This is a genomic window from Mangrovibacillus sp. Mu-81, assembly GCF_036867415.1.
In the GTDB taxonomy this organism is placed as follows: Bacteria; Bacillota; Bacilli; order Bacillales; family Bacillaceae_B; genus Rossellomorea.
In genome coordinates, this window is record NZ_JBAJHU010000018.1 from 1 (window position 1) to 57,010 (window position 57,010).

Below are 57,010 nucleotides of genomic sequence, written 5' to 3' on the forward strand. Positions count from 1 at the left end.
AGGAGGCGGTTCGCCGCTCTCCTTCAACATATATTGATTATTCTTTCAAGTAAGTCCAGCCTTCTTCTTGATAGACTTTATTCTCTTTCATCAGTTTCCCTAATGCCCGCTTAAATGAAGCTTTGCTCATATTGAAACGCTCTTTTATCTCATCCGGCTGACTTTTGTCCCAATAAGGAATCGCTCCATTTCGCTGGTGCAGATATTCCACTATCACTTCTGCATCATCTTGCATTTTTTCCTGCTTCAGGGGCAGGAAAGAGGCATTGACGTTGCCGTCATCCTTTACATCAATCACTCTCGCTTCTACCAATTCCCCGAGTCTCGGCTCTTGTTTACGTTCATTTTCATGGACAAAGCATCGATAACCTTGTTCCGATAAAAAAAACGTTCCTACTTTCAAAAGACGATAAACCCTGCCTTGTACCTTTGCATTCAGCATTTCTTTAGATGCTCTTCTCGATACTTGTTCAATGATATTTTCTGTTGCAAGCTTTCCATACAAACGGTCCTGCTTGTCCCGGTTTAACGATAAGAACAATTGGTCGCCCGGCTCAGGCCACAGCGAAAGAAACTTCGGAAGATCATCGGCAGAGACGAGAATATCCTTTGGTAAACCGATATTGACAAAAACGCCCAGATCCTCACGTTTATCCACTACTTCCGCCCATCCATATGACCCTACCTGGACTTTTGGGATACGCATGGTGGCTGTAAGCCTGACGTCCTTATCGTGATAGAGGAATACTTTTACAGTTTCCCCTTCTTGTATTTCTTCTTCTGTGATTTCTGAATGATGCAGCAGCACACGATCGACATCATTTGTTAAAAAGAAGCCATATGGGACTTCTTGATCGACATATAACTCTTCTACTGTACCTGGTTTCAATGAAGACATTACAGTTCCTCCTAATCATTCGCATTAGCTTTCGTTCCGATCACTTTAGCGTATATTGACTTAATATATCTTTTTTTCTTCTATATGTATAGTGTATATTTACTGCTGAAAATAGTAAGTGAATTAAGAATATAATGTTTAATCCCAAATCCCAATTGAATATTCATTATATTATAACAAACTGCCTTATACTATTGTTACAGGTGGAAAGAATTTTATACCATCGTCCTGCACCGAAGGAAAGAAACGTACACACTTTAGGCACTGAACCAACGGTAATTCCAGAAAAACTGTTTCGCAGATTTTACATTTCTATTTTGCAGTGAGACCTCAATGAAAAAAGTGCTTGGTGCTCATGAATATACTCATCAGCACCAAGCACTTTTGCATTTAAATCTTATTATGATAGCTCCTGACTGCTTCGTCAGTCGGCAATAGAAAAGTAAGCATTCCTAACAATGGCAGAAAACTGCATAAAATCATAACAAATCGAATCGAATATAAGTCTGCCAATCCACCGAACAGTACGGCCCCGACCGCACCCATTCCAAAAGCAAGGCCGACAGTCAGACCTGAGACCATTCCTATCTTTTTAGGCAGCAGCTCCTGTGCGTATACAACGATTACACTAAAGCTTGAAGAGATGATAAAACCAATGCAAAAAATGACCGGAAACACAAAAAGCAAAGAAAGGTAAGGCAATGCCAGCGTCAATGGTGCAGCGCCAAGCATAGATATGAAAATGATATTCCTCTTTCCGAATCTGTCTGCAAGCGGTCCTCCAAAAAAAGTACCCAGTACGCCTGCAAACATAAACGCGAATATATACGCCTGGGCTTTCTGGATCGACAGCCCGTAATCTTCAATCAAGTAGAATTGATAATAATTAGATAATCCCGCAGCGTACCAGGATCTCGCAAATACTAAAAATACAACCAGCATCATCGCCAACTTGATTTTTTTATGCAAAGTCGCACCCGAGTCAGCTTTCAGATTTCTGCTGTCTATTGCTTTTCTCGTTTGTAACTGTGCGGAATACCATTTTGAAACTTTCAAAAGAACGATGATTCCCGCAATCGCAACAACGGAAAACCAGAGCGCCCCTCTTTGGCCGAATGGGACGAAAATAAATGCAGTGATCAATGGCGCAAGTGACTGACCGGTATTCCCTCCGACCTGATAGATGGATTGGGCAAGCCCTCTTCTTTGTCCCGCTGCCATATAGGCGACCCTCGACCCTTCAGGATGAAAAATGGCTGATCCAAAACCGATGAACAAGACAGATACTATCACCCATAGAAAGTGCCCGGATAAAGCAAAACCAATAAGGCCGATTAAGCTTGACAGCATTCCAAGCGGTAATAGATATGGCCTGGACTTTATATCTGCATAATAACCAAAGACAGGCTGTAACAATGAAGACGTCATGTTCAGGGCAAATGCGATCCAGCCTATTTGTGTATAGCTTAGCTGAAGCGATCTTTCGATGATAGGGAACATAGCAGGCACCACTGCCTGTAATGTATCATTAATGAAATGACCTGAGCTGATGGCAAAAAGAATGCCGTAAATAGTGGCATTTTGTTTATGTACTGATTTCATGGCGGCTTGTGCCAAACGATCTCCCCCGTTATTTATTTCGATTTCCTAAACATTATACTTAATTTTTTTCTCTTTTTATACACTTTTTGTCATTTCAATACTTTTTACATACATAAAAAGCCGGTGAGAATCATCTCACCGGCTTTTCATCGATACTGCTATTCCCGATCAGGAAATACTCTCTGAAGGACGTCTGTTAATTCCTCGCCCAATCCTTCAACTGGTTTTCCATTCTCCGCTTTGTCGCCATATCCTCTCATACGATCAACAAAATCAGGATTTGTAGAAACATAAACATTCTTAATTCCTGCATCCACTCTTTTTATCTGCTTTGCTATCTTATCTTTCAGTTCTTTTGTTACTTGACCATTCTCCCCATTTTCCAGAACTGCTGCAACGTAAGCATTTCTCTCAGTAGTCAAAACAAAAGCTTTACTCACTTCATCCAATTCTGTAACCTTGTTTGCTGCTTCATCGGAAATGGAGTAATTTTCCCTTACTGAATCCCGTGTGCCGGGGTCGTTTATATCCATGTAATCCCTTGGCCTTTCCTGATCATACCCGACCCTCTTTAAATCTGCATTATCGTTATTTGTATTCATGCCTTGTTCATTCATATTATCATTGTTCGCACCACATCCGGCAGCAATCCCTGAAAACATAAGTCCCATCATTGAAACCAAGATATATTTCTTCATGTCATTCCTCCTGTTATTGATTAGTCAACATTACTATCTCCCCAAAAGTGTAAAACTATTCAGCAGTAAGTAAATTGTTTAACAAATCCCGCAATGAGGGAATGGTTCTTATGAATGGTACGTTCAGATATTTCCATACTAGTAGTGAAAGGAGGCAATTTATGTACCAGGCAGCTCTTTGGGGAGGTGTAGCAAGCTTATCCTTATTTATAGGGGCGATAATAGGGATATATTTGAAGATACCCAAAAAGATCACCGCATTCATTATGGCCTTCGGAACCGGTCTCATCATCGGGTCGGCCACATTTGACCTTCTTAGTGAAGCAGAGGGAAAAGCAAATATCATTCATATCACAGGAATGTTCCTGTTAGGTGCAGGCATTTTTACCCTTTTCGAGTTGTGGATATCAAAAAAGGGCGGCAGCCAGCGAAAGCGGTCAAAAAAGAACCCTCATAACCACTCGGGTTTGGCGATTTACATAGGAACCCTGATGGATGCCATCCCGGAGTCGATCATCATCGGAGTGAGTTTCCTGGGAAGTCAATCTGTTCAGTGGGTTTTTATCGCCGCTATTTTTATCAGTAATTTCCCTGAAGCTTTATCAAGCAGTATTGGATTAAAGTTCGATGATTATAGTACTAAAAAGATATTGACCCTTTGGGGAAGTGTCGTAGTCGTATCTTCATTGAGTGCTTTGGCAGGATACCTCTTTTTGAGTCATGCCCCCGAAAGTACGGAGTTCATCATAGGTGCCTTCGGTGCAGGCGGACTGCTGGCAATGGTTTCCTCCACCATGCTTCCGGAAGCATTCGAAGAAGGAGGACCTGCTGTCGGGTTTATCTCAGCCCTGGGAATCATCCTCTCCTACATCTTTACGAATTTATAAGAATAGGGGATGCGGCTTATGACCTCGAGCTGCTAGACTACGGAGCAGGACAATAAAAAGACGTACCTACAATATAAAATAGGTGCGTCTTTTTGCATTTTCCTCTAATCCAGCTCAATCCTTCCTATGTTTCCTTCTATATAGAAGCCTTTTCCATTGAAAGCGAATAAAGCACCCGATGCAAAAACCGGCCAGGGCAATCGATGCGGCCAGGAAGACCATCCCTGAAAAGAGATAATACCCTGCACCCCATTGAAACAATCCGCTGATCAATGCTGATCCCAGACATATGGCAGCGATCACTGAATTGAATCGCTGCTGATCTGCATCTTCTGGCTGATAGGCAGAAGCTTCTTTTTTAAGAAATTGTCTCCCTAACTTCATGACCGGGTTGTAATGAAACAGAACTCCTGAAAGCACAGCTAGGAACGGTAATACGAGCAGCCATTGAATCTGCGTCACCCAAGAAAGAGCGACACTGATTACAATAAACCACTGATTCAAGTCTACTAAAGGTTTTGGTATCGAATTTATTGCAGTCAATACAATTCATACCTTTCTGATTGGAATTTAAGTAATATCAGTTTACTTTATCCTATGAGTTAAATCAAAATAAAAAACAATAACCACTGCCCAAATTTTGAAATTTTCAGATGTAAAGTGACCCACTTGAACATTGCACTCCACATCAACTTGATTGTACAGTACTCTATCTTTTTATCCCTTTTGCGTGTTATAATCTTTTAGATTGAGTATTGGGAGGTATCGTTAATGATTCAAGTATCAGATGTAAGCTTACGTTTCGGTGACCGCAAGTTATTCGAAGACGTGAATATAAAATTCACCCCTGGAAACTGTTATGGACTTATAGGTGCGAATGGTGCAGGGAAATCAACTTTCTTAAAAATTCTTTCAGGTGAATTGGAAGCTCAAACAGGACATGTATCCATGTCACCAGGTGAACGTCTTGCCGTTTTAAAACAAGACCACTTTGCTTATGAAGAATTCGAAGTGTTAAAAGTTGTCATAATGGGACATACCCGTTTATATGAAGTCATGCAGGAAAAAGACGCGATTTATATGAAGGAAGACTTCTCTGATGAAGACGGAATGAAAGCCGCTGAATTGGAAGGAGAATTTGCCGAATTGAATGGTTGGGAAGCAGAGTCAGAAGCTGCCATTCTTTTAAAAGGCCTTGGTATTGGTGAAGATGTCCACACTAAACTGATGTCTGAACTGACTGGCGGCGAAAAAGTGAAAGTGCTTCTTGCTCAGGCCTTATTCGGAAAACCGGATGTACTTTTACTTGATGAGCCTACCAATCACCTGGATATCCAAGCGATTCAATGGCTGGAGGATTTTCTTATTAATTTTGAAAACACAGTAATCGTTGTATCTCATGACCGTCACTTCTTAAATAAAGTTTGTACACATATTGCCGACCTTGATTTTAGCAAGATCCAAATCTATGTCGGGAACTATGACTTCTGGTATGAGTCAAGTCAATTGGCTCTGAAAATGGCACAGGACCAGAATAAAAAGAAAGAAGAAAAGATTAAAGAACTACAGGCTTTCGTAGCACGTTTCAGTGCGAATGCATCTAAATCCAAGCAGGCGACATCACGTAAAAAATCTTTGGAGAAGATCTCTTTAGATGATATCAAACCGAGTTCACGGCGTTATCCTTATGTTCAATTCAAACCTGAGCGAGAAATAGGAAATGACGTATTGCGCGTTGAAGGTTTAACAAAGACTATAGATGGCGTTAAAGTGTTGAATGATGTGAGCTTTATCATGAATAAAGAAGATAAAATTGCATTGGTCGGTACAAACGAAATCGCAAAAACAACGTTATTCAAAATACTGGCAGGTGAAATGGAACCGGACAGCGGAACATTTAAATGGGGTGTAACCACTACTCAGGCATATTTCCCTAACGATAACTCAGAATACTTTCAAGGGAATGAACCCACTCTTGTCGACTGGCTACGCCAATATTCACCTGAAGACGAAAGTGAAACATTCCTGCGCGGCTTCTTGGGACGCATGTTATTCTCAGGAGAAGAAGTTCTTAAAAAGCCTAGTGTCCTTTCCGGTGGAGAAAAAGTACGCTGCATGTTATCTAAAATGATGTTGAGCGGTTCAAATGTTCTTCTGTTGGATGAACCTACCAACCACTTGGATCTTGAATCCATCACTGCATTGAATAATGGATTGATTGCATATAAAGGAGCCATGATATTTGCTTCTCATGACCATCAATTCATTCAAACAATTGCGAACCGCATCATCGAAATTACAGAAGAAGGGATCATTGATAAGCAGACCTCTTATGATGAATTCCTGGAAACGAAAACAACTTCACAAAAAGCCTAATGACTATTGTAATATCGAAAAAACCAATCAGCCGCCGCTGATTGGTTTTTTTCTTTATGCCTGCACTCTTCTTTTTGCCAGGTATCCTTTTATTTGAAAGTATGAAACATCTTCAGGAAGTGATTCTTTTATAGGTTTCAAGGGCTTTTCCCCTACCTCTTTGACCGCCTTTTCAATCATGGATTCTACTTCTTCTGTGAAGAAAATGCTCCAGTCATCCCCCTCTCCTTCTTCAAAAGAGCGGATGATATGATTCTCTATGGTAGCTGGACTCATTTCTCTTGCTGCTGCAATTTCCTTGATGCATTTATTATCCAAGAACATCTCAAAGGTTATCAGGTAAGATGGCTTATCTGATTTTACCTTAGCAGGTGGTGCTGAAGGGATAGGTTCCTTCTGCTTCACTTTATATTCCTGATTCTCCTCTAAAAAAGAGATGATTTCAGCTATGAAGCGCTGACCATAACGTTCCAGTTTGTTTTCACCAACACCGCTTACAGTGAGGAATTCAGTCTCGCTTGAAGGCTGTATTACACACATATCATGAAGCGTTTTATCTGAAAAGATGACAAACGGTGGTACACTTTCTTCATCTGCAATCGATTTTCGAAGTTTTCGAAGTGCATGAAATAGTTCATCATCATCGGAGAGAACAGGAGCAGTGTGCACCTGAATCTTTCTTGAAACGCCCCTCTCTCCCATTAATACTTCCTTTCCTTTTGCAGATACCTTCAATATCGGAAAACTTCCTCCTTCAACATCTATGATCCCTTCAGAAATTAAATAATCGATAAATAAGCCTGCTTCTTTCTGTGATTGATCTTTTAACAATCCATAAGTCGATAATTTATCGAATCCGAAATCCATTATTTTCTTTCCTTTCGACCCCGTCAGCACACCGCTGATAAGCGACGACCCGAAACGTTCATTCATACGGATCATACAGGAAAGGACCATCTGTGCCTTCACGGTTACATCTTCCGATTCTCTGTCGTCAAGACAATTGCTGCAATGACCGCATACCGAATCCGTCTCTTCGCCGAAATAAGAAAGAATAGTATTTTGAAGGCAAGATTCCGTATGTACAAAGTCCACCATATCCCGCAGCTTTTGAAGTTCATTTTGATGTAATTCTCTGCTCATTACATTCTGTTCGATGATATAGCGCTGCGTTTGTATATCCTGAGGTGAGAAGAGGAGGATGCATTCACTTTCCACACCATCCCTTCCTGCTCTTCCAGCCTCCTGGTAGTACGCTTCCATATTTTTGGGGATTTGATAATGGAGTACGTATCGTACATTTGACTTATTTATTCCCATACCGAATGCATTCGTAGCTACCATTACCATGATCGAGTCATTCAAGAAAGCTTCCTGTTGCTCTAGCCGTAAAGAATCAGACAGCCCGCCATGATATTTACCGGCAGATATGCCTTTTTTCACCAAATAATCATGTATATTTTCCGCTTCTTTTCGGGTGGCACAATAAATGATTCCGGATTGTTCACTGTTTTTCTTCACATAACTGCCTGTGAAGCGTTTCCTGTCCTCACCCTTTAATACTTTGAAAAAAAGATTATTTCGTTGAAAACCAGTCAGTACCTTACTCTCTTCAGGAATATGTAAATGATTGAGGATATCGATTTGAACTTGAGGGGTAGCTGTTGCAGTCAATGCCAAAATAACAGGTTTGGAGGAAAGTTGTTTCACTGCATTGTATATTCCTAAGTAACTCGGTCTGAAATCGTGTCCCCATTGAGATAAGCAATGTGCTTCATCGACCGCGACCAAAGGTATCTTTAATGAATCCAGAAAATTAGTAAAACGTGAAGATTCCAGCCTTTCAGGAGCTACATAAAGAAGTTTGTATTCTCCAAGTGATGTTTCTTCCATTCTTTCTTCCACTTCAGAGGCGCTTAACGTACTGTTGATGTAAGTTGCGGGTATGCCCTGAACCGTCAATGAGTCGACTTGATCCTTCATCAGGGATATTAAAGGCGAGATGACCAGCGTGACACCCTCAAGCATCAGTGCAGGGATCTGATAACAGATTGACTTCCCCCCTCCTGTCGGCATGATTCCGGCTGTATTCTTGCCAGACAAAATAGTAGATATGATTTCTGCCTGTCCAACTCTGAACTCATCGTATCCAAAATATTGCTTTAGAACGTTTTGGGCTTCTCCTATCAATTGAATACCTCCAATCTTTTTCTTCCCTTTATTGTATTCTACTTTAAATCATGTGCCAACACATAAAAAAATGAAGACATAAAAAAGTACAATCCACAGGGGCTCAACCCCCCCCTGGATTAACATGAAAGTCAATGCTGATGAATATCGTAAACTTTTTTTCCGGAGATCCACGTTTCAACCACTTTTATTTGATGAATCTTTTCTTTATCCACCTCTAATGGATGTCGGTCGATTAACAGGAAATCAGCTCTTTCTTCCTTCACCAACCTGCCTTCATTATTTTTTTCGTAAAGCTCAATCAGAGTGGGAACAGAAGTATAGCCTCGGAACGCTTCATCAATTGACAGTTTTTCTTGAGGCTGCCATCCTCCCCTCGGCTTTCCTTCAAGATCTGTCCGATTCACTGCAGCGAACATCCCTTCAAATGGATTCAGGGAACCTATAGGTAAATCTGAACTAAGCGTAAAAGGAATATTGCTTCTCTTGAAGCTTTTAAAAGCATCACAATAAGGAAGGAGGTCCTTTCCTACCCATTTTTCTTTTTTATCCCATTCACTTAATAGAAATGAAGGCTGAGTCTCTATGACTGCATTAAGCTTCTCCAGGCGGGAAAGTAAGTCCTGGCCAACTGTTTGTGCATGAATGATTCTATGACGCAATAGATCCGTACGTGCCCCGGGCTGTTCCAAGGCTGTTATCGCCTGTTCTACCGCCCTATCTCCTATAGCATGCATCGCAACCTGCATACTGTTCTCACCTGCAAGCCTCAGGATGTCATTCAATTGTTCCTGGGTATAGACCACATTGCCTGAAGTATCTTCTTTATCGTGATACGGTATTCTCATTGCGGCTGTATGCAGCCTTTGAGTCCCGTCCAGAAATATCTTAACGGCCCCCACTTTCACTTGCTCGGTTCCTTCCCCGGTTCTATAAGTATGATTAGCCAGATAATCCTTCAAGTCATCCTTTTTAAAAATATAATGATGAAGATATGCTCTTATCGGTAATTTCCCTTCTTTTTCGAGAGAAGTGTATGCATCCCAAAGCCTTTCGTAAGAACCGATAAAGTTCAAGTCATCGCTATGGATTGTCGTGATTCCATGTCTTAGAAGGTGGGGAATTCCATATAGAAGTGCATCTTTGGCATCTTCCGTACTTCTGCTGCGAAAATGATGTTTAATAAAATGAACAGCCGTATCCTTAAATCGTCCAGTCCATTCCCCACGGCCATCCTTCTCTTTGAAATCTTCAGGGATATCCTTGAATCCTTCTTCTTTTTTCAATAAGTCCATCACCTTATGATTGACTATGCATTCATGTCCATCCTCATGAAGAAAGAACATATAGGTATGTAAATGAAGTTCATCGAGGTCTTTTGCTTCCAGAAGCGAATCACGATCGGTAAATCCACTATCCTCAAGACCCCGTCCTACAATCCAGTCACCTTCCTCCATTTCAGGATAATAAGTTCGAACTTCTTCTTTCATATGTTCCCAACTGGTAACATTTCTTAGGTCCAGTTCTCTTTTCATTAAGCCGTAGCGCAGGAAGTGAAGGTGAGAATCATGAAATGCAGGCACCAGCACCCTTTCCTTGCCATCTGTCACATGAGTCCCTTTTTCCGGGGTTCGACCTTTTCCGATACCCTTAATCTTTCCGTCCTCAAGAATGACATGATAGTTCAATTCGCTTTGCGTATACTCGTGCCCATCATACAATCGTACATTATCAATAATCAATACATGATGCCTCCTCAATACAAAGGTTCTTACTATTCTTTTTCCAATCCTGCATGACACTAAACATATTGAATAAGCACGATCTTTAAGCTGCAAAAAAACTGCACAGGCGCTGAATTGTCCTGTGCAGTCTCTGAAAATCAAAACCATTTAAAGTTATCTTCCTCTTTGCCCGGTTCACCCGCTTCTGGTTTAGTAAGCTTCCAGAAGCTGTCCCATATAGTATCCTCTTTTGTTTCAGAGTCTGCCTTTACTTCTTTTTCTTTTTTATTAGACATGATGCTCCCTCCTTTATCCATACATACATTATATTCTATTCATGAATTCAAAAAGCGTTTAAGAATTTAATAACTATTTTCATGACACAAATTGAACAAAAAAAAGAACCAATCAGAAGATTGGCCTTTCGAATGTTCAGGACGATTTCATTGTTGGGTGAGGATTATCTACAACTTGAAGTACTTTTGTGGATGTTTCCATATCAGCGTTACAAAGTGGGCATTTAGGTGAGACTTCACTCTTGAAGTTATCTCGCATCCATCCTTTACATTCATCAGATGAACAAGCCCAAATCTTTGTTTCTTCAGTTTTTATTTCTTCCTCTACTTGATTTCGACGACCAAAAGCCATTGAATGTCCTCCTTTAAGGTAAGCAGGATTTCCATGCCGGGCACGAAAAAACTGATTGTGGTATGCTGCTCAGCAATTTCAAAAACGTTATATAATTAAAACTGGGGGTAATATAGTAATTATTCTGCGGTTAATACCATTATACCACACTTGCTTCCATAATTATATACACGCACGTCCTGCCGATAATAACCACTGAAATTATATACAGCATAAAACTGCATTGTTTACTTTTTCTTCTTCAACCTCGAAGAATCTGCTTGTGTGCCTCGGGATAGTTCCTGATTGGTCGTTCCCTGTCCCTCCACTTGTGAAGAACCTAACATCGACTTAGATGGATCCTCTTTCTTTCTACTCATCTATCGTCACCTCCAGTCTTATCTTCACCTTCGACTGTCAAATTTATGTATTTAATCTCATTATATCGCATACTTAACATGAGTAAGAATATCAAAGCTGGGAAATCTAAGCATAAACACACACGTAGGGTGATGAGAATTGTTCAGACGCAAAAAAGCAGCCGAAAATCTTGAAACGAACGCTGCTCATAGCTTTGATATTGAAAACTTCAGACAAGAAATACTATCATTTGTGAGCAGCAGCGATGATTTGGTTTTCAGAATTCTACAGCCGCATAACCAAAAAATTGTCATTTTCTATTTTGAAGACCTCGTTGATCTAAAAACATTGAACGAATGCATCATTCGGCCTCTCGAAGATATTAAGGAAGAATCTGACGCAGAAACGTTAGCAAATAAAGTTAACATAGCAGACATAACCCGAACGAATCAAATAAGCGAGGTAGTAGAAAAGCTTGTGAATGGTTCTGCATATTTGTTCAGGGAAAATGATACATACGGGATTCTTGCAGATATACAGGATAAAGCGACACGAGGGCTGGAAAAGGCGGAAACAGAGTCACTCGTGTTCGGTCCCAAGATATCTTTCACAGAATCGATTTCAAAGAATTTAAATCTCATCCGATCGAATCTTAATGATCCAAAGCTCTGTGTTGAGACGTTAATGATTGGCTCACGAGCGAAGAAGAAAGTTCAGATGGTTTACATAAAAGATATAGCGGACGAAGAAAATGTAAACACATTCAGGCAAAGAATCACTGAACTTGAAGTCGATAGTATCATCGATTCAACGGTTCTTTCACAGATGATTGAAGATAATTCCTTTACCGTATTCCCACAATTCATCACAACGGAACTTCCTGACCGGCTTACTATTTCTCTACTGCACGGAAAGATCGGATTGCTTGTCGATCGTAGTCCCACTGTTATCATTGGTCCATCTACATTCATGAATTTCTTTGAATCGACTGAGGATATTTACATGAGATGGAACATGGGGACATTTCTGAGGTTGATCCGATTTATTGCGATATTTTTTTCCGTGTTATTGACCCCGGCCTATGTAGCCGTACTACATTCCATTATGAAGTGATACCTTCCGCATTATTGGTTTCATTGGGTCAATCACGTTCGAATGTACCTTTCCCTCCCGTTTTTGAAGCGCTTCTATTGGAATTTGTCATAGAACTGTTAAGAGAAGCAGGAGCACGGCTGCCTACAAAAGTCGGTCAGACCATGGGTATCGTTGGTGGTATTGTGATCGGTCAGGCTGCTGTCGATGCGGGATTCACCAGTAATATCCTGATCATCATTATTGCCATCAGTGCCCTCGGTTCCTTCACTGCACCAAGCTACGCCATAGGTACGGCAGTTCGAATGATCCGCTTCCCTGTCATAATGATGGCCGGCCTTTACGGAGGGGTTGGAATCATGTTCTGTCTTTGTTTCATATTGATTCATTTATTAAAAGTAACTACTCTGGGCAGGCCATATCTTACACCTATTTACCCATTCAGATTTTCTGATTGGAAGTATAGTATCTTCCGGCTACCTTATCAATTTTTAGTACAAAGACCGGTCTCAAACCGTCCTGGAGATTCGACCCGAATTCCTGCAAAAAAAATCAAACAGAAAAAAGATGTTGACGAATGATATTCCCCTATTTACTTAGTTGATTCTTCAAAAGGTATTTTGCTGCGTTCGCACCATAGTCTTGCATAAAGGATGAGCAGAATGAAAGTGAATCTGGAACCGAAGAAAAACTTAATATTCAACACTTTTTTAGTTGCTTTTATTCTCCATACTGCTCAAATAGGTGTTGGAATTGCAGGGCTTCCCAGGATTGTATTCATGGAAGCCGGGCAGGACGCTTGGATTTCCATCATTGCATCCGGGGTTGTGGTTTCGATTGTTCTATTCTTCATCTCAAAATTACTCGCCTGTTACTCCAGTGCAGACTTATATGGGATTCAATATGATATCTTCGGAAGATGGATAAGCAAACTATTTAATCTTGTCTATATCTTGTATTTTCTGATTGTTACATATGTGATTATGATGAACTACACAGAAATGGTGCAGGCATGGATTTTTCCGAAAATGCCAACATGGCTTTTAGTTACATTCTTAGTCTTTCTCGCAAGCTATGCGGTGCTTGGCGGAATCAGAGTGGTTGTCGGAGTTACCTTTCTTGGTTTGATCATCACATTCTGGCTGGTATTGGTGATTTATACTCCGATAAAGCATTTGGACCTCAATCATCTTCAGCCTGTTTTTGTTTCAAGTTGGAAAGAACATCTGATGGCAATTTATAAAGTCAGCTTTTCAGTGATTGGTTTTGAATTATTATTGATTGTTTATCCCTACGTTAAAGAAAAAAAGAAAGCATTGCGGTATGCGTTATTCGGTACCTGGTACAGCACATTTCTTTTGACCCTGGTTACTGCAGTAAGTATTGGGTTTTTTTCACAAGAATCAATATTGAAGACGATATGGCCGGTCCTGTCCATGTTTAAGATTGTCAGGATCCCAAATCTTGAAAGATTTGAATTCATTGCCGTTTCTTTTTGGATGATGGTCATCCTGCCGAATATATGTATATATTTCTGGGCTGCAACCAGGGGTGTCAAACGGGTGTTCAATTTTTCACAAAAAAAAACGATTTATTGCTTCGCCATTGCACTAGTAGCGGGAAGCTTTCTGATCGATGATCGCTTGACAATGAATACGGTCACCGATAAAGTTGGGACATTTAGTTTCATGTTGTCTTTCATTTATCCTTGTTTCTTATTTGTTGTAGTGAAGATCAAACAGTCATTCACTAAAATGAAAGGAGCTAAAGGATGAAAAAACGATGTTTACTCCTATTGATCTTGCTGGCGGTTTCATTGCTCGGCGGATGTGTGGAAAATAAATACTTAGAGAGTCTCGGTATGATTACAGCAGTGGGATATGATGAGTCAGATAACAATGAGCTGCAAGGAACAATCGTGTTGTATCAGTTCAATCCCGCTATGCAGGATGTCGAAAAAGTTCTCTCAAGTCAAGCAAACACTACAAAGGGTGCCAGATTATCCCTCAATTTCGATACTGACCATAAACTTGTTTCCGGGCAATTGAGAATTGCCATTTATGGAAGAGAATTGGCAGGCAAAGGGATTTCGCATCTCGTTGATACGCTTGAAAGAGATTCTTCTATCGGTAACATGGTATACTTGGCAGTTTCTGATACGACAGCAGAAGATATACTCACTTATGAAATGACTGAAAAACACTCCAATAAAGGGACGTATTTATATAACCTTGTGAAACAAAACGTGGAGAGCGAACTTTTGATCGCACCCACCCTGCAGGAATTTATCACAGACACCGGTAGCGTTGGCAAAGACCCCATCCTTCCTATACTGTCTGCTTCAGAAGGCACACTTAATATAAAAGGGTTTGCCTTATTTCACAAGGATCGATTTGTTAAAGAGATCAAAAACGAAGATTTGTTTTATATTCGGTCGATAATTGAAAACTACAATACTGCCGGAAGTGTGGAAGTCGGATTGCCGTTGGAACCTTTCAAATCTCATATTTCGCGAGATGACAACTCGAACAGGGAGGAAATGAATGAAGAGGAAAAAATATTTATTGTCCTCGACAGTATAAAATCTGATCATCATATTAAAGCCGGCAAGCAGAAGAAACCCACCTTTACTATAAAATTAAAAATTGATGCGCGCCTCCATGAGATAACCGAAAAATTGAAGCTGTCCGAACCAAAAATAATGAAGCTTGTAGAGAAAGAAACAAGTAAATATATAAAAAAGAATATTATGAAGAATATTAAAATGCTGCAAGAAGCAAAAGTTGACCCCATAGGGTTCGGAATGGAATATAAGACTGTCAGAAATCACGGTTCTCTTACCCAGGAGGAGTGGGATAATTTATATAAAGATGCAACATTTGATGTGAAAGTCGAACTAAATCTTATCAGAACCGGGGTTACTGACTAAGAATATTCACTCCACTTTGTAAGGAATGTGGAAACACGCCACATTCCCCCTCATCAAATTTGCTTTGGGACCAAAGACTTTAAATCTTTGATCAATTGATCTTGATTATCATTCATCTCCATGGGACCATCATTTTCAAATAGAATGATCCCGTGATACATTTGTAAATCATCGTCGCAAGCCTCACAGAACACTACTTCGCCCGGGTCCCAGAAAGCGATGGAATTATATTGTTTCGTCATCATATTCGGTAACAGGTTGTTCAACCTTACAATCTCATTCATGTATTTAGCCAATGCATCTTTTTTATTATCAAACTCCCACTGCTCCACTATATCCCTTTTCCACTCCTCAAAAAACCACCACGGTTCGGCATCACTTTTTGTCAATATCACTTTCCACTTGTTTTCCAATGCTTCACCCTCCTTGCTGTCTCCCTCAAATTCTACCTAATAACAAGGGAAAATCAAAATGATATGAAAATGATTACTAATAGACAAGTTCCTTTTATCCCCCGCATAACAATAATATAAAGCTGCTGCTTTAATTTAGTTAAGAGGGGGATAAATCTTGAAGTTTTATGTATTAAAGAAATCATCTATTATTGCAATCTTATTCACGATTCTGATTATCGGCATAGGGTCTTTCTGGGCTTATAAATCCCAAAACTCATATCCTACCGTTTCATTGGGGAATTCAGCCGACGTTCAGAAAATCGAATTGGTGACAGGGGAATTCAAAACGCACAACGCAGATGGCGAAGAAATTGAAGCGTACAGATGGGATCCAGGCACCATCGTTGTGGAAAAAGGCAAAGCAGTCCAGCTTCGCATTCATGGTGTGAATGGTGAAGCCCATCCGTTCTATATCGAAGGAACAAACGTCAAGGGAACCGTAAAAAAGGGGGAGGAAACCATTGTAAATGTTACTTTTTCAAAAGAAGGGACATACCGGTTAATATGTGAAACTCATCATTCTATGGAAAACAACGGACCAATGATCGGATACATTATTGTTGATTGACTGTAGACAGGCTGCCCGCCACGGGCAGCCTGTCCGGTTTATTATCATGTATGCTAGAGTTCCTGTTCCCTTTTCCGAATCATAGAAATACCCATCATAACCAGTATGATCAGATAAAGAAATACAGAGTAAAAAATTTTTGGATCAGTAAGATCACTTTCTTCCGTTTTATCACTGCTGGACGCTAACACTTCCTGGTCACCATTTTCAGACTTGAGAACCGAGTGAAGTTCTGTGGTCGCGACTTCTTGGTTTTCTTCATTGTAAATCGTCATGATGCCCTTTTCATTCACCACCTCATTTACTGATTCGCTGATTCGCTTTGTAAAATGAAAATCCTCTTTTAATTGAAAAGTGCTGTGTGCCGTCTGAAATTTACTGCCCTTGGCAATGTAGCTCCGTCCAAACTGATTCAATCCATAATCCAGTAATGAAGTAGTATCCTTATAGATTGCTCGTTTACTTTGAGCGTTTAAAGTGACTGCAATGACTGATAATCCATCATTTTCAGCCGAAGTGACGAGTGTGTGATTGGCTTCAGTAATAAAACCATTCTTTCCCCCGGTCACTTCGGGATAAGGCAGTTCACCTTTTACTAACTTATGATGATTAAAAAGCGTCGTATTCCAGCCTTCAGATTTCCATTCAAACGAGCCGATTCCGAAAAGTACTCTGAAATCATCGTTCTTCATAGCATAGCTTGTGATTTTTGCCATATCATAAGCAGTCGTAAAGTGGTTCTCACCATATAGGCCATGCGGATTTTCAAAGTGAGTTTTATGCACACCCACCTCATCTTCTAAAAAAACATTGAGTTTTTTCACGAAGGAATTCACCGATCCCTCTGTGTGCTCTGCAATCGCCACTGCAGCATCGTTTCCTGAATTGACCATCATCCCCTGCATCAATTGCTCTAAGGAAATCTTTTCGCCGGGCAATAAATAGACTGTCGATCCTTCTGTATTAGCCGCGTTTTTACTTACTGTAACGATATCCTCCAAGTCTGAATGTTCAAGAGCATAGATGGCAGTAGCAATTTTCGTAATACTTGCAGGGTTCATTTTCTTATGGGCATTCTTAGAATAAAGGACACTTCCAGTACCGGAATCTATCATGACAGCCGATTTACTGAAAAGTGAATCCGGTTTTTTTATTGGGTGTTCATTAGCTGATGTCATAGTCTGGGTTGCCCCGAATACAACCAAGATCATCAGTAATATCTTTTTCTTCATCTGTCCACACACCTGTCTCGTCAATCTACTAAATCATTCTATCAAAAAAAGTTATTCTTTAATCACAAATCTGTTAAATGTTATAAAATTGAAAGAATGTAGTTAATTCCTTACAATTTATGAAGCACGAATAAAGACCCTCGAATAGTATAACCAGCCGCCCTGTTCTGTTACAATAAGTATATATTTATGAAACTTTTGCATCCTTTTATCCGTATAATAGGAAAGCATTTTCTTTAAGGGGTAGATGAAATGAATACGTTTTTGCATGTAATTATCAGAAGTGTACTTGCCGTATCTATCGGCATGACCAGCTTTATCGTCTATTTACTGGCATTTGATATTGGCTTCCCCCTCACTTTTCTTTCCGGAACAGTCACAGGTCTTCTCTCCTTTTTTATCGTTAAAGGAATACAAAAAAGCTGGTGGCTTAATAAAAAAGGAATTACAAAAAGGGATTTCCGTTATATCAGCAGAAATTTGAAAGAAGCGAAGGAAAAGATCAAACGCCTGCAGAAACAGCAATTAAAGGTACGTTCTCTTGGTGCTTTTAAACAAATCCTTGAAATAAACAGGTTATCGAGAAGAATCTTTCAACTAGTGAATAAAGAGCCGAAACGGTATTATGCCGCTGAATCCTTTTTCTATTACCACTTGGATTCGGTTGTGGAATTGACGGAAAAGTATACCTTCCTTGCAGCTCAGCCCGGAAAAAACCAGGAGGCATTTTTATCCCTCCAGCAAACCCGGACGACTCTGGATGAATTAATTAACTCATTGGAGAAAGATTTGCAGCTGGTACTGGCTGAAGATATGGATCATTTAAAGATAGAATTGAACTTTGCAAACAAGCACCTGTCCAATAAAAAAGATTTAAAATAGATGATGGAGGTTTTATCATGGAACAACGTCACGAGCTCAATGAATTGGATCAACTATTATCCGATCCGTTTTCAAATGAAATGAAAAGTCAAACCGGTGAATCTCCCACATTAATGGACCGGCTCACCAAAGAGCAGCAGGATAAAGCAAGACAATTGGCAGAACAGATTGATCATAAAAATTATGAAGCCGTTCTCAACTACGGTACTGCCGCTCAAAATCAGCTGTCCAATTTCTCCCACACCATGCTTGACCAGGTTCAAAAAAGAGATATCGGTCCAATTGGAGATGTTTTAGGCGACCTCATGAAAAAACTAAAGCAAATGGATCCGGAAGAGCTGAATTCAAAGCAGAAAGGCGTATTTAAAAAATTGTTCCGCAAGGTCTCATCTTCCTTGCAGGAAGTCCTCTCCAAATATCAAAAGATCGGCTCCCAGGTTGACCGGATTTCAGTGAACCTGGAACATTCAAAGAAAACATTGTTGGATGATAACAGGCTATTGGAGACCCTGTATGATAAGAACAAAGACTACTTTCAGGCTTTGAACATTTATATAGCGGCTGCAGAGCATAAAAGGAATGACATCCAGCGCACCCTTCTCCCCGAGTTAAGGATGAATGCAGAAGCATCAGGTAATGAACTGCTGTTCCAGGAAGTCAATGACACCATGCAGTTTCTTGACCGATTAGACAAGCGGATTCATGACCTTAAACTGAGCAGGCAGATGACCATTCAATCAGCCCCGCAGATCCGTTTGATCCAGAATACAAACCAGGCACTTGCAGAAAAAATTCAGGCATCCATCCTTACTGCCATTCCCCTGTGGAAAAACCAGATCGCGATCGCCTTGACATTATTGAATCAACAAAAAGCAGTCAATGCGCAGAAACAGGTGACCCGTACAACCAATGAACTTCTTCTGAAGAATTCTGAAATGCTGAAAACAAACAGTATTGAAACAGCAAGGGAAAATGAACGGGGAATCATTGATGTGGAAACACTTAAAAAAACACAGGAAAATTTAATTGCAACTATTGAGGAAACTTTAACCATTCAAGCAGAGGGGCGACAAAAACGTCAGCAAGCAGAGCAAGAAATGGTAGTCATGGAACAAGAATTGAAACAAAAATTAATGGAAGTAAAAAAGTAAAGAGGCGTCCGTTGCGCCTCTTTACTTTTCTTCATTATTTACAATGGCATCAGTGATTGCGTCATATTGCTTTTCTGCAAGAGCACTTGAAATGATCTCTTCCTTTTCAAGTTTCATGACAGCATCGTATTCAGCATATAGCGCATGCTTCTTAATCGTTAAGATTTGTTTATTCTTCAACTCAGGATAGTCTTCATATAGCTCGTTTAATTGGGCTTTAATCATGTCAATTCGTTTCTTATACATATCTATTATTTCCGCTGAGACAGAGTCGGTAATATATAGCTTCTGCTTTATACGATGAATTTCAGAAATTGCGGTTTCATAACGATGGACCTGGGAAAGCAGTTCCTGAAATTCCTGATGCTCCCCTTCTTTCGCCTTTACTCCAAGTAAGGAAATTAATGGTTTAATGGTCAACCCTTGAACGACCAGGCTGAAGAGGACAACACTGAACCCCAGAATCAATACATCCTCCCTCGCCGGAAAATCCCTTGGGAGACTCAATACCAGGGCAACTGAAAGAGAACCCTTTAATCCTCCCCAATTCAATATATGCTTCCATTTGTGTGGGAAATTACTAATCAAAGACAGACTTGTATAAACTGCAATACTTCTGGCGATCAGCACAATTGGAATCGCAGCAAAAATCAACGGCCATTTCTCTACCAGATCAATTCTAGTTATTTCAAGCCCGACCATTAAGAACACAAGTGAGTTAGCAAGTAAAGCTGCTACGTCCCAAAAGCTGTTGATATTAAGCTTTGTCGTCGGGCTCATACCGATCTTGCCGCCATAATTACCGAAGATGAGTGCTGCAATCACCACCGCAATAACCCCGGAGGCATGAACACTTTCAGCGAGCAGGAACGAACCATAAAATAAGATTATACTAAATATAATTTCTAAAGGGTAATCATCAAAATACTTTGTAAGGATGGAAAAGGCATAGCCCAATGATCCTCCAATAATGACTCCCAGTGAAACAACGCGAATGAATTCCCACAAACCACTTCCTAGACCAGCCCATCCAGCATCTATGTACGTTAGCAAATAGAAAGCAGAAATATTGAATAATACAACCGCCAACCCATCATTAAATAAACTTTCACCCTCTATCACGACAGCCAGCCTTTTCTTCACTCCAACGCTTTTGAAAATCGACAGCACACTTACAGGATCTGTTGCACTCATTAACGCACCAAACACAAATGCTGCAGGAATAGGAAAGTCAAAGAAAAAATATGCTGAGAAACCAATGATTAAAAAGGATATAAACGTTCCCCCGAAGGCAAGAGCCAATACAGGTTCTTTGTTCGAATTTAATTGGGAATACGGGAGTTTTAATGCTGCCTCTCCCAAAAGCGCAGGCAGGAATAGGGTAATGATGACAAAATTAAAGACCTCCCCCTCTGTAATAAACTCTTTCAGAGGTTCTAAAATAGGTATGTTAAGTAGTCCTATCAACGCTCCTACAATGACTAGTGCAATCGGATATGGCTGTTTGAATTTCTTGGCAACCGCAGTAATCCCTGCTGCGATCATCACCAATATTAGCCCGAGCTCAAAAATATGATGCAGATCTATTTCTTCCACGTTACAACCCCCTATATTGAACTGCCTTGTGCCTATGATTACATTAATAACCCATCACATGTTTCCTAAACCTTAAACTTTCCAACTAATACAATATTATGAAATGAAACATTTACTATACAAAAAATAGGCGATTACACCCAAATTGGTGAATCGCCTGCAGTCTATTCAATTTTTCCGATAGAAGACTCCCTTCTCAAGCTTGCATAGTGAGGGCAGTTCAAATGCTTTTATAAAGAAGTTTACGAAGCAAAGGAAACAATACATCCGGGAGCTCTTCGACTTCAGAGACCAGGATACTGTAATTCCCATAAATATTTTGGATAGTATTTCGTTGACCTTCATCAATAGGCCCATTTGAGAGGAACACATTGATTACTTCGATTCCCTGTTTTCTTGCATCCAGCACAGCTTCATGTGTGTCGACGATTCCATTTTGATCATAATCCATCGCTGCTGGTTCACCGTCTGAAAAGACAAGGAGAAACTTTTGCTTTTCATTTCTTCTCAAGATTCTTTCAGTCATCAATCGTATGGCATATCCATCGCGATTATCCTCTTCAGGTTCCAATTGTAAAATCTCGGGTCCAGAAGATGGTTTCAAAGAAGCAGAAAAATCTACTACGGGCTTAAGATAATTCGGCTGGCTGGTCATGGTTGCCTGATTCGTATCTTCCCAGAACCCTACAACTTCGTGTGGGACGCGAACGGATTTCAATGACTCATGAAACAATGAAATACCAAGTTTTGTCTGATCCATTTTATCAAACATTGAACCTGAACAATCGACCAAGAGAGAAAAAACTGCATCAATTTCAGAAGATGGATTTTGTTTTTTATAAAAAAGTCTTGGATTATCATCTGTGATAAAACGAAGCAGCTTATTGTTTAAACGGCCAAAATGCAGGTCTGAACGTGGTTGAATCCTTTTATGTTCCAGCGTTTTCTCAATCATTTTCTGAAGTTTCTTTTGAAAAGGGGCGATTTCCGCTTTATAAGTATTATATAGCTGCCAGTCTCCAGAGCTTGGGATGGAAGGTGAGAGGAAATAGGGAATGGCATATCGATTATCTTTTCCATATTTACTTTCCCCTCCTCCTTTCAGTTCTTCGTGCTCCTTCTCAGCTGCTTTCACATTATCATAATGTTCCTTGTCGGTTTCCTGAGCGGAACCTTGGACCATCGCCATTGCCTGGTCTCCATCCTCCCCTTCACGGACACCTTCCCCCATCAAATCAGATTGCGATCCTTGATCCAGGTCGAATTGTAAAAATGATTCACCTTTATCTTCCGTTTCTCTATGCCATGTTCGGAACTCTTCATCCAACACTTCTTCATCGCCGGTGCTTTCTTCTTCCAGGACGTCCTGATTAGCCAGTGGGTCCTTCCTTTTCAGGTCCTCAAACGTTTCTTCGGTAAACACTGTTTGTTCATAAGCGTCTTCCGGTAAATGAAAATATTCATTGAGCATATCATTCTTTACGATCTCATCGATAACGTCGATGATTTCCATACAAATTTTCACTACCTCTGCAGTTGATGCCGTCTCATAGAAGCGGGTAATCCAAGACTGCAAGAACGGCATGGCTAAGTCGAGCTCTTCATTGATGGAAGGAGGCTTATCCAAAGGTGACTGGGCATTCAACATAAGAAATAATGCATTGAACAATGAATCTGTAAACACGCTTTTTGTTAAATTCACATTCAATTGCGCCTTGAAATATTGACGGTACAATAATCTTCTCGTTGCAAATGCATGCTTAGTCCCAGGTCTCTTCGCTTTGCATATCTCCTCAAGGCGCAAATCTTCGCCCATCATAAATAACTGTTTAGAAAATCTCGGGATAGACGTCTTTTTGACCTTCTTAATATAGTCTTTTACTTCTTCCTTATCCGTTTCTGAAAGGTTTCCGACAGTCCTGAGGTAAATATCGCTTTTTAAACCGTTCACCTCATCCGCTCTATGCCTGTGATCCCAAAAATGGCTGACATACACCGTTTGCTCTTTATAATCTATATAAGAATAAGGACCGTATTTTAATTCCATCTCACCATTTTTGGCCAAAGTTTTTGCTAAATCCGCCATCTCCATAAACAAAAATGAATCGATCGTTTCATCGTTGAATTGTATAAACCTTTCCATCATCAATCCCTCATTCAAATAAGGTTTCTGCAATATTTTTTATGGCCGCTTTCTCCCGCTCATCTTCCAGTTTATCAATGATTCCACGCTGAATAGCCCGTTTAGCGGGTAAGTAAACAGCAAGATCACAAGCATCCAATAGAGCCCTGATCGATGCTGCTTCTTCTGAAACCTGACCGTTCTTCACCTGTATCAACAAATCTGAAGACAGAGCAACAAACGTTTTAATTAGTTTCTCATCATTCAATTGGCTCTGGCTTTTAATGACAGAGCTCAGAACTTCACCTTCGATATATGGAACATCCACAACAACGAATCTATTTTTTAACGCTTCATTTAAAGGAACGGTCCCTACATACCCTTCATTTATTGCTGCAATTACACCGAACGTCGGGGCAGCTTTGATCACTTCTCCTGTGAATGGATTCGTTATGCTTCTGCGGTAATCGAGTACACCGTTTAGAATCGGCAATGTCTCAGGCTTGGCCATATTGATTTCATCGATATATAAAAGATGCCCTTTTTTCATCGCCTGGATAACGGGCCCTTCAATAAATTCAATCGAGTTTTTGCCGTCTTTATCAGTGATGGTCTTAAATCCCAGCAATGCTTCTGCATCAAGATCGACGGAACAGTTGATACTGTGCATCGGCTGTGTGAAGATAGAAGACAAGGTTTCAGATAATTTCGTTTTACCTGAACCGGTCGGTCCTTTCAAAAGTACGTTTTTACCCAGTGATAAGGAGATGATACTATCTTCAATTATGTGATGATCACTTGAGGAGTATCCCCCCTCTCCTACTAGATATCCATACTGAGATTCGCTGAAAAGATCTTTTCTTTTGTTAATAATATGGTTAACCGTATCCGGTAAAACAGTTTCGTTATTCATCCATGACATCCTTTCCAATTCGCCTACTAGACACATCATACATGTAAGAGCGCTTTCACTGCAAAAAGAAGAGCTTTCCATTAAAAAACACCCTTAAAGGATGTTTTCCAGCTGGTAAATCAGCTATTTATATGCTTCCCTTTTCACTATTAAAAAAACTGGTTTCAACTCAAAGGAAGAAACCAGCTTTTTAGCACCTTTATTTTATTTCTTCGAAGTATTCTTTATAGAAGCCTCCCATTTTTCCGCTTTCATCAATAACAAAGTAATAGTCTTCTGATTCATTTTTCACTTCATAATGCTTGCCAACTTCAAGCACATTCTCCACTGTATATTTTTTGGCGTCGGTATGTACACATTTTACTAACTTTACTGCTTTATTTTCTGTCCAAGTATGTTGTATCATTTAAATCCTCCTAGTACGATTGTATGTAATTAGTATATTCTTCCGAGATCATTTGTTCAACTGCTAACTGTTTTATTCCATATGATCTCCTTTATTCCACTGTTATTCTTACGTCGCATATGGTATATTATAGGAGAAAATATGAAATGAAAGGCGTTTCTTTATGAAAAAAATGATCCTGCAGTTAGTCGTTGTTAGTGTGACTTTCCTTTGTTTTTATATGATCACTCATCGTCCGACTGAAGAGAAGTTTTATACATGGATGCAGGAAAAATACCAAATTGATTGTAGAGAAAAAGTATCCTGCACAAAAAAAGCCGGCGAAGACTCTGTCCTCACTCTGATCGAGACCGGTTCCAACATAAAAAATGAGTATTTGCTGTTTAATACTATAGGGAAGATTTACGAGGATAAAAACGGTCACAGGACCGTCATCAAAGCAATTGGAATATGCGGAAGATATTTTGCGATTATAAATGATGGTCAGTCCATGTAAAGATAAACCGACTTAACGATCTTTGTTAAATCGGTTATTTATTTTCTATATCTTATTTTTTTCCTTCTAAGGGAGGAATACCTGTTTTGAAGCAATTGAAACATGAAATAGATGACTATTGCCGAGAAGATTAAAATTGCTGCGATCCCTGCTTTCGAACTGATTTCTTCCACGATCGATTGAAAACTTTTAGGAAAATATCTCCCTATCTGGAAGTAGAGAATAGCCCAAACTCCCGCAGAAGGTACGGCATACAACAGAAACCTGAACAAGCTTATTCCCTTGCTTGTTCCGGCTATATAAGGCATTGCCAGACGGACACCCGGAATGAAGTAGCTGATTGAAATAGCAAATAAGCCATATTTATCAATCCAGATTTCACTCTTCCTGATAAGTTCTGCCGTCCGCTTGCCATTTATCAACCGGATCAGCAACCCGGTCCCAAAGCGGCTGCCAATCAGAAACCCGAAGATACCATAACTTAATAATCCGAGGTACATAAATAAGAACGAGGTGTAAGGATCAAATTGTCTCCATTCAGAAAGATATCCAGCAAACGCCGCTGCCATTTCATTGGGAACCGGCAGACCTAAAAATACAATCCAGCTAAAAAGAAACATTGCTATATAACCATATTGATCAACTAAATGAAGCAAATTCTCCATAAAGCACCCCATTTCAGCAGAAGAGACTGGTATGAACCATAGTTTTGATCATTTATTTCTTCCCCTGTATAAACTTTAAGCAGCCCGGCATAACATTGTGTTTAATGTGATTCGCACTTCCTTACAATGTTCATTTATTTCCACTGATTTATCATATGATGATTTTTAATCATTTAATAAACTTTTCACTTGTTCTTCCACCATTCCAAGATCGATTAGCTGCTGCTGTAATTTTGAATGGTATGCTGCACTTACATGAGGAAGGCTTCCCCTTAAGATTTCTCGCGCGTAATGCTCTGGCGGCTGGACTTCGTCAAACTTGGTTTTCACAATAAAGGTAAGCACATCTTTATAAACTGTTTCCCCGATTGAGACATCTACAAAAGCTGCCCTGTACCACCCCGGGGCTACTCCCTCTCTTGTAAACAAGTATTCTACAGCTTCCTGGGGTACATCGTATACTATTCCTTCCATCGTACCGCCATCTTCAATAATATCCCCGCGTCCTCCGTCCTCCACTTTAAACAGATATCTCATGGAATATCCCTTCAAAGCTCCGGCTCCAAGACATATTTTAAAGTGGTGATCGACTTCTGCCAGTTTAAAGCGGGCATCATCCATACAAGATCCATAAGCAAAATATAGAATCCTTTCCGGCTTTTCTTTAATAAATTGATGAACTTTCCAGTCACCTGAAGATACTTCATTTTGAAACATCTTTTCCCCCAGCCCGTAGTATACAAAGGCTTCGACTGGTCCCTGATCTGTATTGACTTCTTGCAGTTGACGATTATAGAGGTTTTCTTCTCTTCCTTCTATGAAATCTTCAATATCATCCAGTTTGTGGAGAAGAGCATCATTTATTTTATATATTTCGCCGTAGACTCTCCCTTCCCCTTCTTTCATTGCAGGATATCCCTTCCCGGTATCATAGAGCCTGCCTTCTGCCCAAGCCTGCTCATAATGCAGTTCTGCTTCCTTTAAAAGGGAATGATTTTCTTCATGTCTTCTTAATGTGCCATAAACAAATACGTTCACTTTATCTCTCCTCAATAGTTAATTGTATTAGATATATTTTATCAAACTCATTTTGATTTTTCAGTTAAATACGCTTCAGAACCCAAAAGAAGACAGTCCAAACAAATATATGGACTGTCTTCTTTTAAGTATGCGCTTACAAAACAGCTTCAGCTATTTAATCGCTTGTTGGGCTTGTTCTTTTAGTCTGAACTTTTGGATCTTACCTGAGGCTGTCATCGGATAAGAGTCAGTGAATTCAATATACCTTGGAATTTTATGTCGAGAGATTTTACCTCTGCAGTATTCTTTAATTTCCTCACTAGTAGCCGACTGACCTTCTTTCAGTATGACCCAGGCCATGACTTCTTCTCCGAATGTTTCATCTGGGATTCCTATCACCTGTACATCAAGTATTTTAGGATGAGAATACAGAAACTCCTCTATTTCCCGTGGATAGATATTTTCACCGCCCCTAATGATCATGTCTTTTAATCTTCCCGTGATCCTGCAATAACCATGTTCATCCATTACAGCCAGGTCACCTGTGTGCAGCCATTTCTTATCATCAATCGCTGATTCTGTTGCCTCTTCATTTTTGTAATACCCCTTCATCACATGATATCCACGCGTACAAAGTTCTCCCTGCGTCCCGATTGGTACTTCCTTATCGGTTCCTGGCTCAACGATTTTCACTTCTACCTCAGGCAGTGCCCTTCCGACTGTTTCCACTTTTAACTCAAGGGGGTCATGAGTACGTGTTTGTGTGATGACTGGCGAAGATTCTGTCTGGCCGTAAGCGATGGTGATTTCCTCCGCGCCCATTTTATTCATGACATCTTTCATTACTTCAATCGGGCAGTTGCTGCCTGCCATGATCCCCGTCCGTAGACTGCTCATATCATACTTTTCGAATTCGGGAAGATTCAATTCCCCGATGAACATCGTCGGAACACCATGTAATGCTGTACACTTTTCTTCCTGAACGGTTTTCAGTACCAGTTCAGCTCTAAACTCTTGTATCGGCACCATCACAGCACCTACCGACACACATGCCAGAGTACCCATCACACAGCCGAAGCAATGAAAGAATGGAACAGGGATACACAGCCTGTCCTCATTAGTCAGTCTCATACATCCGGCAACATTAAAAGCATTATTTACAATGTTCGAGTGTGTAAGCATCACCCCTTTTGGAAAACCTGTCGTACCAGAGGTGTATTGCATATTGATGACATCCTGGGGTGAAAGACTCTTCAGTCTTGTATCCAGCTCTTCCTCTGCGACTTCACTGCCAAGTTCCATGATTTCATTCCAATTGAAAGTCCCCGGATATTTCCTCTCCCCCATCACAATGACATTCTTTAACTTTGGCAGCTTTGTACTATGTAAGTTACCAGGTTCTGAGTCATTGAGCTCCGGGCAGATTTCATAAAGCATATCGATATAAGAAGCTCCTCGGAATTCTTCCATCAGGATAATTGTTGTACTATCCGATTGCCTCAGCAGATATTCGAGCTCGGCTGTACGGTAATTAGTATTTACCGTTACCAGTACGGCTCCCATCTTCCCTGTTGAAAACTGACTCAGAATCCATTCAGGAGTATTGGATGCCCAGATTGCAACATGTTCGCCTTTCTCGATACCCAGTTTCATAAACCCCTTTGCTGCCTGCCTGCATTTCAGGTTCAATTCTTCATATGTCCATCTCAGCCCTCTGTCTGCATAGACAACTGCCTCATGTTCAGGCTGTACGCGAGCCTTTTCTTCGAGTAAATCCCCAATGGTAATGTGTAAGATGTCGGTCAAACGTATATCCCCCTTGTCTGAATGATAAACTTCTTAAGCGTGAATTATATTCTATGCGTGTATATTATCACAAAAGTTTAAATTTTCAAACTAATAAAGATGGAAATTTTCCATAGCCTTTACCTATTCTTTCTATTCTAGCGGAGCATCATCAAATCTTTCTGTTTTGACAAAATTTTTTGTTATGAATCCTTTCTCTACAAAAAAAGCTAAAATCCTACTTTTGATGGATTTGAATAAAAAGACTTTTCAAACCCGGAGTTTCTATGTAAAATAAAAAGAAAATATAGAAAATTCTATATTTTAAACATTCCTAGGAGGTTGGTCATGAAAATCTTAAGTAATGAACAGTTGGTTGCAGCTTATCGAGATGCTGAGAAACAAGGGAATGATCAAGACTGGATTCAATTATTAAGAAAAGAAATCCGTAACCGTGGATTAAAACCTTTTAGGAAATCATGACACTGGAATTATAAAGAAAATAAATGAAACCAATTCTCACCCCCTGAGAAATAATTAGTTGACAGACTCTGATTTCGAGTCTGTCTTTTTCAATATTTTTTCATTTTTTGACTGATATGATCTTCTATTTGCTTTTTTTGTTCGCCGTCCAACAGTCCGATTTTGTGGAAAAGGTACGTATACAACAAAATCTTGTTGAAATGAAGATACTTCATCATGAGTACTCTCCTTCCGTCCAAATCTTTCCCTGAGGAAAAATCGTTTCATTTTACCACATTTTATGCAGAGTATATTATAGAGTGAAGCAAACAAGCACAAAAAAAGACTGATACACTTCTCATGTATCAGCCAACACATTCATCTATCACGTTCAAACAAAGAGATTAACCTTCTAAAAGCAAATCTTCAGGGTTTTCCAGTAAGTTTTTAATCATTGAAAGGAAACCTACAGCTTCTTTTCCATCAATGATTCTATGATCATACGATAGAGCGATATACATCATCGGACGATTTTCCATGTTTTCCTTATCAATCGCTACAGGGCGGAGTTGAATGGTATGCATTCCAAGAATTCCAACTTGCGGACCGTTCAATATCGGTGTTGACAGTAAAGAACCAAAAACCCCGCCATTGGTAATAGTGAATGATCCACCTTGCAAGTCTGAAAGTGAAAGCTTGTTATTTCTTGCTTTTGTTGCAAGCTCCATGATTTCTCCTTCAATTTCTGCGAAGTTTTTTCGGTCACAGTTTCTTACAATAGGCACTACTAACCCATCTTCAGTGGAAACAGCTACACCAACGTCATAATATTTCTTAAGTACGACTTCATCACCGTCAATTTCAGCATTGACATAAGGATATTTCTTAAGCGCAGCGACAACAGCTTTCGTGAAGAAACTCATAAATCCTAGTCGCACGTCGTGATTTTCGAAGAATTTATCCTTTTTTCGCTTACGTAATTCCATCACTGCCGTCATGTCAATCTCATTGAATGTCGTCAACATCGCTGCTGTCTGCTGTACTTCAACAAGACGCTTAGCGATTGTCTGTCTGCGACGGGACATCTTCTCACGTTCAACAGGCTTGCCATCATCTTTCTTTACAGGGGCTTTTTTCGCCTCTGGAGCTTGCTTGGATGGAGCTGAAGCAGGTTTATTATCATATGCTTCAATATCCTGCTTGCGAACACGTCCAAGTGGGTCGGTCGGAACTTGAGAAAGATCAATTCCTTTTTCACGGGCAAGCTTGCGTGCAGCCGGTGATGCAATCGGACGAGACTTTTTGTCTTCTTTGGAAACAGGTGCTTCTTGTTGAGGTGCTTTCTCTTCTGACTTCTCCTCTTGCTTAGGAGCTTTTTCCTGATCTTCTTTCGGTTCAGAAGGTGCAGAAGAAGCTTCCCCGCCTGCTCCAACAATGGCAATTACTTGTCCGACTTCTACAGTATCACCTTCATCAGCTTTGAGTTCCTGAATAGTGCCGGCCTCTTCAGAAATCACTTCAACATTTACTTTATCTGTTTCAAGCTCTACAATATATTCGCCTTTTTCAACATATTCGCCCGGTTGCTTCAGCCATTGAGCAATCGTACCTTCTGTAATTGATTCTGCCAATTCTGGAACTTTGATTTCTGCCACTGTGATATCCTCCTCTTTCTTATCGAGTTAACGCTTCATTTATGATTCTTGCCTGTTCTTTTTTGTGTACGGTTGGTTCACCTTCAGAAGGACTTGAACGTCTGCGGCGGCCAACGTATTGAACTTCTACTCCGTCAGCTGCGAGATCGCGAAGGCGCGGTTCAACGAATGTCCAGGCTCCCATATTCTTAGGTTCTTCCTGTATCCATACAAGCTCTTTAAGATTTGGATATCTTTCAAGGATACCTTCCAAATCATTCTTAGGGAAAGGATATATTTCTTCTAAGCGCAGGATATGGAGCCAATCTGTTTTATCCACGTCCTTAAGTTTCTCTTCCAGGTCAATTGCTATTTTACCGCTGCCGATGACAATGCGTTCCACTGCCTCGTGGTTTTGACCCAATCCTTTTTGTTCTAATACGGAGTGGAACTCACCTTCTGCAAGTTCTTCAGCCGTAACAGCAGCAAATTGGTTTCTTAACAGGCTCTTAGGTGTCATGATGACGAGCGGACGGACTTCTTCCTTTTGGAGGATTGCCGCTTGACGTCTCAGGATATGGAAATATTGACCGGCAGTAGAACAGTTGGCCACTGTCCAGTTATATTCGCCTCCTAATTGAAGGAACCTCTCAAGGCGTGCGCTCGAATGCTCCGGACCCTGTCCTTCGTATCCATGAGGGAGCAGCATGACAAGGCCTGATTTCTGACCCCATTTAGCTCGCCCGGCAGAAATGAACTGATCGAACATCACCTGTGCCATATTGGAGAAATCCCCGAATTGTGCTTCCCAAAGAACCAGTGTTTCAGGGGCAAAAACGTTGTAGCCATATTCATAGCCGACGACTGCTGTTTCGGTCAGTGGACTATTAAGGACCACAAACGAAGCATTACTGTCCTGGATATGATGTAATGGAATGTATTCCTCACCGGACTTTTCATCATGAAGAACAAGGTGGCGCTGGGCAAATGTTCCTCGCTCAGAATCTTGCCCGGTTAACCGGATTGGCGTTCCATCTTTTAAGATCGATGCAAATGCAAGTGTTTCCGCATGTGCCCAATCAATTTTTCCTTTTCCTTCAAAAACTTGACTGCGTCTCTTAAGAATTTTTTCAAGCTTTTTGAACACATTGAATCCTTCCGGCCATTTAAGCAATTCATCATTTATCTGCTGAAGCTTTTTGAATTCAACGGAGGTCCCCAGTTCAGGCAGCCCGTTTGCAACATCTTCAGGCGGAGCAAGCACAGTATCCGGATCTTCATCCTTTGCCGGCACCTTTTCATATGCGGCCTTCAGTACCTTTTCAACGTCACCATCCATCTCATCAACGTCTTCTTTAGCGACGATCCCTTCTGAAATCAATTTCTCTGCATAAAGATCTTTGACATTTGGATGGTTCTGAATGATTGAATACATTTGAGGATTCGTCACCATAGGCTCATCCATTTCGTTATGACCGAATCTGCGATAACCGATCAAGTCGATGACAAAATCTTTACCAAACGTTTTACGATATTCATAGGCTAATACGGCAGCAGCCAGACAGGCTTCCGGATCATCGGCATTCACATGCACGATCGGCACTTCAAAGCCTTTTGCTGTATCCGATGCATATTTCGTTGAACGTGAGTCACGGCTTTCTGTAGTGAAACCGATCATATTATTGGCAATAAGGTGAATGGAACCGCCGGTATGGTAGCCCCTTAATCGACTCATATTCAGGGTCTCGGCCACTACTCCCTGACCAGGGAAAGCAGCGTCGCCATGAATCATCACCGCATAAGATGTTTCATCTGATTGGACTGGGTATCCACTTTCTTCACGATTCTCCTGTGCGGCACGTGTATATCCTGCAACAATTGGACTTGCGACTTCCAGGTGGCTCGGATTGTTTGCCAGTGTAACGCGGGCCCTTGCAGTGGGCAATGCCTGCGGTGAAATCTCTCTATCTGCCCCAAGGTGGTACTTAACATCCCCGGTCCAGCCGAAAGTGATGCCGATCGAACCCTCTGAAGGAATTAAATCCTTGCTTGGTGCATGCTGGAATTCAGCAAATATCATTTCATATGGTTTACCGATCACATGTGCCAGTACATTCAATCGACCTCGGTGAGCCATTCCGATATTCACGGTTTTGGCGCCTGCTTCAACAGAATAGCGGATTAATTCATCCAAAAGCGGCACCATCGTATCCAATCCTTCGATTGAAAATCGTTTTTGCCCAACAAATGTGCGATGAACATACTTTTCAAACCCGTCAACTTCAGCCAGACGCTTTAATAAGGAGGTTTTCTGGTCCTTTGAAAGCGGGGAGAAATAAGAACCCGATTCAATTTTTTCCCTAAGCCAATTCTTCTCTTCCAACTCATGCACATGGGCATATTCAAAGGCGAGCTTTTGTGTATATACTTCCTTTAAGTGGTTGACTGCCTGCAGGCCATCTTGAATGTGAGATGGGGCATCAGGGCATAGAAAATCAACGGGAATGCTCTTTAAGTCTTCTTCTGTTAAATCGAATTCGGATAACTCGATTCTTCTTGTATCTTTATTCCGGTCATTCAGCGGGTTGATATCTGCAGCTAAATGTCCATATGTACGAATATTATCCGCCAATTTGACAGCCGCTACCATCTTACTCAGTGCTGTAGGCTGAGCAGGCAGGGTAAATGAAGCATCTGCTTTCTGTGCGTTAGCCATTACTGCAGCATCTTCAGCAGCAGGCGGCCCCCATTGTTCAAATAACTCCCTCAATTCAGGGTCTACTTCAGACGGATCATCAAGGAATTGTTCATAAACCTCCATCACGTAGCCCAGATTTGGTCCATAAAATGAATGCCATGGCTCACCTAGGTTTGTCGATTGCTTTTTCATCGTGAAAAACCTCCAACTATTTGCCAGTTAGTATAATTTGGGTATCAGGTATCCTTACAATTCAATCTTCATCAATTGTTATGTAAGAATAATAATTTACAAAACACTAAAACGCTTACAAGGATATTTTATCACTGTGCAGTAGTAAGATAAAGTCTTTATGACAAATTTCTCAAAATTTCGGTTTTTACTCTGCTCCCTATCCTTTTAACTTATATTCCCATAATAAATTGTGAAAAATCTTCATTTAAAATCGATTATTCTGAAATAATTTTTTATTAAGCGCTTTCTTACTCACCTTCTTGTGGATGCATAGTAAGGTAACTTTTTTCATAAACCATCTTACTACTCTTACTAAAAAAAACCAAATACTTTTTCTCATTTTAGTGATTTTTTAATGATTGTAAGAATCGTATATTAAAAGTGTTTCAAAAAGACAGGCATTGTTCTTTTCCCCGTTAAACAAAAGATTAACCTCCGGACCTGAACTCTTCGCCCATATTTGCATAGTATATTACATCATAAGGAATGTTGAACTCTTGATTTTTGACATCCCTCAGCTGACAGACGGCCCAGTTGTAAAGAAAGGTGTTGCTTATGTTCCCTTGGAGTCTATTCCCATTCAACAAAGACATGAAAGAACAAATGAACCAGATGAATCCGAAGGAAATTGATTCGTATGTACAGGAAATGATGAAGAAGATGTTTCCCGGCGGATGGAGCAGTATGATGAACCCTAACGAAGCCATGAAGGGAAATCAGCCTTTTATTCATCCGATGGGTGAGGAACAAAATCAAAAGGGATCTCATCCACCGAATTCTTCCCAATCAGTTCCTGTCAATATCTTTGAAACATTTGAAGATGTATATATCCGGATGAAAATCCCGGATGAAGAGTGGATGAAACAAATGAAAATATTTCACACCTCAAATCAGGCAATCATTGAGAACATACCCGAACACGGTGACCGGCAAGTCCTTACACTTCCGGCGCTGGTTAAAAAGAAAGGGGCAATCGCACAATTCAGAGAAGGCATCCTTGAACTAAAGATACCTAAAAGCATAGATATGCAATACACAGAAATAGACGTCTCGGATAAATACTGAGACGTCTACATTTATTCATTTCTATCTATTGCCTTTTTTAACTTGACGCGTACGAGTGTCCCGGCAGGCTGATTCTTTTTCGCTTCGATTGTTCCTCCATAGTTAAAAATCAATTTAGAAGCAATGGCGAGACCTAATCCGTACCCTCCTTTTTCCCTGCTCCTTGCTTTATCTACCCGATAAAAGCGATCAAATACCTTTTGCAAATCTTCTTCTGGAATCCCTATCCCTTCATCCCTGACTTCAATGAGAACATGTTCATCATATTCAGATAACAGAACTTCGATGCTGGTATGGGGTTCGGAATATTTGACTGCATTGTCCAATAATATGACCAAAACCTGTTCAAGATGTCTTTTCAAAATAAAGGCTTCTGAATTCTGTTTTACTTCATTTTTGAGCTGAAACACGTAATCTTGATGAAGGAATGCAAAATCCCGGATGATTTTATCAGAAGCATCCTTTATATTTACTTTTGCGTTTTCAATATCTGTCATTTCACGGTCCGCCCTTGATAATTCAAGGAGTTCACCGACCAATCGTTTAACTCTGTCAAGTTCTTCCAAAGAAACATGCAGGGATTCTTCCAATATGGACGGATCTTTTTTCCCCCAGCGGTTTAACAGGGACAGATGTCCCTCCAATACTTGGATAGGGGTTCTTAATTCATGCGAAGCATCTTCAACGAATTGTTGCTGCTGTCTGAAGGACTTTTCAATCTCACTCATCATTTTATTGAAAATTTGCGAAAGTTCACTGATTTCATCGTGGGCGTTTGAATTTTCGACCCGCCTTTGAAATCCGTTCCGTTCAATGGATCTCATCGCTTCTGATAATTTGTTCAATGGCCGAATGAAATTTTTTGCCATTAGATAACCCAATAAGGCGCTTAACAATAATGCCGCGGCACCGGTAATCGACATCATCCAGAATAGATTATTCATAATCTTTTCATAGCGATTGAGGGGCTGAATGATTTCTACATATCCATTGAATTTCTTTGAGAGTATAGGAGTATGTCCAATGAGAACCTTCTTTCCATCGGATTCAATCAATTTGACCGTTTTATCTCTGACAGGCTGGAAGGGGATATAAAAGGCAGGTTCATTCTCCCCTCTGATTTCCAATTCCTGTTTACCCTGACGATCAAGGATTCTGATCGTCTGATCTTTCTCAGCAATTTGCTTCATGAGATCTCTGCTGTCATAAATATCTTTCAATTCAATATCGGGGCCGCGCTGTTTAAAGAACACGGTTATCTCATCCAGAACCCTGCTGAAGTTGTTCTCCTCTTCATCTAACATCCATTTGCCAATTGCATGGTATTGAAAGAAACTGAACAGGAAGAACGCCATAAATATGGCTGAACCGGCTGCAAGTGCCCACTTGATCTTTAAAGATGATGGTTTAAACCATCTCTTCCATTTACTCATGATCTCATCACATATCCGGTTCCGCGTACTGTCTGAATGATACTTTCATCATCCGGGGAGTCCAGTTTATTACGCAGATATCGGACGTAGACGTCTACGACATTGGTCTCCACTTCTGAATCATATCCCCATACTCTATTCAATAAAACTTCCCGTGTCAGAACGATGTTTTTATTTTCCATAAAAGCGAGAAGCAGATCGTACTCCCTCTTCGTCACTTCGATCTCAACATCTTCTTTATAAACCTGCCTTGATTCCTTATATACCTTCAAACCTTTATGAACGTAGGAGGTGACAGGTGTTTGCGGTACATCTTGCTGAGATCTGCGAAATACAGCTCTCAGCCTTGCTAGAAGCTCCTCAATGGCAAACGGCTTTACAATATAATCATCTGCACCGCTGTCAAGACCTGATACGCGGTCCATCACACTGTCCCTTGCTGTGATCATCAAGATGGGAATTTCCTTACTCTGTCTGATTCTCCTGCAAACTTCAATGCCGCTGAGTCCCGGGAGCATAAGATCGAGCAGGATGACATCCCATTGCTCATTCAAGGCCATTTCAAGCCCGTCTCTCCCCGTAAATGCAAGTCCGGTATCATATCCTTCATACCTGAGCTCCAGTTCAATGAATCTTGATAGGTTTTTTTCATCTTCAATTACTAATATTTTTTTCATGCACTCACCTGCTATGATTACTGATTCCTTTATTTCTTAGTGAAAAAATCATTGAAAGCCTGAAAAATTTCAATTCCTTGATAAGTGAACAGCGTCAAAGCTGTAAAACTAAAAAACAGGATGGGTATGAAGCGAATCCACATCATAACATTACCTCCCTTATAAGCTTTCAATTTATTATCCTCTTACATTATTAGAAACTGATGAGAAAATAATAAAATTTTACTGAAAGGTTAGTTTACATAATATTATTATAATGGATTGTTGTTTATCTATTTTCACCACAATAATGATTCTTCCCTTTTTAAGAATGTTTCATCCAAATCAACTTAGTAGCTTTCGCAGCTCACCATCCTATCCTGCAACGTTTAATTCGTTTCATGAAGAGGTATTTATAACCATATATATGTACTACCGTACTAGAGAGGAGAAACGATCAATGACAATGTGGATTGTACTTATTGTTTCAGCATTTATACTTTTTGCCATCCTGGAAGAAATAATCTATTTTATACTGCGTACGAGAGTTATGGAAAATCATCGCTCAGCGAAAGAAGGGAAAATAAAATCCCTTTATAGGAAAGTTAAATATAAGCTTAGTCCTTCCTAGGACCAAGCTTTTCTTCATGGTGGTTTAGATGATTCGGAGAATAGACCGGACGATCTCAATTGCCCCCGTTCTTCACTGTTCCCCTATCATTTTACCAAAGTTCATTAAGCACATATACCCGACATCCTCTGGTATGACTTGAGCATTCTGGATATGTTAAGATAGAAACTATTAATTTTAGCAGTTTCTTGAAAGGGTGTTTTCGATGTTGATTGATTTGAATTGTGATTTGGGTGAAAGTTTTGGTGCGTATACTATCGGCAAAGATGAAGAAATGATGAAATATGTTACTTCTGTCAATATTGCATGCGGATTTCATGCAGGAGATCCACTGGTTATGATGCAGACAGTTCACCAAGCCATTGAACATAACCTTAAAATAGGTGCTCATCCGGGATTGCCAGATCTACAGGGATTCGGCCGGAGAACGATCAATATCACACCCCAGGAAGCTTATGCACTGGTACAATATCAAGTCGGTGCACTTCAGGCAATGGTAAAGGCACAGGGCAGTAAGCTCTCCCACGTAAAGCCGCACGGTGCTTTATACAATATGGCAGCGAAGGATATTGACTTATCTCGTTCAATCGCAAAAGCAGTATATGACCTGGATGAATCACTAGTATTATTCGGACTTTCAGGAAGTGAATTGACAAGGGCCGGGACTGAAGCAGGTCTAACGGTTGCCCATGAGGTTTTTGCAGATCGGACCTACCAGGCTGATGGTACTCTCACCTCAAGGAGTCTCCCTGATTCTGTCCTTCACGATGCAGATAGAGTGGAAGAACAAGTGATGAGAATGGTAGAGCATCAACAGGTATATGCAGTGACGGGTGAAATCATATCCATACAGGCAGACACAATTTGCTTGCACGGGGATAACAGCGAAGGGGTTAACCTGGCTAAGAGATTGAAAGACAGACTGCGTTAATATCTACAGGTTTGCGTCTGAGTTATCTCAGGATAGAAATTTGGGAAAAGAGGTTTTCAGGAAGGAGAGATACACAATGAAAATAATGAACTTAGAAACCCATAAACGCGATGAAATGATTGAAATCACCAGGAGTGTTCAGGATTATTTAGCTCAAACTGATGTAAGTGATGGATTGGCAATAATCCAATCCTTGCATACAACAGCGGGAATAACGGTGAACGAAAATGCCGATCCCGATGTAAAGACGGATTTTCTGAGACGGTTTGATGAAGTTTACCCCTGGAATCATACACAAGATCTTCACAGTGAGGGGAATACAGCCTCACATTTGAAAACAAGTTCGGTCGGTCATTCCCAAACAGTGATTATAAATGATGGAGAGCTGTTGCTCGGAACGTGGCAAGGGATTTATTTCTGCGAATTTGATGGTCCTCGAAGCCGTAAATATGCAGTAAAGATCATCACTTCCTAGGGTCCGGAAAGAAATAGCCTCCGACTCAATCCGGAGGGTAATCTTCCAGGAATCTGTCACGATTCCCTTTACTTGGGATCATACATGATTCACTTTTGCCGAACCATTTATAACGGTTCTTGGCAACCCATTTATACACTCTATCCCTGACAGGTTCCGGGATTCCCAGGAAAATACGGAACATTTTCCATGGTCCCTTCAAGCGCGAGGCTATGTGTAACGCTGCATTTGACTCCAGATACACTTTCCCATCCATAATCAACACAATACTATCGATCGATTCAGGGATTTGATGTTTTTCCTTATATAACATTCCCGCTTCACTTTGGAGGGAAGCAAACTTGAATTCACGCTTTGGGTCCCGTTCAATGATAAAACGCACAGAGTTATTACATAGATTACATATGCCATCGAATAATATGATTCCCATTGATCCTCACCTCACTGTAGTAATCATGCTATTTATCAAGGGTCATTTTTTGAATTCGATTAGATGATCTGTCACGTTATAATCATGAACATTCCAAGCTTTCTCTTGGAAGTGAAGATTGGTTAAGCATCCATTGAACAATTTGAATTGCTTCAGTTTTTCTCCTTTATTGTGGTATTTATTTATGATTGAATGGATGACTGCGCCATGAGACACCAGCAAGACTTTTTTATCCGGAAACCGGTTCATCACTTCGTGCAATCCTGCTTCAATCCGCTGTTCAAGTTCCTCTTCAGGTTCCATTCCAGGAAAGATAAAGTCAGGATATTTTTTCGCTCTAATTTCCCTTGTCATTCCTTCGCCATCACCAAAATATCTTTCCTTAAAGTCATTCATCTCAATAATCGGAAGGTTCATTGCCTCATTGATGATTTCAGCAGTTTCCCTTGCTCTCTTAAGTGAAGTAGTGACCACCGCATCCCAGTCTGAACCTTTCAGAAACTCTCTGCACTCTTCAGCTTGTTTCCGGCCGGTTTCATTAAGGGGGATATCGGTTTGCCCCTGCAGTTTCCCCAAAAGGTTCCATTCCGTTTGACCGTGACGGACGATACATACATGAGTCATTGTTCTTTCCCTACTTTCTTCAATTATCCGCATAGTATTTTACTGATTTTAACATAAAACACTCTCAAAATGTTGAATGAACATACCTTCTGCTTTCCAAAAGGGGAATATTCACTTACATTAAATGTTTCAACTATTAGTAAAAGGGAAAATGTATAGAAAACAAGGAGGTTGGATTGAAGTTATGAGACCTGAAGCTGGGATTGAAAATCATAGAAAAGGTTCTGAGATAAAGGAAATCTTTGAAGATGGATTACAGAGGGAACTTTCAACAGAGGAAAATTTGCTAATGAATAATTGGGTACAACACTTCACCAGTGAAGAAAGGGCGACAATCATCAATATGATGAAAGAACTGGTCAACAAGCATAAGCGTCATGACTAGTCCAGATGACATACAAAAGGAAAGTCCGTATTAGGACTTTCCTTTTGAGTATCATTCAGTTTATCATTATTGCAGATCATCTGTTTGTTCTAATAGACGATCGATATCGAATCTGTAAATGGGTGTGTTAATATCCTCGTTTGCAAGATCTGCGGTATCTTCCAGTATTTCATCAATATTCATACTTAAAATACCCCCTCGGTTGTTTAAATGATCTTCTTCATACATGTAAGAAGTCCTACTTTCATAGGATTCGTTCATGCTTGATCATTTTGTGGGGGTAGATACAACATTTAATTATATCATCATTGACGAAGAATTATTTGGTACTTAACTTTGGTTTCCTTTTTTTAAAAAGCATGAAACACCAAAACCCAGGAAGCATAATGGCCGCCGCTTGGGTTAGTTACGATCATCTCAGGTCATTTTAAACTGTTTCTGTGCTGTTTGTGTTATAAGTCGAATCTAATTTTTCAATTGCTTGAATCAACTTGCGGTCACTTTCTGTTTTGTGTTTCATAAAACTCATGGCTTTAAAGATAAACACAATCATCAACACGGTGATAAATAACGCAAATCCTAAATACAAGATACTAAAAAGTCCAAAGAAAACGCCTAAACCGTCCATTGCCACTCCTGTTTCCACTATTCTTCACCTCCTCAGTTCATTATAAAGACATATTATCCACCTTAACATTTATATTTCATTTACTTATACTGTACGCTGATATGAAGTGACATACTTCGAATTGATTGCCGTCGGGATCTTTGAATTCAAAATAAGTGACGTCTGCGTCTTTATGAATCTGACCAACCTCCACCTCTTTATCGATCAGCTTTAATCTTGTCTCTTCCAAAGCTTATGAGAACAAAATTGTTTTCGTTGAAGAAGCAAGGACTTCCCCCTCCTGAATGGTAATGGGGGTTTCTCCCGCCCCCACCTTAAACACCACGTAATGACCGGAATGGAAGATTTCCTCCAGTTCAAGCATCTCCTTATACCACATTCGTGCTTGATCCAATTGACTGACTGAAATATGTATAGTATCAATTTTTGAGAACATTCTCTAATCCCCCTGTCAGTTTAATTCTTTAATAGTGTCAGGTGCCCAACAAGTTGTTTGGCTTCCCACTTATCCATAGGCGGTAAGGCAATGACAGTAAGTGAACCTTCTTTGACTTCTGTCAATCCACTGTCACGGATGCTGAAGTAACCTTTACCTTCCAGCTTCTCCAGTTCAGCTTGATTTCCCTTTAGAATGATTTTTTTCATTCCTGTTTGCAGCCACTTCACGAAATCAGCCTGCCTATCCTGGAAAGATGTGTCGGTTGAAGCCAATTCAATTGTACTTAAGGTTGCTGCATGTGCCACCTGTGCGGCAGTTTTCCCTTTAGACATGTTCAATTCTCTATTTACAACAAAATATTGAACCAAATCTTTAGTGGACATCTACCTGCCTCCTTACATAAAAAAATATATAAATCAATAGTAGCTTTTCTCTTGGGAAATTGGAAATGGAAAGAGTTATTTTCTTCTGATTTTCACTATTTTTTGATCATTGACGGTAACCCGCACCTTTTCACCGACTCGAAAATCCACGTAACGGTCGCACTCCACACTGTAAATCACACGCTTCGATTCTTTGAATTTAAATGCACATGAAAATTGTTCTCCTTCAATGACTTCTTCGGTTTTTATTCCAATCAGGGAATTCTGGTTATTCTGGGGATAATATTTTTCTTTAATTGTCATCCACCGTTCATTACCCGCACTGATGGATACTTTGTAAAACACCAGCAGCGCTAAACAAGTTAGTAAAAAACAAAAGATCAATACCTTGATTCTATCCACTTTCATATATCTCCGGCCTTTCGGATTATTAATCAACAGAGCCATTATATGAAGGATTCAATAAAATGATGAAATTAAGTTTACTCTTGCACTTCCGGAAAAAATGAGTTAAAATTTAAAACTAACGAACGGTAGTTAGTTTTGTAACGGGGGCATTGATTGTATGAAACAAAACAATAAAGACCGCATTAAACAAGCTGCATTAGGTTTATTCGGAAAAAAAGGATATGAAGATACATCCCTGCACGAAATTGCATGCTCAGTTGGTATAAAGAAGCCATCAATTTATTATCATTTCGAAAGTAAGGAAGCAATATTCACTGCTGTATTAGAAGATTTGCTGATCACTGAAAAAACAGCATATCAACAGATTCGAGAACGTATGGAAAGCGGCTTTCCGAAAGAAAACCTTAGAAAGTTGTTCGATTTGTATTGTCAGCGTTTAGAGACTACAGAAGAAGCATTATTGTGGAAACGCGTCACATTCTTTCCGCCTTTACAATTTAAAGGGCTGATTGAAGAGAAGTTTTTTCAATTTGAACATTCAATTACATCTATTCTATTTGAGATTTTCGAAGATGGGCGTGAATTAAATATCTTTCGGGATGTTGACAAGAATGAGTTTGCTGCCTCTTTTCTATGTTTAGTGGACGGACTCTTTCTTGAGCATCACTACTATCGTAAAGGTCTATTTGAACAGAGAAAGAATTCTGTATGGAAAGTGTATACTTTAGGGATTTATAGAGGTAAAGGAGAATGAAGTATGGGTTGGATATATGTTATTATCGGCGGGCTGCTTGAAATCGGCTGGGCAACAGGTCTGTCTTTATCAAAAGGGTTTACAGAACCGTTGCCAAGCATCATCACTGCTTGTCTGATTGTCATAAGTTTTTATTTTTTCTCGAATTCAATGAGGCTCCTGCCAATCGGTACCGCTTATGCTGTTTTTACTGGAATCGGTGCTGCCGGTACCGCCATTGTGGGGATGACATTTCTTCAAGAAGAAGTAAATGTGTTGAAAATCGGATTTATTTCCCTTCTGATCTTTGGTGTAATCGGCCTCAAAATGAGTGATAAAGAGAATAACGAGCAAAGGAGGTCTGAAAAATGGCATGGATGATTTTGATTGTCGCAGGATTGTCAGAAGTCGTTATGGTGACATTTATGAAACTTTCGGATGGATATAAAAAATTAATTCCTTCATTCATCAGTTTCATTGCTGGTGCATTGAGCTTTTATCTGTTGTCCCTTTCACTTATCCATATTCCGGTTTCTACAGGTTACGGCATTTGGACAGGAATCGGCTCTGCTGGTGCTGTACTCATCGGCATGCTGTTTTTCGAAGAAGAGAAAAGCCCCGCAAGAATTTTCTTCATCAGCATAATCATCATAAGCATGATCGGCCTCAAGGCTGCTTCGTAAATATAATTAAAGTGTCTGGCTTGGCCAGACACTTTAATCAATGATCCCCTTGCCGACGATTTCCGTTTCAATCTTGGGTATGATAGTAATTTCAGGATAGTCTTCCTCCCATTTTACCTTTTCCCATGTTTTTGGATGAAAGGCTATCAGTTCTCTTCCTATTCCAAACAGATCGGCATTGGCGGCTTGAATTGTTTCAATGAGTTGTTCACTTTTCTTGGTTAAATCGTTTTCAATTTTTTTATTGATTTTCTTTAATGTTTTTTCTTCCGCCAGTTGGTCTGCAGGAAACTCACCTATCGATATACCTGCTGTCAGTCTGATCTCCACCTTAATATTTTGAGGAGAATCAGAGATGATTTTCATTTTTGATTCAGGGTTGGTGATGGTATACGCCACATAATCATCCAGCGGTAAATTGTTGCTGCTATCGATCTTTGTGACAAATCTTGCCCTTTTCGATTTTTTATTTGCAAGGATAAGATATAGTGTAGATTGTGGAACTGTCAGCTTGCCCACCATGGAATGTTTATGGAAGATTGCATTTCCTTTCATCACTACTTCTTCATTTTCCAATCCGATTAGCGGCAGGATAAAGTCTTTCCCTTCATCGAACATGATGGTACAGATGGTTTGCAGATTGTGTTCATCTACTTCAGTTGAATCTTCTGAGCTGTTGATCTGTTCCAGGAGATATTCAGAAATCAAGATGTTTTTTTGACTCAACTTCGAAAGAATGTCCCCTCCAAATCCATCCGCTATAGCAATTTTCGAAGAAATGGAACTTGCCGGATCCCTGTAGAAAACATCTAAAAACTGATAAATATCTTTTCTGGCTAAATCCTCTCCCAATAAAAATACCCGGTTTTTTGAAGGCTCAAAATTTCCGGAAACTTTACGATCCATCTTCATCCTCGTTTCCCTTATCGTTCTTCCCTCTCCCTGAATTTCTACATTTGTCGGGAATTCCCCCTGGAAGTCACGGATTATCGCGGTTGTCAAAATATTGCCATTTTCTGTAGAGTCAAAAGATGAAGAATATACCAGCCTTCCGTTTTTCAGCAATCGTTGATCCCAGCACCCTGTTAATGATACCTGAAGAAAAAGTAAAGCGGCTGCAGCCAAAAGCTTTTTGTTCAAGTACTTTCACCTTCCTTTATCTTGAATAGTATTGCCATTCCTAAGAGCAATATCGGGATAATCAGGACGAATACGTAGGAACCACTTATGACCCATTTATTAAACATCTCCATTTCCGATTCTTTTGAGGGCAAAAGAGCGATAATGTAGCCCAATATTCCCCAAAACACAGTACAGAAACCTCTTTTCAGCTTTTTAAACCTTTCAAATATATACCTGCAGCTTTCCGTACAAAGGAATAAATAACTGGTCAAGGATGTTATGACGTTTACGATCCAAAGTGATGCAAATAGCAGATCGACTCTTTCTATTATTTGCAGGTAAAGTGATTTGACATAATATAAGACCGGCTGAGGAATGATTTTTATTTCCGCAGGGCTGAACGTGACTAAGCACACCACTGTTAGGAAAAGATACACAAGCGTCACCGTCAAATTGGCTGTGCTGGCGGCCTTTATTATAGACCTCCCGCCATTATGGTTGAAATGCGGGTACAAAATTAAAAGAAGTTCAAAACCGAGCATGGAAAAGTATGCTTCTTTTGCTCCCTTTAACATCGCGATCCCTCCTGAAGCACCTACAGGGAAAAGATACCGCCAATCAACCGGATAGGTGAACAGTACAATGATCGAAACGATGATCAACAAAAAGATCAAGCCGGAAACGATAACATATACATTGCATATTTCCATAACTTTTTCTTTCCCTAATAAAACTGCCGGTGTAATCAGGAGAAGCATGATGACCCATTCAGGGGTAAGAATGAGTGCCCATGATTTAATGATGGCAGTCGAATACATCAAGATCAAACTGCTGACCAGAACCCCGTAGATGAGGTAACCAGAATTAATAAAGGTCCCGGCGAACTTTCCCAGTACCAGCTTGGAATACTCAAATAATGACTTTGAAGGGAACCTTTTACCGAGCAGCCACAATAGGGCAATGATGATTTGGATAATCCCGCCTGCTATCAGAATCGAAATCCACGCATCCGCCTTGGATGCTGAATATACATTGAAAGGAAGCCCGAGGACACCAACGCCGATTTGAGTCTGTATAATAAAAAAGGTTAACTGGACAGAAGTCAATCTAGTCTGCTTGTTCATCTTTTTTCCACCCTCTTGAGGCTGATGATGCCCTCCATTTGTATTGTACACCCAAGTCTCCCGGTCTCTTCCTGCTCATCCAAATCGGCACCCTGATGAATGTATCCAATAACCTGACGATATCCAAAGGGGCAACCGGATACAGGTAGTGATGTCCAAGTGACTTGAGCTTAATTAAGTGTATGAGAATTATCATCAGACCAATCACCATGCCAAATATTCCGAAGAACGCTGCCATCAGCATGAGCGGAAATCCTAATATCCTAAGTGCGGTGCTTAATTCATTGGAAGGAATGACAAAAGACGATATGGCTGTAAGCGCTACTACGATAACCATCGTATTCGAGACCAGGTTCGCTTCAACCACAGCCGTTCCGATTACCAGACCTCCCACTACACCGATGGTCTGTGCAATAGGGTTCGGCAGTCTAATAGAGGCTTCCCGCAGAAGCTCAAGTGTAAGCTGCATGATCATGGCTTCAATCAGAGGAGGGAATGGAACGTACTCCAATGAACTTTTAATGGAGAAAATAATCTCCACCGGGATGATTTCATAGTTGAATGAAATGACAGCGATATAAAAAGCAGGCAGACAAAGTGCAATGATAAAGCTGAATAGTCTGACGATCCTGAAAAATGAACTAATGAATGAACGGTTATTATAATCCTCACTTGTTTGAAGAAAACTAAAAAACGTCACCGGGAACAATAGGACCGTCGGACTCCCTTCCATAACAAGTCCCACTCTTCCTTCCATAAGATTTGCTGCAACCCGGTCCGGCCGTTCAGTATTCAAGAATTGAGGAAATGGTGAAAATGAGTTATCTTCCAAGTACTCTTCAAAATAACCGGGGGATTGAATGGAGTCGGCTTTTATGTAACTGATGCGATTTTCTATCATGTTTAATAATTCCGGGTCTGTCAGATCGGAAATATAAATTAAGGCATATTTCGTTTTAGTCGTCTCCCCGACAGTAGCGTATTTTACGGTCACTTGAGGATTAGATATCCTCTCTCTGATAAAATGAATATTCTTTGTGATACTTTCACTGAACCCCTGATGTGAACCCCGGATAACCTTTTCATTAAAAGGTTCATTGAGTGCCTCATCGATTTTCGGCATGCAGACCAGATATATGGTTTCATCTTCAGACATAATTGCACAGTGGCCATCGACCATAGCGTTCAGTGCCTCATCTATGCTATTTGTTTCGATGATTGAATTAACGCTAATAATGTACTTAAGATCTCCAGTGCTTTTTTCATTGATAGGCTTAATGATGTAAGATTGTAAGTTTTTATTATCAATGACGGAATCGATGAACAGAATCATAAGAGGCTTTCCGTTGAAAGTGAGCTCCCTTATTTTAAAATCATCTGTTTGAAATAGACCCTGCTTGATCTCCTCCACCTTTTCTTCAAGACTTTTTAAGGGTTTTTCTTCTGTATGAATCAGCTGTTTGACTCTGCGATTATTCTTTTTTTCAAATCCACTCATCCTGCCACCCTCAATTGGACTTATTTCTTGATAGGTTCTCCTTGAAATGGGCAGTTATTCATTTCTCCCGCGGCATATGGGGATATCCATGGAGAATCAAACAATAAAAGTTACAACCAAAACTGGTTATAACTTTTTTTATTATTCATGAAGATAAACGAGTCTTCCCCTTTACATCCCCCAGTCTAAGATTGTTCCTATGCCGAATGGATCATTTTCTCTTTTTTTATTAAGTATTCATTATACTTTCCATTATTATTGTAGTTAGAGAAACCATTCGTTAGGAGGCTGATACCTTGTTTAATCGGATATATTTCAAAAAACGGCTGGTGATATTTTTTGTTTTAGTTTTGGCCGGATGCAATGGAAGTCTGCCGACAAAACCTGATCAGAATGTACAGACAACCGCTGGGGAAAACAATCTGGAACTTTCTGTATATGAAGCTCTGGAGTTACAAGATGGCAGCCAGGGGACAGTATCGGGGTTTGTAGTCGGTCAGCCTATTTCAGAAACCACGATTCTCACAAAAGATTTCTCTAATGATTATGCAATCGGACTGGCTGATTCAGCAGATGAAACTGAGGTAGAACGCATTCTTTTTGTTCAAGTTTCGTCAGGATTCCGTCATTCTTTCGGATTGCAGAGCAACCCTTCGATACTTGGTGAAAAACTTTCCATTACAGGAACTTTGACATCTTATTTTTCCCGATCCGGATTGAAAGCCCCTGAAGAAATCGAGCTTGTAAATGATTCTGACCCTATTAAAGAACCTGAACCTGATCATCCCGATTCATCCCCAGAACTGGATGAATACTATAAGCAGGCAGAAGGAGTAAAAGGAAAAGAATTAGAACAAATCCTGCATGACATCATTGATGATCATACTGAACTATCTTACAGAGCGGTTTGGGAAGCTCTAAAGAATACAGATGAAGACCCTGATAATTCTAATCATGTCATCCTCTTCTATACAGGACGTTCCCAGGCAAAGAGTCAATATGGAGGCAGTACCAATGACTGGAATCGGGAACATGTTTGGGCGAAATCGCATGGTGACTTCGGTACATCACAGGGACCCGGGACAGACCTCCATCATCTGAAACCTACTGATGTCACCGTCAATTCATCCAGAAGCAACTTGGATTTCGACAACGGCGGCTCCCCTCATCCTGAAGCTCCAATGACATTTTACGATAAAGATTCATGGGAACCGAGCGATTCGATCAAAGGAGACGTGGCTCGAATGCTCTTCTATATGGATGTCCGATATGAAGGAGACAGCGGCGAACCCGATTTGGAGTTGAATAATTTGGTGAATAATAACAAAAAACCGCTTCATGGGAAATTGGCGGTGTTAATCGAATGGCATAAAGAAGATCCCGTGGACTCCTTTGAAGTGAACCGAAATGAGATTATTTATGATCAGTACCAGGGGAACAGAAACCCATTTATAGACCACCCGGAATGGGTGGAGAAGATTTGGGGAGGATCATAAAAATCGCTGTTAATGCTGATGCGGAAGAAATATGCTCTTTCACGTCAGATTTTATAAAGGATTTCTCGAAATGAACTATTTATAAAGAAAAAAACGGAAAAATATTGCATAATCATTTCATTTACAGGGCATTTTAATTCTTACGGAGGTGATAACCATGACAAACAACAACCAAAAGCCACAACAACAAAAAAACCAAGCTGAATTCGCGCAGGAACAAAACGCTGCTCAACAAGCTCGAAAAGCTGCTCAACAGCAACAGCAGCAACAAAACCAAAACAACAAATAATCAGACATATAATTCAAAAGAAGTATACTTAAAAGAGAAAGGGCCCAGTAAATCTGGGCTCTTTCTCTTTTTGGGATATGTTTCTGGATGGTGTCATACATATTGAAGTTAACCCTTGTTACTGAACGGCTTATAGGCAACTAAAACTGCGATTGACGCCGCAATGCAATTAATCATTATGCTGATTAGCGGGTGTCCGGAAAATCCGCCTTCAGTGTAGAAAAAAGTTAATATCAGCCCGGTCACAATGCTCAAGAATATGCTGGACGCCACAAACACCCCAGCAAAAATTAAAAACTTCTTAAAATAGCCCCACAAACCACTCACCCTATTCATCAGAAATCATCATGTTGGAATTGAACCAAAAAAACAGAGTACGTAAAGAACGTACCCTGTTTGAAGTTTACTATTTAATTACTTTTGAACGTTAGCTGCTTGTGGTCCGCGAGCACCTTCAACGATTTCAAATGTAACGTCTTGGCCTTCTTCAAGTGATTTGTAACCTTCACCCTGGATAGCAGAGAAGTGAACAAAAACATCGTCTTGACCTTCAACTTCGATGAAACCGAAACCTTTTTCTGCGTTGAACCATTTAACTTTACCTTGTAGCATTAAACAAGTACCTCCTAGTGCAGCTGCACATAAAAATATTAATATTCTTGCTTCGATTGAGCTCCAAGTCGAATGTTCTTCAATCATGTAAACTAACCGAACAAAAATAATTATTTATACTATAACAGACTGTTTATCAAAACTCAAGAATAGGAAAAAAATAGGACAAATTACCGTGCTTACTTGATTTTTTCCTTTTCTTTATCTCGGGAATGGATTTTCTTGATCATCCTGATCTGTCCCCGATGGTTAATTTCATCCTCAAATACATGAAACCATTTAAAGAAATTATTGCCCTTCTTTCCATACCACCAATCCGTTTCCAAAAACAGCCAACCTTCCGGCAAATCCCTGAAATGGTTTATCGTTTTACTTCTTGTCTCACTTAATCTGTCCAAATATATGCTGACGTCCCTCCCGTTTATCACTTCAGCCTCTTTCCCAAGGCTTAAAGCTGGTTCCAGAGTTTCCGCATATTGATCCAGTTCCTCGTCACTTAAATCTTTAAAGGTCAGAGCCTGATAGATTTTTTCCACTGCATCAAAATGAGCCAGAAGCATTCCAATCGAATTCGCTTCATTGTGAACCCGGTAGTCCAATTCCTCCACACTAAGATTTTCCACTTCCTGAACCGTTGTTAATCTTGCATAATCCATCATCGATACGAGAAGAGAAAAGTCTTTATTTAGACCACTTTTTTCTTTGATTAAAAAGATCGAATCCTGATCCATATAATGCCCCCTTTTTCTAATCCCTTATATAGTATTAGGTATAAGTTTTACATTTCCTGCCTTGCATTCTATTTCTGTTTTACACTTTATCAAATTTATCTGTGAAGAATGCTTGGATAAATGATAGAATAAAGTTCATCCATTCAGCATGGATGGATGATTGAAAAAAGCAGAGCCTGAAGGACTCTACTTCTCTACCACCTTATGTATCACTTGATCATCCAATCGACCTTTATCGTTAATGACTTCAATCGTGACAGCTTTCTCTTCTTTATCGTTAATCACTTTGACCAGCTCTTCTATTTTGTCCGGCTGTTTTATTTTGAGCGTGGCTTGAACATCATATTTTTCTGATTCCGCCGGATCCGAATCACTTTTCAATTCTTTATCGGAATATACCAAATCAGTCCCGACTGCATTCCTTATCGTACTTCCCTGAAGGAAGAAACGGGCTTGGAATGATGTATCCGGCTCCAAATTCTTGTCAGTAAGTATTCCGTGAAATGTGATCGTTCTTTCTTCTTTGTTGATCATCACTTTCCCATTTGTAATCATCTCTGCCGCATTACGGTTACAGCCAGATAAGATTATAACAATTAGGACGGTGATGACCAATATATTTTTCTTCAATAGTATGTCCTCCTGCAAAATGTGTCTGCCTTTTTACATTTTAACAGTCCGGGAATAGAAAATAAATCCACAAAGAATATTACTTCACTGCCATCTTATTGGTATGGATGGTTTTATTGCAAATGGCTTTTAGGATAAACATCTTTTCTTGAACACTCAGCATTCTCCAAGATTTTGCACGAATGATCATTTTAGTCCCTCCCGGTTACCTTTATTTGTATACTGTTTACCTCCATTTAAACGAATACAAACCAAACAAATACCGACAACAAGGAGAGTAATAGTTCTTTCTCCGACATATCTCTTTGCCGAAGAAAGCAAAACAGGGACATTTATGTCAAATTCAATTACATTTTGCAGATAAGATTAATTAAATTTTAGTGTTTGAGATGATTTTAATAAAATGATGAAGTATTCTTGCCGTCAGCCCCCAGATCACTTTGTCCTCATAGTAATAAAAATGCTCTTTCATGGACCTTGCCTGCCAATCATAATTTTCTCCGCCAGGTATCTTTTTATAAGGGAAATTCTCTTCAGGCTGTACCGAAAATTTAATGTCATATAGTTCCGGTTCCTTCTCCTGAAGGACATTTATTGGGGAAGTAAACACTTCCTCCACTTCATCCCCGTTCGGTTTCAAATCCTTTTTTCCGACATTCAATCTACCGGCGAAGGGGTAAATGATCGTGCCGAAAGGAGAGACCAGATAGTCCAGGGGATAAATATCGGTAATCAAATCCTGAGTTATCCCCAATTCTTCAGATGTTTCGCGTATGGCCGCTGACCTTGCATCTTTGTCACCTTTGTCGATCCTTCCGCCAGGAAAACAAATTTCACCCGGTTGTCGTCGCATGTTGTAGGATCTGACTTCAAACAAAATATGCGTTTCACCTTTCACCTCAATCAACGGCACTAAGATGGCATACTCCCTGAAGTTTTCACTCCCCAGTACCTTAGGGGTCCTGCTCTTTATTAAGTGAATGATGTCATCTACGTTCATTCCTTCACCCCCGATCAACTGTCTATCCATTATAATATGAACATCAAGAGTCACCAAATGATAAGATCCATTCTCAAAACATAAAAAAAAGGCTGGGGCAAATTTTTCCCCACCACTTTTCTTTAGTTCTGGGGGGCATGATTCTTTTCCCATCCCTGAATCCCATCGTCTTCTATGATCCCAAGTGTGACATCCGTTATGTCAGGGTCATTTGTCAATTGATCCTGAATCTCAAATTTAATGTCATCCGCCTGTGATAACGGCAGCCCCTTTTTCAATTCAAGATAGGATTCAACATGATAGTATCTTCCTTCCTGGGTGATCCTCATCTTATAAATATCCATGACCATTTCATGTTCAAGGATCTTCGCGGCAACTTTGTCTTCAACTTCTTTTGGTGCCGCAACTCCGATCAACCCGACCATGTTATCAAACCCTACTCTGAATGCCACACCGACCATCAGGAAACCGATGATGATTGTAACGATCCCATCCATCAGCTGAAACACTGTGAAATAGGAAACGATTACGGCAATTAGAGCCAGTGCAGCACCTGTCACTGCAACTACATCTTCATAAAAGACTAGTCTTGTTGGAGGAGATGCTTTCTTCACATTTTTGATTGCACCTGGTATGATACCCATGCCATTTCTAATATCCCTGGCTTCTTCACCTATTTCTTTCATCACCTTCACCAGGATCGCTCCATCTATAATGATATTCAGCAGCAGGATGGATACATTGAGCAGAATCCCCTTAACCTCTGCCGGATGAGAAAGCAGATGAATACCTTCCTTGATTGTTTCATAAGCCATGATGGATACAACAATCACGGCGATCATACAGAATAGATTGATAACACGCCCAAAACCCGTGGGAAACTTTTTCGTAGGTTCTTTTTCAGACAATACACTTCCGACAAAAACAAATCCCTGGTTAACAGAGTCGGCCAAAGAATGCATGGCAGAAGCGAACATCGCACCGCTTCCGCTGACAAAATAGGCAATCCCTTTTGCAATGGCAAGGACTGTATTTCCAATCATTGCATACAGGGAAGATTTATTCCCTTTTTTCACTAATCCCCATATTGTTTGCTTGCTCAAAGTATTCACCCCTGCTTCTCATTTTTCCTGTATTGTTATTTGAGTAATGATTATCCTTTCCCCTTCGGAGGACCTGTGCATGAACATAGTTCACTCTGAATTCATTCAATAAAGTTTAGTATCTCTCTACAGAGTAAGTTTCATAAGTGAATTGACGAACCTTTTCAGCTTTCTTATACTGAAAAAATATAAGGAATTCTTTGAAAGAAAATCTTCCACAAGAAATGGAGCACAAGAATGGATTTTACGATTCAACACCTTTCCTTCTATTTAATACATGTAGATGGAAAGGGAGAAGAAGCAGATAAGCATTTCAAGCACTTTCAGACACTTACTGGGCCACAGTATGAAGAAAGCCCCTTGAAGACATTTTTAGACGGAGAATTAACGAAAATCGTCAAAAGAAAAGTGGATCGTCACGCCAAGTCGGATTCAGCTCCAACAAAAATCGGACGATTCGTCGTAGAACCAGGGCACGAATTGACTTCCAATCCAAACTACAATTTATTTCATAAAACCAGGTTTGCTGAAAAAAAAGAATCGTTCCAGGAGACATGTGACCAAATCGTACAGATGTATATAGAGACAAGTGCCATCAGGGGTGGCGTCCTATTAGTCGCTACCGCGAAACTGACGAAGTTTTTCGATGACCCCTTTGTGTTCATCATGAAGTGCGATTTTGAACCGAAAGTTGCAAGAATCACAGATGAGTCAACGCTTATTCACAACGTGGAGATGGCAATCACGACTAAAAATATGAAATCGATCCAATATCCCTATATGCCCGAAGAGGGAATGATGGATTCAGCTGAACTGAAAATACACCAGGCATCCCACGCCCGTTACTTCGAGGACTTTCTTAAATGGGTTGAATATGAGAAATCAATGCCTGAAATCGTAAAGTCGCAAGTATACGGCATGGTTAAAGAACATATCGAAGAATCATATGTCGAAGCTAGTGATGAACGTGTTGAATTTGAACAGGCAATGGAAGAATGGGCAATCAGTCCAAAAAGGGAACTTCAAGAACGGTTCTCCACTGAGCAGGTAGTCGAGGCTGCTTCACAAATTGTCGAACATTCCCCAGAAGTGGAATTAAAAGTTAAGCTTGATCATGTTTCGATAAAAGCCCTTCTCTCCGACTTCGGGGATAGTATACATTTAGCGAAAGTGAACGGTAAATATATACTTATGATTGAAAGTGAATCCGTAATGTTTGAAAAAGGTTTTTCCCCCTTGGAATTTTTAAAGCCTGATGACCTGCATGATGTGATTCAGAGAATCGAAACAAAGGAATAGGTTAACCTCTTTTATTGTTTCGAGTCCATAGAAGATACCTTGTATTTAAAGATCTTTTATAAAATCAACTATTGTTTAAATGATAAAAATCAAATAAGATTAATTAGAATATTCTATCATTTTTTATATAGGAGAGCTGCTATGCTGAATAATAAAAAACTGAACGATATACGAACCCTGCAAAGTATCTGCGAAAAGCACGATAGGATTAAATTGAAATTGAATTGGGATATGCTTAAACAACGATCCATACTTGAAGATGATTATTTTCATTACAAAGATGAAACTCTAATTGGTTATCTTGCTCTTTACGGTTTCGGTGACCAGTATGAATTATGCGGAATGGTACACCCTGAATCAAGAGGTAAAGGAGTCTTTTCCCAATTGCTTTCGAAAGCGCAGAATTCTTTAAAAGATCGAAATGCCAGATCCCTTCTGATTAACGTGCCAGGTTCATCTGTTTCAGGAAAGTCATTCGCTTCTTCCATAAATGCGGTGTACGATTTCACTGAATATGAAATGAAATGGGAACCCCTTGATCAGCTCCCTTTGTCTGAAGGGTTGATGATAAGAGAAATGCAGGAAGACGATATTCCTTATTGCATCAAATTAGACATCGAATGTTTCGGGCAAAGTCATTCTGATGCTGAATCCATGGTTCGGCAGATTAGTAAGGAATCCGGACAAAGGAGGTTGATGATCGAAGCCGGCGGCAATACGGTCGGCAAAATCAGAGTGCAGCGAACACAGGATCAGAGCTTCATCTATGGTTTTGCTGTTGATCCTTTATATCAAGGTAAAGGAATTGGACAAAAGGCTCTCTCCCATATAGTCCGGGAAGAATCCCTATGGACACATAATATCTTCCTTGATGTCGCTGCTGCAAACACCAATGCGTTGAAGCTCTATGAAAAAAGCGGTTTTAAATCAATTTACAGCCAGGATTACTATCAATTCAACATTTGACTTTCATTCAGGGTGGCAATAAAGGCCTTTTACCACCCTTTATCAAGTGTAAAATTTATGATGTATAGACCAGCTGGATTCATCCTCAATAGTAAGAACACCGTGAGAATAGGCTGGCTGCCTGCGTTTATCTGCAGGTGAACCCGGATTGAACAATAATACGCCTTGATGATACCGTAAATAAGGAATATGGGAATGACCGAATATGATTAAATCAACGGCTTCATTACTGAAGGCCTCTTCTGCTCTTTTTTCAGTTGTCTTTCCTTTGCCATCTCCATGAACGATCCCTATATTAATTCCATGTAACACACGTGTTGTTTTCGTAGGGAGAATCTGCTTTAATTCCTCTTCATCCACATTTCCGGCCACAGCCGTCAATTCTCCGTATTCCTTCAAACTGTTGAATATTTCTACAGTCTGAAAATCGCCAGCATGAATAATCAGTTCACTTTCTTCCAAATCTTTGACAAGCACTTCAGGAAATTTCTTCCCTCCCCTTGTCATGTGTGTATCTGAAAGTACGGTTATTTTCATTCTTTACTCCTTTCGTGTTTCTGCATTTAGAATACCAAATTCCCGTCGTTCCGCCTAACGTTTCAAAACATACAGTCAGTGGAATGATGATATTATCAATCATAAATGAGGAGATAACATGCTATTTTCACTGCAAAATCAATTCAAGCGACCAAGAGGGCTGCTGGGTTGGATCGTCGGAAAGATAATGGAAGTTGATAATCGCAGAATCAATAAGTGGTCCCTTCATCAGCTGCACATACAAAAAGGAGACCATATCTTGGAAGTAGGCTACGGACCTGGTTATTGCATTAATGAAATCATACAATATGATTCCTGCACGACGATTGATGGAGTCGATATTTCTTCAACCATGAAAGAAGCTGCCCATCAAAAAAATAAAAAAGCCGTTGAAAAAGGCAGAGTGCGTTTGTTCGTCCACGATATCTCTCAATTTCGAATATATGATAAATATTATGATCACATTTTTTCAGTGAATAATTATCCGCTCTGGACTGACGTGAATAAATCTCTTTTCCATTTACATCAAATGCTCAAGCCAGGCGGAACCATGCTTATCACTGTACAGCCACGGGGAGAAGAAGAAAAAGACAGTACAGCACGCATTTACGCTGAACAAATTTCGAACGAATTGACCTGTGCAGGATTCAAAAACATTCAGATATCATATAAAAAATTCCGACCCGCGTTAACTGTTTCAGTGAAGTGCACAAAATGAAAACCCCTATTAAAATTATAAGTGGTTCTGTTTTGAAGTACAAAATATGAATTAACATTGCTTTTCGTATAGTAATTCGCACCAAAATTAAAAAGCAATTTGGCAAGAAAATCAAAAAGAATAATGAGGCTGGGATAAAACAATAAAACAACTACCTAAAGGCGAACATTATCAGTGATGACCACTGAATACCACTAATGATTTCCGTGCAAGACTTCGCTTTCCGCGGGTAGCCCGTGAGTCTCCTCGGCAAGTGCGTTGCACCCCTATTGTTGCAAG

The 57,010-nt window shown here is 40.1% G+C and carries 59 protein-coding genes and 1 pseudogene; 22 read left to right on the forward strand and 38 right to left on the reverse strand.

Annotation, left to right across the window (positions count from 1 at the left end):
* Window positions 1–37 precede the first annotated feature (37 nt).
* From V6B33_RS20845 to V6B33_RS20855, 3 genes are all read right to left on the reverse strand, one after another.
* Window positions 38–898: a CvfB family protein gene (locus tag V6B33_RS20845; RefSeq protein WP_334219579.1), complete on the reverse strand. Its 861-nt coding sequence runs from the start codon at window positions 896–898 to the stop codon at window positions 38–40.
* A gap of 390 nt (window positions 899–1,288) precedes the next feature.
* Window positions 1,289–2,500, reverse strand: a complete 1,212-nt coding sequence (locus V6B33_RS20850; RefSeq protein WP_334219632.1) for an MFS transporter — start codon at window positions 2,498–2,500, stop codon at window positions 1,289–1,291.
* A 158-nt stretch (window positions 2,501–2,658) separates the two neighbouring features.
* Window positions 2,659–3,198, reverse strand: a complete 540-nt coding sequence (locus V6B33_RS20855; RefSeq protein ID WP_334219580.1) for a YhcN/YlaJ family sporulation lipoprotein — start codon at window positions 3,196–3,198, stop codon at window positions 2,659–2,661.
* Between the two features lie 161 nt (window positions 3,199–3,359).
* Between V6B33_RS20855 and V6B33_RS20860 the strand changes: the two genes are divergently transcribed.
* Window positions 3,360–4,085 (forward strand): ZIP family metal transporter, encoded by a 726-nt coding sequence (locus tag V6B33_RS20860; protein WP_334219581.1) that lies wholly within the window; start codon window positions 3,360–3,362, stop codon window positions 4,083–4,085.
* Window positions 4,086–4,199: 114 nt separating this feature from the next.
* Here the strand turns inward: V6B33_RS20860 and V6B33_RS20865 are convergent, their stop codons facing one another.
* The gene (locus V6B33_RS20865) at window positions 4,200–4,628 is read right to left on the reverse strand and encodes a DUF4395 domain-containing protein (RefSeq protein WP_334219582.1); all 429 of its coding nucleotides are present in this window, start codon (window positions 4,626–4,628) and stop codon (window positions 4,200–4,202) included.
* 228 nt (window positions 4,629–4,856) lie between these two features.
* On the opposite strand from V6B33_RS20865, the gene V6B33_RS20870 reads away from it, so the two are divergent.
* Window positions 4,857–6,461 (forward strand): ABC-F family ATP-binding cassette domain-containing protein, encoded by a 1,605-nt coding sequence (locus tag V6B33_RS20870; protein WP_334219583.1) that lies wholly within the window; start codon window positions 4,857–4,859, stop codon window positions 6,459–6,461.
* Window positions 6,462–6,515: 54 nt separating this feature from the next.
* On the opposite strand, the gene recQ is transcribed toward V6B33_RS20870, so the two are convergent.
* The 5 genes from recQ to V6B33_RS20895 all read right to left on the reverse strand — a co-directional run bounded on the left by recQ (window position 6,516) and on the right by V6B33_RS20895 (window position 11,382).
* Window positions 6,516–8,651 carry a DNA helicase RecQ gene (recQ, locus tag V6B33_RS20875; protein ID WP_334219584.1) on the reverse strand — a complete coding sequence of 712 codons (2,136 nt, stop codon included), beginning with the start codon at window positions 8,649–8,651 and terminating at the stop codon, window positions 6,516–6,518.
* 131 nt (window positions 8,652–8,782) lie between these two features.
* The gene (locus V6B33_RS20880; RefSeq protein ID WP_334219585.1) at window positions 8,783–10,393 is read right to left on the reverse strand and encodes an amidohydrolase; all 1,611 of its coding nucleotides are present in this window, start codon (window positions 10,391–10,393) and stop codon (window positions 8,783–8,785) included.
* Window positions 10,394–10,533: 140 nt separating this feature from the next.
* Window positions 10,534–10,671, reverse strand: coding sequence for a hypothetical protein (locus tag V6B33_RS20885; RefSeq protein WP_334219586.1), 138 nt, complete (start codon window positions 10,669–10,671; stop codon window positions 10,534–10,536).
* Between the two features lie 136 nt (window positions 10,672–10,807).
* Window positions 10,808–11,023 (reverse strand): cold-inducible protein YdjO-related protein, encoded by a 216-nt coding sequence (locus V6B33_RS20890; RefSeq protein WP_334219587.1) that lies wholly within the window; start codon window positions 11,021–11,023, stop codon window positions 10,808–10,810.
* Between the two features lie 227 nt (window positions 11,024–11,250).
* Window positions 11,251–11,382, reverse strand: coding sequence for a YuzL family protein (locus V6B33_RS20895; RefSeq protein WP_334219588.1), 132 nt, complete (start codon window positions 11,380–11,382; stop codon window positions 11,251–11,253).
* Window positions 11,383–11,614: 232 nt separating this feature from the next.
* Here V6B33_RS20895 and V6B33_RS20900 point away from each other — a divergent pair.
* The 3 genes and pseudogenes from V6B33_RS20900 (at window position 11,615) to V6B33_RS20910 (ending at window position 15,383) form a co-directional block, all read left to right on the forward strand.
* Window positions 11,615–13,035, forward strand: a pseudogene (locus V6B33_RS20900) (spore germination protein).
* Window positions 13,036–13,116: 81 nt separating this feature from the next.
* A complete protein-coding gene (locus tag V6B33_RS20905; RefSeq protein ID WP_334219589.1) occupies window positions 13,117–14,229 on the forward strand; it encodes a GerAB/ArcD/ProY family transporter in 1,113 nt (370 codons plus the stop codon).
* Window positions 14,226–15,383 (forward strand): Ger(x)C family spore germination protein, encoded by a 1,158-nt coding sequence (locus V6B33_RS20910; RefSeq protein WP_334219590.1) that lies wholly within the window; start codon window positions 14,226–14,228, stop codon window positions 15,381–15,383. Before V6B33_RS20905 ends, V6B33_RS20910 begins: the two co-directional genes overlap by 4 nt.
* 53 nt (window positions 15,384–15,436) lie before the next feature.
* Here V6B33_RS20910 and V6B33_RS20915 read toward each other — a convergent pair whose 3' ends face one another.
* Complete coding sequence (locus V6B33_RS20915; RefSeq protein WP_334219591.1) at window positions 15,437–15,796, reverse strand: DUF1033 family protein; 360 nt, start codon at window positions 15,794–15,796, stop codon at window positions 15,437–15,439.
* Window positions 15,797–15,953: 157 nt separating this feature from the next.
* Here V6B33_RS20915 and V6B33_RS20920 point away from each other — a divergent pair, with 157 nt between their 5' ends.
* The gene (locus V6B33_RS20920; protein WP_334219592.1) at window positions 15,954–16,406 is read left to right on the forward strand and encodes a cupredoxin domain-containing protein; all 453 of its coding nucleotides are present in this window, start codon (window positions 15,954–15,956) and stop codon (window positions 16,404–16,406) included.
* 53 nt (window positions 16,407–16,459) lie between these two features.
* On the opposite strand, the gene V6B33_RS20925 is transcribed toward V6B33_RS20920, so the two are convergent.
* Window positions 16,460–17,638: a D-alanyl-D-alanine carboxypeptidase family protein gene (locus V6B33_RS20925; RefSeq protein WP_334219593.1), complete on the reverse strand. Its 1,179-nt coding sequence runs from the start codon at window positions 17,636–17,638 to the stop codon at window positions 16,460–16,462.
* A gap of 252 nt (window positions 17,639–17,890) precedes the next feature.
* Here V6B33_RS20925 and V6B33_RS20930 point away from each other — a divergent pair, with 252 nt between their 5' ends.
* Together V6B33_RS20930 and V6B33_RS20935 are read left to right on the forward strand one after the other, a co-directional pair.
* Window positions 17,891–18,520 (forward strand): 5-bromo-4-chloroindolyl phosphate hydrolysis family protein, encoded by a 630-nt coding sequence (locus V6B33_RS20930; protein WP_334219594.1) that lies wholly within the window; start codon window positions 17,891–17,893, stop codon window positions 18,518–18,520.
* 17 nt (window positions 18,521–18,537) lie between these two features.
* On the forward strand, window positions 18,538–19,671 hold the full coding sequence (locus V6B33_RS20935) for a toxic anion resistance protein (RefSeq protein WP_334219595.1): 1,134 nt from the start codon (window positions 18,538–18,540) through the stop codon (window positions 19,669–19,671).
* Between the two features lie 21 nt (window positions 19,672–19,692).
* Here the strand turns inward: V6B33_RS20935 and V6B33_RS20940 are convergent, their stop codons facing one another.
* The 4 genes from V6B33_RS20940 to V6B33_RS20955 all read right to left on the reverse strand — a co-directional run bounded on the left by V6B33_RS20940 (window position 19,693) and on the right by V6B33_RS20955 (window position 24,708).
* On the reverse strand, window positions 19,693–21,267 hold the full coding sequence (locus V6B33_RS20940; protein ID WP_334219596.1) for a cation:proton antiporter: 1,575 nt from the start codon (window positions 21,265–21,267) through the stop codon (window positions 19,693–19,695).
* A gap of 220 nt (window positions 21,268–21,487) precedes the next feature.
* Window positions 21,488–23,410: a vWA domain-containing protein gene (locus tag V6B33_RS20945; RefSeq protein ID WP_334219633.1), complete on the reverse strand. Its 1,923-nt coding sequence runs from the start codon at window positions 23,408–23,410 to the stop codon at window positions 21,488–21,490.
* Between the two features lie 10 nt (window positions 23,411–23,420).
* Complete coding sequence (locus V6B33_RS20950; RefSeq protein ID WP_334219597.1) at window positions 23,421–24,302, reverse strand: ATP-binding protein; 882 nt, start codon at window positions 24,300–24,302, stop codon at window positions 23,421–23,423.
* Window positions 24,303–24,501: 199 nt separating this feature from the next.
* Window positions 24,502–24,708, reverse strand: coding sequence for a DUF6501 family protein (locus V6B33_RS20955; RefSeq protein WP_334219598.1), 207 nt, complete (start codon window positions 24,706–24,708; stop codon window positions 24,502–24,504).
* A 163-nt stretch (window positions 24,709–24,871) separates the two neighbouring features.
* Between V6B33_RS20955 and V6B33_RS20960 the strand changes: the two genes are divergently transcribed.
* On the forward strand, window positions 24,872–25,204 hold the full coding sequence (locus tag V6B33_RS20960; protein WP_334219599.1) for a hypothetical protein: 333 nt from the start codon (window positions 24,872–24,874) through the stop codon (window positions 25,202–25,204).
* Window positions 25,205–25,242: 38 nt separating this feature from the next.
* On the opposite strand, the gene V6B33_RS20965 is transcribed toward V6B33_RS20960, so the two are convergent.
* From V6B33_RS20965 to V6B33_RS20975, 3 genes are all read right to left on the reverse strand, one after another.
* Complete coding sequence (locus tag V6B33_RS20965; protein WP_334219600.1) at window positions 25,243–25,869, reverse strand: DedA family protein; 627 nt, start codon at window positions 25,867–25,869, stop codon at window positions 25,243–25,245.
* A gap of 165 nt (window positions 25,870–26,034) precedes the next feature.
* Entirely contained in the window at window positions 26,035–26,907 is an 873-nt protein-coding gene (locus V6B33_RS20970) for a gamma-glutamylcyclotransferase (RefSeq protein ID WP_334219601.1), read from the reverse strand.
* A 153-nt stretch (window positions 26,908–27,060) separates the two neighbouring features.
* Window positions 27,061–28,686 (reverse strand): AMP-binding protein, encoded by a 1,626-nt coding sequence (locus V6B33_RS20975; protein WP_334219634.1) that lies wholly within the window; start codon window positions 28,684–28,686, stop codon window positions 27,061–27,063.
* Window positions 28,687–29,022: 336 nt separating this feature from the next.
* Here V6B33_RS20975 and sda point away from each other — a divergent pair, with 336 nt between their 5' ends.
* Entirely contained in the window at window positions 29,023–29,157 is a 135-nt protein-coding gene (gene sda, locus V6B33_RS20980; RefSeq protein ID WP_172251557.1) for a sporulation histidine kinase inhibitor Sda, read from the forward strand.
* Between the two features lie 89 nt (window positions 29,158–29,246).
* Here sda and V6B33_RS20985 read toward each other — a convergent pair whose 3' ends face one another.
* From V6B33_RS20985 to V6B33_RS20995, 3 genes are all read right to left on the reverse strand, one after another.
* A complete protein-coding gene (locus tag V6B33_RS20985; RefSeq protein WP_334219602.1) occupies window positions 29,247–29,375 on the reverse strand; it encodes a hypothetical protein in 129 nt (42 codons plus the stop codon).
* Between the two features lie 165 nt (window positions 29,376–29,540).
* Window positions 29,541–30,791, reverse strand: a complete 1,251-nt coding sequence (odhB, locus tag V6B33_RS20990) for a 2-oxoglutarate dehydrogenase complex dihydrolipoyllysine-residue succinyltransferase (RefSeq protein ID WP_334219603.1) — start codon at window positions 30,789–30,791, stop codon at window positions 29,541–29,543.
* Between the two features lie 19 nt (window positions 30,792–30,810).
* On the reverse strand, window positions 30,811–33,660 hold the full coding sequence (locus V6B33_RS20995; RefSeq protein ID WP_334219604.1) for a 2-oxoglutarate dehydrogenase E1 component: 2,850 nt from the start codon (window positions 33,658–33,660) through the stop codon (window positions 30,811–30,813).
* A 597-nt stretch (window positions 33,661–34,257) separates the two neighbouring features.
* Here V6B33_RS20995 and V6B33_RS21000 point away from each other — a divergent pair.
* Window positions 34,258–34,767, forward strand: coding sequence for an Hsp20/alpha crystallin family protein (locus V6B33_RS21000; protein WP_334219605.1), 510 nt, complete (start codon window positions 34,258–34,260; stop codon window positions 34,765–34,767).
* Window positions 34,768–34,778: 11 nt separating this feature from the next.
* On the opposite strand, the gene V6B33_RS21005 is transcribed toward V6B33_RS21000, so the two are convergent.
* Window positions 34,779–36,200 carry a HAMP domain-containing sensor histidine kinase gene (locus tag V6B33_RS21005; protein WP_334219606.1) on the reverse strand — a complete coding sequence of 474 codons (1,422 nt, stop codon included), beginning with the start codon at window positions 36,198–36,200 and terminating at the stop codon, window positions 34,779–34,781.
* Window positions 36,197–36,877, reverse strand: a complete 681-nt coding sequence (locus V6B33_RS21010; RefSeq protein WP_334219607.1) for a response regulator transcription factor — start codon at window positions 36,875–36,877, stop codon at window positions 36,197–36,199. Before V6B33_RS21010 ends, V6B33_RS21005 begins: the two co-directional genes overlap by 4 nt.
* Before the next feature lie 815 nt (window positions 36,878–37,692).
* Here V6B33_RS21010 and V6B33_RS21015 point away from each other — a divergent pair.
* Window positions 37,693–38,418, forward strand: a complete 726-nt coding sequence (locus V6B33_RS21015) for a LamB/YcsF family protein (RefSeq protein WP_334219608.1) — start codon at window positions 37,693–37,695, stop codon at window positions 38,416–38,418.
* A 76-nt stretch (window positions 38,419–38,494) separates the two neighbouring features.
* The gene (locus V6B33_RS21020; RefSeq protein ID WP_334219609.1) at window positions 38,495–38,893 is read left to right on the forward strand and encodes a secondary thiamine-phosphate synthase enzyme YjbQ; all 399 of its coding nucleotides are present in this window, start codon (window positions 38,495–38,497) and stop codon (window positions 38,891–38,893) included.
* 25 nt (window positions 38,894–38,918) lie between these two features.
* On the opposite strand, the gene V6B33_RS21025 is transcribed toward V6B33_RS21020, so the two are convergent.
* Complete coding sequence (locus V6B33_RS21025; protein ID WP_334219610.1) at window positions 38,919–39,323, reverse strand: thiol-disulfide oxidoreductase DCC family protein; 405 nt, start codon at window positions 39,321–39,323, stop codon at window positions 38,919–38,921.
* Between the two features lie 42 nt (window positions 39,324–39,365).
* On the reverse strand, window positions 39,366–39,947 hold the full coding sequence (locus V6B33_RS21030; RefSeq protein WP_334219611.1) for a histidine phosphatase family protein: 582 nt from the start codon (window positions 39,945–39,947) through the stop codon (window positions 39,366–39,368).
* 184 nt (window positions 39,948–40,131) lie between these two features.
* On the opposite strand from V6B33_RS21030, the gene V6B33_RS21035 reads away from it, so the two are divergent.
* Window positions 40,132–40,332: a hypothetical protein gene (locus tag V6B33_RS21035; RefSeq protein ID WP_334219612.1), complete on the forward strand. Its 201-nt coding sequence runs from the start codon at window positions 40,132–40,134 to the stop codon at window positions 40,330–40,332.
* Window positions 40,333–40,759: 427 nt separating this feature from the next.
* On the opposite strand, the gene V6B33_RS21040 is transcribed toward V6B33_RS21035, so the two are convergent.
* The 4 genes from V6B33_RS21040 to V6B33_RS21055 all read right to left on the reverse strand — a co-directional run bounded on the left by V6B33_RS21040 (window position 40,760) and on the right by V6B33_RS21055 (window position 42,184).
* A complete protein-coding gene (locus V6B33_RS21040; RefSeq protein ID WP_334219613.1) occupies window positions 40,760–40,978 on the reverse strand; it encodes a hypothetical protein in 219 nt (72 codons plus the stop codon).
* Window positions 40,979–41,192: 214 nt separating this feature from the next.
* Complete coding sequence (locus V6B33_RS21045; RefSeq protein ID WP_334219614.1) at window positions 41,193–41,396, reverse strand: hypothetical protein; 204 nt, start codon at window positions 41,394–41,396, stop codon at window positions 41,193–41,195.
* A gap of 20 nt (window positions 41,397–41,416) precedes the next feature.
* Window positions 41,417–41,782 carry an aminoacyl-tRNA hydrolase gene (locus V6B33_RS21050; RefSeq protein WP_334219615.1) on the reverse strand — a complete coding sequence of 122 codons (366 nt, stop codon included), beginning with the start codon at window positions 41,780–41,782 and terminating at the stop codon, window positions 41,417–41,419.
* Window positions 41,783–41,857: 75 nt separating this feature from the next.
* The gene (locus V6B33_RS21055; RefSeq protein ID WP_334219616.1) at window positions 41,858–42,184 is read right to left on the reverse strand and encodes a hypothetical protein; all 327 of its coding nucleotides are present in this window, start codon (window positions 42,182–42,184) and stop codon (window positions 41,858–41,860) included.
* Between the two features lie 163 nt (window positions 42,185–42,347).
* Here V6B33_RS21055 and V6B33_RS21060 point away from each other — a divergent pair, with 163 nt between their 5' ends.
* The 3 genes from V6B33_RS21060 to V6B33_RS21070 are packed head-to-tail and all read left to right on the forward strand — an operon-like array spanning window position 42,348 to window position 43,606.
* A complete protein-coding gene (locus tag V6B33_RS21060; RefSeq protein WP_334219617.1) occupies window positions 42,348–42,944 on the forward strand; it encodes a TetR/AcrR family transcriptional regulator in 597 nt (198 codons plus the stop codon).
* A 3-nt stretch (window positions 42,945–42,947) separates the two neighbouring features.
* Complete coding sequence (locus V6B33_RS21065) at window positions 42,948–43,304, forward strand: DMT family transporter (RefSeq protein ID WP_334219618.1); 357 nt, start codon at window positions 42,948–42,950, stop codon at window positions 43,302–43,304.
* Window positions 43,292–43,606, forward strand: coding sequence for a DMT family transporter (locus tag V6B33_RS21070; protein ID WP_334219619.1), 315 nt, complete (start codon window positions 43,292–43,294; stop codon window positions 43,604–43,606). Before V6B33_RS21065 ends, V6B33_RS21070 begins: the two co-directional genes overlap by 13 nt.
* Before the next feature lie 33 nt (window positions 43,607–43,639).
* Here the strand turns inward: V6B33_RS21070 and V6B33_RS21075 are convergent, their stop codons facing one another.
* The 3 genes from V6B33_RS21075 to V6B33_RS21085 are packed head-to-tail and all read right to left on the reverse strand — an operon-like array spanning window position 43,640 to window position 47,350.
* Window positions 43,640–44,746 (reverse strand): Ger(x)C family spore germination protein, encoded by a 1,107-nt coding sequence (locus V6B33_RS21075; protein ID WP_334219620.1) that lies wholly within the window; start codon window positions 44,744–44,746, stop codon window positions 43,640–43,642.
* Window positions 44,743–45,852 (reverse strand): GerAB/ArcD/ProY family transporter, encoded by a 1,110-nt coding sequence (locus V6B33_RS21080; protein ID WP_334219621.1) that lies wholly within the window; start codon window positions 45,850–45,852, stop codon window positions 44,743–44,745. The genes V6B33_RS21075 and V6B33_RS21080 overlap by 4 nt, the downstream gene beginning before the upstream one ends.
* The gene (locus V6B33_RS21085; RefSeq protein WP_334219622.1) at window positions 45,836–47,350 is read right to left on the reverse strand and encodes a spore germination protein; all 1,515 of its coding nucleotides are present in this window, start codon (window positions 47,348–47,350) and stop codon (window positions 45,836–45,838) included. Before V6B33_RS21085 ends, V6B33_RS21080 begins: the two co-directional genes overlap by 17 nt.
* 296 nt (window positions 47,351–47,646) lie before the next feature.
* On the opposite strand from V6B33_RS21085, the gene V6B33_RS21090 reads away from it, so the two are divergent.
* Complete coding sequence (locus tag V6B33_RS21090) at window positions 47,647–48,846, forward strand: endonuclease (RefSeq protein ID WP_442915575.1); 1,200 nt, start codon at window positions 47,647–47,649, stop codon at window positions 48,844–48,846.
* A gap of 157 nt (window positions 48,847–49,003) precedes the next feature.
* Complete coding sequence (locus V6B33_RS21095; protein WP_334219623.1) at window positions 49,004–49,135, forward strand: hypothetical protein; 132 nt, start codon at window positions 49,004–49,006, stop codon at window positions 49,133–49,135.
* 414 nt (window positions 49,136–49,549) lie between these two features.
* Here the strand turns inward: V6B33_RS21095 and cspD are convergent, their stop codons facing one another.
* The 5 genes from cspD to V6B33_RS21120 all read right to left on the reverse strand — a co-directional run bounded on the left by cspD (window position 49,550) and on the right by V6B33_RS21120 (window position 53,220).
* Window positions 49,550–49,747, reverse strand: coding sequence for a cold-shock protein CspD (gene cspD, locus V6B33_RS21100; protein WP_032088076.1), 198 nt, complete (start codon window positions 49,745–49,747; stop codon window positions 49,550–49,552).
* A 179-nt stretch (window positions 49,748–49,926) separates the two neighbouring features.
* Complete coding sequence (locus V6B33_RS21105; protein ID WP_334219624.1) at window positions 49,927–50,478, reverse strand: DinB family protein; 552 nt, start codon at window positions 50,476–50,478, stop codon at window positions 49,927–49,929.
* Window positions 50,479–50,664: 186 nt separating this feature from the next.
* Window positions 50,665–51,108 carry a hypothetical protein gene (locus V6B33_RS21110; protein ID WP_334219625.1) on the reverse strand — a complete coding sequence of 148 codons (444 nt, stop codon included), beginning with the start codon at window positions 51,106–51,108 and terminating at the stop codon, window positions 50,665–50,667.
* Between the two features lie 370 nt (window positions 51,109–51,478).
* A complete protein-coding gene (locus V6B33_RS21115) occupies window positions 51,479–52,108 on the reverse strand; it encodes an NUDIX hydrolase (RefSeq protein ID WP_334219626.1) in 630 nt (209 codons plus the stop codon).
* Between the two features lie 122 nt (window positions 52,109–52,230).
* Window positions 52,231–53,220 (reverse strand): cation diffusion facilitator family transporter, encoded by a 990-nt coding sequence (locus V6B33_RS21120; protein WP_334219627.1) that lies wholly within the window; start codon window positions 53,218–53,220, stop codon window positions 52,231–52,233.
* A gap of 228 nt (window positions 53,221–53,448) precedes the next feature.
* Between V6B33_RS21120 and V6B33_RS21125 the strand changes: the two genes are divergently transcribed.
* Both V6B33_RS21125 and V6B33_RS21130 read left to right on the forward strand, forming a co-directional pair.
* Window positions 53,449–54,510, forward strand: a complete 1,062-nt coding sequence (locus tag V6B33_RS21125; RefSeq protein WP_334219628.1) for a DUF3900 domain-containing protein — start codon at window positions 53,449–53,451, stop codon at window positions 54,508–54,510.
* Window positions 54,511–54,651: 141 nt separating this feature from the next.
* Window positions 54,652–55,476 (forward strand): GNAT family N-acetyltransferase, encoded by an 825-nt coding sequence (locus V6B33_RS21130; RefSeq protein ID WP_334219629.1) that lies wholly within the window; start codon window positions 54,652–54,654, stop codon window positions 55,474–55,476.
* Window positions 55,477–55,518: 42 nt separating this feature from the next.
* Here V6B33_RS21130 and V6B33_RS21135 read toward each other — a convergent pair whose 3' ends face one another.
* A complete protein-coding gene (locus V6B33_RS21135) occupies window positions 55,519–56,013 on the reverse strand; it encodes a metallophosphoesterase family protein (RefSeq protein WP_334219630.1) in 495 nt (164 codons plus the stop codon).
* Window positions 56,014–56,131: 118 nt separating this feature from the next.
* On the opposite strand from V6B33_RS21135, the gene V6B33_RS21140 reads away from it, so the two are divergent.
* The gene (locus V6B33_RS21140; RefSeq protein ID WP_334219631.1) at window positions 56,132–56,731 is read left to right on the forward strand and encodes a class I SAM-dependent DNA methyltransferase; all 600 of its coding nucleotides are present in this window, start codon (window positions 56,132–56,134) and stop codon (window positions 56,729–56,731) included.
* Window positions 56,732–57,010: the final 279 nt, after the last annotated feature.

Bases quoted from the DNA above. Each gene is read 5' to 3' on its own strand.
- V6B33_RS20845 (WP_334219579.1), bottom strand. From the start codon at position 898: ATGTCTTCATTGAAACCAGGTACAGTAGAAGAGTTATATGTCGATCAA.
- V6B33_RS20850 (WP_334219632.1), bottom strand. From the start codon at position 2,500: ATGAAATCAGTACATAAACAAAATGCCACTATTTACGGCATTCTTTTT.
- V6B33_RS20855 (WP_334219580.1), bottom strand. From the start codon at position 3,198: ATGAAGAAATATATCTTGGTTTCAATGATGGGACTTATGTTTTCAGGG.
- V6B33_RS20860 (WP_334219581.1), top strand. From the start codon at position 3,360: ATGTACCAGGCAGCTCTTTGGGGAGGTGTAGCAAGCTTATCCTTATTT.
- V6B33_RS20870 (WP_334219583.1), top strand. From the start codon at position 4,857: ATGATTCAAGTATCAGATGTAAGCTTACGTTTCGGTGACCGCAAGTTA.
- V6B33_RS20885 (WP_334219586.1), bottom strand. From the start codon at position 10,671: ATGTCTAATAAAAAAGAAAAAGAAGTAAAGGCAGACTCTGAAACAAAA.
- V6B33_RS20890 (WP_334219587.1), bottom strand. From the start codon at position 11,023: ATGGCTTTTGGTCGTCGAAATCAAGTAGAGGAAGAAATAAAAACTGAA.
- V6B33_RS20895 (WP_334219588.1), bottom strand. From the start codon at position 11,382: ATGAGTAGAAAGAAAGAGGATCCATCTAAGTCGATGTTAGGTTCTTCA.
- V6B33_RS20905 (WP_334219589.1), top strand. From the start codon at position 13,117: ATGAAAGTGAATCTGGAACCGAAGAAAAACTTAATATTCAACACTTTT.
- V6B33_RS20910 (WP_334219590.1), top strand. From the start codon at position 14,226: ATGAAAAAACGATGTTTACTCCTATTGATCTTGCTGGCGGTTTCATTG.
- V6B33_RS20925 (WP_334219593.1), bottom strand. From the start codon at position 17,638: ATGAAGAAAAAGATATTACTGATGATCTTGGTTGTATTCGGGGCAACC.
- V6B33_RS20930 (WP_334219594.1), top strand. From the start codon at position 17,891: ATGAATACGTTTTTGCATGTAATTATCAGAAGTGTACTTGCCGTATCT.
- V6B33_RS20935 (WP_334219595.1), top strand. From the start codon at position 18,538: ATGGAACAACGTCACGAGCTCAATGAATTGGATCAACTATTATCCGAT.
- V6B33_RS20945 (WP_334219633.1), bottom strand. From the start codon at position 23,410: ATGGAAAGGTTTATACAATTCAACGATGAAACGATCGATTCATTTTTG.
- V6B33_RS20950 (WP_334219597.1), bottom strand. From the start codon at position 24,302: ATGAATAACGAAACTGTTTTACCGGATACGGTTAACCATATTATTAAC.
- V6B33_RS20955 (WP_334219598.1), bottom strand. From the start codon at position 24,708: ATGATACAACATACTTGGACAGAAAATAAAGCAGTAAAGTTAGTAAAA.
- V6B33_RS20960 (WP_334219599.1), top strand. From the start codon at position 24,872: ATGAAAAAAATGATCCTGCAGTTAGTCGTTGTTAGTGTGACTTTCCTT.
- V6B33_RS20965 (WP_334219600.1), bottom strand. From the start codon at position 25,869: ATGGAGAATTTGCTTCATTTAGTTGATCAATATGGTTATATAGCAATG.
- sda (WP_172251557.1), top strand. From the start codon at position 29,023: ATGAAAATCTTAAGTAATGAACAGTTGGTTGCAGCTTATCGAGATGCT.
- V6B33_RS20985 (WP_334219602.1), bottom strand. From the start codon at position 29,375: ATGATGAAGTATCTTCATTTCAACAAGATTTTGTTGTATACGTACCTT.
- V6B33_RS20995 (WP_334219604.1), bottom strand. From the start codon at position 33,660: ATGAAAAAGCAATCGACAAACCTAGGTGAGCCATGGCATTCATTTTAT.
- V6B33_RS21000 (WP_334219605.1), top strand. From the start codon at position 34,258: ATGTTCCCTTGGAGTCTATTCCCATTCAACAAAGACATGAAAGAACAA.
- V6B33_RS21005 (WP_334219606.1), bottom strand. From the start codon at position 36,200: ATGAGTAAATGGAAGAGATGGTTTAAACCATCATCTTTAAAGATCAAG.
- V6B33_RS21010 (WP_334219607.1), bottom strand. From the start codon at position 36,877: ATGAAAAAAATATTAGTAATTGAAGATGAAAAAAACCTATCAAGATTC.
- V6B33_RS21015 (WP_334219608.1), top strand. From the start codon at position 37,693: ATGTTGATTGATTTGAATTGTGATTTGGGTGAAAGTTTTGGTGCGTAT.
- V6B33_RS21020 (WP_334219609.1), top strand. From the start codon at position 38,495: ATGAAAATAATGAACTTAGAAACCCATAAACGCGATGAAATGATTGAA.
- V6B33_RS21025 (WP_334219610.1), bottom strand. From the start codon at position 39,323: ATGGGAATCATATTATTCGATGGCATATGTAATCTATGTAATAACTCT.
- V6B33_RS21030 (WP_334219611.1), bottom strand. From the start codon at position 39,947: ATGACTCATGTATGTATCGTCCGTCACGGTCAAACGGAATGGAACCTT.
- V6B33_RS21035 (WP_334219612.1), top strand. From the start codon at position 40,132: ATGAGACCTGAAGCTGGGATTGAAAATCATAGAAAAGGTTCTGAGATA.
- V6B33_RS21045 (WP_334219614.1), bottom strand. From the start codon at position 41,396: ATGTTCTCAAAAATTGATACTATACATATTTCAGTCAGTCAATTGGAT.
- V6B33_RS21050 (WP_334219615.1), bottom strand. From the start codon at position 41,782: ATGTCCACTAAAGATTTGGTTCAATATTTTGTTGTAAATAGAGAATTG.
- V6B33_RS21060 (WP_334219617.1), top strand. From the start codon at position 42,348: ATGAAACAAAACAATAAAGACCGCATTAAACAAGCTGCATTAGGTTTA.
- V6B33_RS21065 (WP_334219618.1), top strand. From the start codon at position 42,948: ATGGGTTGGATATATGTTATTATCGGCGGGCTGCTTGAAATCGGCTGG.
- V6B33_RS21070 (WP_334219619.1), top strand. From the start codon at position 43,292: ATGGCATGGATGATTTTGATTGTCGCAGGATTGTCAGAAGTCGTTATG.
- V6B33_RS21080 (WP_334219621.1), bottom strand. From the start codon at position 45,852: ATGAACAAGCAGACTAGATTGACTTCTGTCCAGTTAACCTTTTTTATT.
- V6B33_RS21085 (WP_334219622.1), bottom strand. From the start codon at position 47,350: ATGAGTGGATTTGAAAAAAAGAATAATCGCAGAGTCAAACAGCTGATT.
- V6B33_RS21095 (WP_334219623.1), top strand. From the start codon at position 49,004: ATGACAAACAACAACCAAAAGCCACAACAACAAAAAAACCAAGCTGAA.
- cspD (WP_032088076.1), bottom strand. From the start codon at position 49,747: ATGCTACAAGGTAAAGTTAAATGGTTCAACGCAGAAAAAGGTTTCGGT.
- V6B33_RS21105 (WP_334219624.1), bottom strand. From the start codon at position 50,478: ATGGATCAGGATTCGATCTTTTTAATCAAAGAAAAAAGTGGTCTAAAT.
- V6B33_RS21115 (WP_334219626.1), bottom strand. From the start codon at position 52,108: ATGAACGTAGATGACATCATTCACTTAATAAAGAGCAGGACCCCTAAG.
- V6B33_RS21125 (WP_334219628.1), top strand. From the start codon at position 53,449: ATGGATTTTACGATTCAACACCTTTCCTTCTATTTAATACATGTAGAT.
- V6B33_RS21130 (WP_334219629.1), top strand. From the start codon at position 54,652: ATGCTGAATAATAAAAAACTGAACGATATACGAACCCTGCAAAGTATC.
- V6B33_RS21135 (WP_334219630.1), bottom strand. From the start codon at position 56,013: ATGAAAATAACCGTACTTTCAGATACACACATGACAAGGGGAGGGAAG.
- V6B33_RS21140 (WP_334219631.1), top strand. From the start codon at position 56,132: ATGCTATTTTCACTGCAAAATCAATTCAAGCGACCAAGAGGGCTGCTG.